Below are 56,457 nucleotides of genomic sequence, written 5' to 3' on the forward strand. Positions count from 1 at the left end.
GCTATCAGCTCCGGTAGAGCCAATAGGGTCCATCGTGGTGGCGACGCCAATAATGACGCTCGCGCCAACGCTCTTCCCGCCACGGGCTCCAGCGGCGTTCATAGCCCCAGGCCGGACGCCAGTAGCGACGTTCACGCCACTCGCGACGCTCGCGCCAGTCACGGCGATCACCCCAATCGCGGTCGCCCCGGTCACGGTCGCCCCAATCTCGATCACCCCAATCCCGATCACCGCCGCGGACCTGGATCACATCGCTCTGTTGCGAGGCTGCCGGACGGTCGAGAGGGATGGCCGCAGCCGGAGCTACGGCGGAAAACAAAGTACCGGCCGAAAGGGCGGCTGCTAGGAGAAAACTGGAGATCCTCATGGCTCACTTCCTCGTTTCTGATGAAGCGAGAATGACCTGATGCTCCTGAATTGCCGCTGAATCGACCCTTCAGTCTCTGTTCATGTAATGCAATGGCTTGGGAAAACTGGTGCCCCCGGCAGGGTTCGAACCCGCGACCCCCTGATTACAAATCATGCCCCGGGTCGTTTCCCAACCTGTTGATTTCATTCGTCGGCGTTCCCAGAGCACAAGGAAACGTTTGATTTCAAACGCCTTTTCCTTGACATCGCCTGCCAAAGATAGTCACTGTCTGCACTCTACATACACTCTGACATACGGATACAGGACGGACATAGCGATGGCGAAGGCGGAGCTGACAAGCGATCTCGTGAAGAAGCTGATGGCGCCGGAGAAAGGATCTCGCATCACATACGATACCGTGCTCACCGGGTTTGGTGTCCGCATCACTGCCAGCGGCGCTATTTCTTTCATCCTCAATTACCGAACAACGAGCGGCCAGGAGCGCCGGTACACCATCGGCGATGTTGATACCTGGAGCCTCTCGGCGGCTCGAAAGAGGGCGGAAGAGCTTAAGCGCCGCATACGCTCGGAACATTACGACCCACTAGCGGAACTGGAAAAGCGTCGCACCGACGTGAAAATGAACGAGTTGTGCGACATGTTCATCAGGGAGCACCTTCCCAAGAAGTCCGCCAATACCGCTCGCGACTATAAGCAACTCATCGATACTTACATCCGTCCGAAGCTCAAACACGAGCCGGTTGCCGAGTTGCAGTTCCGGCAGGTCAACGACCTTTTCAGCGAAATCACCAAGCAGGGCAAGCGGACTACCGCTAATCGGGCCATGTCGGTCCTGTCGAAGATGTTCTCTGAAGCTCGAAAGAGAGGCTGGGCCTCGCACAATCCGACAGAAGGGGTCGAGAAGAACGAAGAGGTAAAGCGCGAACGGTTCCTCGATGCTGACGAACTCGACCGATTGCTTGGCGCGTTCGCCACTCTCGAAGATCAGGAGGCGGCGAACATCTTCCGACTGATCCTGCTGACCGGCGCGCGAAAGACAGAAGTCCTCGCGGCGAAATGGTCGATGTTCGACCTGAAAGCCGGCACTTGGACCAAGCCTTCGCACCACACCAAGCAGCGAAAGACCCACAATGTGCCGCTGTCCGCGCCGGCCCGCCAGTTGCTTTCCGAGATACACGAGGCGGCAGGCAAGGATCGCGTCGAATACGTGTTCCCCGCGCACTTTGAGTCCACCAAAGAGACGACGAAACACCCGAAGCCGTACCGGGTGAACGTCAAGAACCAGTGGGCTGCCGTCCTGAAGGCGGCGAAGCTGGAAGATCTGCACATCCATGATCTCCGACACAGCTTCGCGTCCTTCCTCGTTTCGGAAGGCATGTCGCTGCCGCTCATCGGCCGACTGCTCGGGCATACGCAAGCACAGACGACGCACAGATATGCCCACTTGGCCCTTGACCCGCTCCGAGCGGCAACCGAGCGAGTGGGCGCAATCGTAACGCCGAAAGCGGGTACCGAGAACGTGATCCAACTTCGAAAGGAAATTCCGTGACGAGTGATTATGCTGGCCCGCTCAAGGAACCCCTCGCCCCGATGAGGCGCCCGGCTCTGTCCGAAGATGCCGGCGCCGTATTCCATGCGGAACTGGAGCGTTTGAAATCGGCTCGCGCCGTAAAGATCGGCCTCCTCCTCGATCACCATGAGATCGCTCCAAGCGATCCGCAATGGGAGCGAAAACTGCTCTGGGCACTGATCGACAGTCATGTTCCAGGGCTATCTGATCCGCATCGCCAGGACAAAGGAAATTCGGTCGGCGCCCCGCTCGATTGGAATGTGCCGAGAAACCTTCAACTGATTGCTGATGTTGCGCGGCTCAAGCTCGACAGCGCCCGGAGCATCAAGTCCATATGTGAGGATCTGAGCCGAACTGCAGCCTATGCCGGCATAAAGCCAGCGTCGTTGCAGAACAGGTTTAACGAGGCGAGGAAAATGCCTTTCGCCCAGATGCTCGAACAAATTGGGCTGACGTTGGAAAGGCCGGACCTTTGGCAACAGTTTGCAGCGGCATACTCCGAGACTCCGGAGATAGAGACACTGAACAATTCATCTAAACGGAAATAATAATGTTATATTCGTGATGACCTCAGGGAAATATAAAATCTAATTTCTCACGAATATCTCGCTGTAATATTCGGTATTTGCGCGCCCATCCATGATAAATGACTGTCGTTGCTGTCAGACAAACAGCAAACGGACAGTCAGCCATGACAGCCAACGAATTACTTTCGGAATTTGTATCGCGGGAAGAGCTCGCGAAGCTCCTCAAGATCAGCCCGCGCACGGTCGATCGCTACGGCACGCTCCCGAACGGTCTGCCCTTTCTGATGATTGGTGGTCGGAAGATGTTTCGTCTTTCGTCGGTCGAAAAGTGGCTTGCCGCCCGGGAGAAGCATCCCAATCCGGTGAACTCCCGCCGCCGGGGTGCCTGAGCATGTCGGGTCGGAACTTCGAGAAGGACAGGCAGCGCCGGAACGTTGCCGATCGAGGGCATGAACACTTCAACGGTGGCTTGCCGATTGCGGGAACGCCGCGCCGCAGGATCTCGAAAGAACAGATGCGCCTCGAACTCGATGCCGCCCTGGCAGCAGTCGTTCAAATCAAGCGCGTGCTCCGCTGCGACGGATGCCGTCACCAGTTCACGGCACTGCAGCCGCTTGATCCGCCCTACCCTGCCTCTCCCTGCCCCAAATGCGGGGGTGACGTATGACCCAGATACAAAGATCTGCTGACCCGACTCCGTTCAGGTGGGTTCATCCGTCAAGCCTCCCTACGCGCGCGGAGCTGCTTTCGTCCGGCATAGCTTACGGCTATCGCGGTGACGATGGTCGCTTCGAACGCGATCGGAATGGCCAGACTTGGCTGGCATTCGCCGAGCCGGACGATACTGTTTATTGGCATCCTCAGACCGGTCAGGTTGCCACCTATTACGGCCGGGCTTTCGCGCTCGGCGAACTGACCATCACCAACGCAGCCACCTATGCCCTCGATGATAGCCTGAAGATCTTCGGCTCGGTCGCGCAGTGGATCGCGGCGAACGGCAAAGGCATTTTCGTGCTCGATTGGCGCCACGCCTTCGACCGGCTGAGGTATGCGCCGCGCGTTGAAGTCGATGAACAAGTTGAAGCCCTCTATCGCCGCCACATGAAGCCGCGCCTGCCTGTCATGCAAGTGAACCGACAGCCGCGGGGCGCCTGCAATGGGTCGTGACCTCACCATGGAAGAATGGAACGCGATGAACAGGCCGTTCTCCTCACCTGAGGCTCAGGAGCGGGATATGCCGTCCAATGCGCCCGCCAAGCCACCGATGAGCCAGGAAATCGAGTGGTTCGATGACCTTTCGCCTGTGCTGACCTCCTCCTATCTGGTTAAGGGCCTGCTGGATCGAGGAGCCATGTCAGTCGTCTACGGCCCTTCGAACTCAGGCAAGACGTTCTTCTCTCTCGATGTCGCCTTTCACGTTGCCGCCAAGGAGACCTGGCGAGACCGGCGCATTGTTGGCGGCACCGTTCTCTATCTTGCGGCAGAAGGCGGCAACGGCATCGCCAATCGCATCGTGGCACTCCGCGAGGCACACAACATGTCCAACGTGCCACTTGCGCTCCGACGCGCTGGCCTTGATCTCCTCCATCCTGATGCTGACGTTCAGCGCGTCATCGACTTGGCGAAAGTGATTGCGAAGCGAGCGCCGCTGCAAATGATCGTAGTCGACACCCTTTCTCGAGTCCTCGCCGGCGGTGACGAGAATGGCCCGGCCGACATGACGGCATTCGTCAAGAACATCGACCGAATCCGTCTTGCGACCGGCGCACATATCCTGATCGTGCATCACACTGGCAAGGATGCAGCCCGCGGCGCCCGTGGTCACTCCTCGCTTCGCGCTGCGACCGACACCGAGATTGAAATCACCGTCGATGAGACAGGCGTCCGAGCGGCAACGGTCCAGAAGCAGCGCGATTACAATGGCGGCGAGACATTCCACTTCGAGCTGACGAACGTCGATATCGGCGAAGATCAGGACGGCGATCCGGTGCGCACCTGCATCGTGACCAGCGCTGAGACGCCTGCCACGCAACCAGCTCGCCCCAAGCTGACAAAGGGTGAGCAGGTCGCGCTCCGCTCGCTTGATGACGCGCTTGCCGAACACGGCGTTCGAAAAACCCGCCCTGACTTCCCGACATGCGCAATCGTGCAGGTCGAGGATTGGCGCAAACACTTTTACCGACACTGCGACGACGCCACCCCCGCTGCCAAGCGCCAGGCCTTTGGTCGAGCCTGCAAGACGCTTCGCGATAAGGGCTACATCGAGTTCTACGACGATCACTATTGGAGATGTTTCGACACCGATCAGGCGTGACAAACGGACACCCCTTTAGGGGGTTGTCACGTCACGGTACACGCGTGACATTGTCGCGCTTTGTCACGGTTCGTCACGGATGAATAGATTGATAGGTGGTGTCTTGACCGCGCGGGGGAACGAGCCCCGGCATTCCAATTCTCTATCTCGGCTGTGGATTTAGCGGCATCTGATACATAATCAGGTGACAGGCCTTATGAATTCTCTTGCTTTATGCAGTAATATCAACACCTAATGAGCGCATGAGAAACAAGTGAGTCGCGCTGTGTCAGTATAATGTCAGCAGATCAGCTACGTTTTTCGCCGGAGCGATGGCCGGATTGATCGAAGAATGACAAACCGGAGCCGCTCAAATGCTGCCAACAGTGACCGCTTACCATTGCGATGGCACCATCGCCCAGCTTCTCGAAACCGACGCGAAAGCTGCTTGCCGAGATCACCCCAAAGAATGGTCGCTTGAGCCCTGGAGCACCGCCCAGGTCAAGGAAGCGCGGAGCCGCATCGAACAGCGCAAACAGGACCAGCAACCGCCATCGGGCAAGACGGCGATCGACTTGCATATGGCGAAGCTCAGCGGCGCTACGTCGTACAATGGCAAGCCCATCGAGTGATGCACCAACACGCGCTGCCGTGATCGACAAACGCAGCGCGTTGGCACCCACCCCCCTTTTTCCTGTTCATCGCTCCGAATGAGGGGGGTGGGGGCAAAATCGCCGTCGGACTCTTCTAGTCGTCCTGCAATCGATATTCGCGCACCCTGGAGCATCGGGGTCCGAAATTTTCTCCAACCCGAGGATATTTCAATGCCCCTGTCTAACCCTTCACCGCTTCCGTCGATCCTGCCGCATCGTGCGGTGGGCAGTTCCTCTTCAGGTATCTCCAGCTTTACGCCCTGCTCGCCGGCACCACGCCTTCCATCAGCCTTTCGGCCTGGCTCGCTGCGGATGAGGGCTACTGATGGCCGTGCGGCACGATAACAGCCCGATCGCCCTCCAGGCCGCCAAGCTGCGAGAAGCAGCGAAGCCTGGGCGGCACAAGCAGACCGGTCGCGGCTCCGGGCTGACGCCGGCAGTGAAGACGGCGATTGAAACTCTGATCTTCGGCAAGGAAGGCGATCCGCACTCGCCCGTCAGCCAGGCAGACGCCGCCGCGGTCGCCGGCATTTCTGCTCGCGCTCTGAAGGCAGCGATGCTGAAGCCTGCAGCGATGCAGTTCTACCAGCAACAGCTCGCCGCACTTCGAAATGGGGAGCGCGCCGCGAGCATTCGGACGATTGCCCAGATCCGAGATGATGCGACCCTCAAGAGTACGGCTGCCGGCCAGAACGTGCGGCTGAAGGCAGCGGATACCCTCGCCTTTGATCGCCCCAGTGAAATCACGGTCAACAACAACACGCAGATCAACAACACGCTGAACGTGACGCCTGGCTACGTGATCGATCTTACCCCCGATGATGACGAGGAACGCCTGCAGATCAGGCAGGCGGGGCCGTCGATCGAACACGACCGCGACGATGTGGCCGTGTACACCAACGGAGTTTGACCATGGACCACATCGAAAAGCTTCGAGAAGCTGTCAGCATCGTCAAGCGATTCACCCAACCTGTTGAGCCACCCACCAAAGCACGGCCTCGCCCGCGTTTGGTTTTTAGCCGCGACCGGGACGTAACGGCAGAGAAAGAAAAAGAGGCATCCTGAGATGGCACGTCTTCCAGAAATCCAGCCGCGTGGGTCTGTGATCAGAGGGCCGCAGTCGTCAGTAAGTCCGGCCGAGATCGCCAACCCGTATCGGCAGGTAGCGTCTGCCTTTGGCAGTTGGTCGGATGTTCTGGCCGCCAAAAATCAGGATGACGCTTCTATCGCTGGCCAGAACGCCGTCTACACGGACGCGAACGGCAACCTGCAGGTCGATCTTCAATCGAACGTGTCCGAGCAAGGCCGCGCCTACAACAGGACGGCGATGGCCGCCTACAATGCGCAGCGCGCGCCCGAGATCCGGGCCGCCGCCGGCAAGCTGTCGCTTGAGGCGAAAGGCGATCCGCTGGCCTTTGACTCCAGTTGGAAGGGCTTTCGTGATCAGATGCTCACGAACACTCCGAAGGCGTTGCGCGGGCCGATCGGCGCGATGATCGATGAGTCTGGCACCCTTCAGCGAGCCGGCATCGTTGACCAGAAGTTTCGGTCTGACATGACAAACATGAAGGCGTCGTTTCTGAGTGAGCGTGAGTTTCTATCTGACCAGGCCACATCACTTGCGATGCAGGGCGGGACCGACACGCCAGAATATCGATCGACCATCGACAAGATCCGGTCGTTGAATTCCGAGCTGACCGGCAATCCAGTTTTCGCGTACTCGCAGCGGGAAGCCGATATCGACATGAAGCGGCTCGAAGGCCGCGCGATGACAGAGTCGCTTGTCGGTCAGGTCGGCCGAGCCGTGAAAACCGGCGGCATCGGTGAAGCTGCCAAGATACGCGACACCATCCTGACCGATCAAAACCTGGCGCTATCGCCTCAGGAACGGCGCACCTATTTCAATCTCGCCGACTCGGTGATCACCGGGGCTGTTGCCGAAGCAAAGGCAAATCTGAAGCCGCTGCAAGCGCGCCAAACCACAATGGTCAAGGATATCCTGGCCGGAAATCTCGACATCAACTCCCCTGATATCGATAGCGTCTCACAGGATCTGGCCCGCGGGGGCGATGTCGCCGGCTCTCTGGAACTGCTGGCCGCCCGGCGGCGGAAGATATTTGCGGATGCTAACAGCGCGCAGCAGGTTGATCTTGCTGAAAGAGCAATCGGCGAATCTTATCGCCCGGCGCCGGGGAATGGCCGGCCAGTGTCCTTCAACCCTGATATGACCAACCGGATGCAACAGGCGATGCAGCATTACATCGCCCGAGGTGTGCCTCCAATGTTGGCCGCGGGCATCATCGGCAACCTTGTGCAGGAGTCCTCCCTCAACGCGCAGGCCCGCAACAAGGGTGACGGCACGGATGGTTCCGACTCCATTGGCATTGGCCAGTGGAATGGTGATCGAGCCCGCGCACTGAAGGATTTCGCAGCGTCGAAAGGCGCATCTCCTGATGATCTTTCCACCCAGCTCGATTTCGTCTTGCATGAGTTGGAAACAAGCGAGGGCGCCGCATACCAACGGCTTAAATCCGCCACCAATGTCGATGAAGCAACGGCTGCGATGATCGGCTACGAGCGTCCGCAGGGCTGGAGCGCTGACAATCCGCGTGGCGGACACGGCTGGAGCAACCGGCTTGCCGCTGCCTCGCGCGCTGCACAGATGCAAGGGTTGTCCGGTGAGCTTATCGCTTCGCAGGCACCTAAATTTACAGCTGATGAAGTCAAGGAATACCGCGAGGAGATCACCAGCGACGTTCGCTCGATGATCCCCGATCTGGAAGCCGGCATAAAGTCTGGCGCGCCATTCAATTCGGATTCCCTCAATCTTTTGACGCGACAGCTTGCGCTCGTTACCGATCAAGATCTGAGGTCCCAAGTCGCCAATATGCTCGAACGCAATTCGGTAATCATAGGCGCGCAGGACGTGGCGCCGGCCGAACTGGAATCTACGATTGCAGCGCTGCGACAAGATATTTCCCAGAACGGCGCCACCGCAGCACAGCTCGACCTTGTACAAGGGCTGGTGGCGACTGCAGCCGCGAAATCGAAAGCGCTCGCCGAGGACCCCATCGGATACGGCGTCAGCCGCGGTTACATTCCCGTGCCGCCGGATCTCAACCTGGCTGACCCGCAGAGCTGGGAACCTGCTTTCGCTGGCCTGCAGCGCGGCGTCGATATTCTTCGAGCTCGGCGCGAGGCAGGCAATATCTCGGCACTGCGGCCGGAGATGCAGAAGACCATCTCAAGAGCACTGGGCAGTGCAACGCCTGAGGACTCGATCCGCTTCCTCGGGGCAATGTCTCGAAGCCTCGATACCGATACATATCTGTCGACGCTGGGGGCCATCTACTCCACCGGAGACGCCGATACCGTCGGAGCTGCGGGCGCGCTCGTGAAGGAAAATCCTGATATCGCTCTCGGCATCCTGCGCGGCCAGGAGCTTCTAAAGCAAAATCCGCTTTTGGCGCCGAAGAAGTCGAAAAACAATTCGCAGATTATCGATGAGATCCTGCCGCCAAAGACCTTCGTCATCGAGGCTGGGCGGCAGTTCCTGATCAAGTCTGCGACCGCCCGTTATGCCGATCTGTCCAATCAGGCCGGCGACACCTCGGGGGAACTGGATGACGACAGAATGCAGCGGGCGATTACGGAGGTGTCGGGCGGCTTTGTCGAGTTCAATGGCCAGGAGATCGTGGCTCCCGTCTATGGCATGCGGCAAGGGGCGTTCGATACCGCGATGGAAGATTTGACCGATGACGACTTAGCCGGTGCGGTGACGTCGACCGGCCAGAAAGTGACGGCGCGCGACCTCCGGAACGAGGGCCGGCTGCGATCACTTGCCGACGGTCGCTATCTGCTTGAGTTCGGTCCTCTCGATGCGCCCAGCTATGTCATGCGCCAGCCATCTCCCGGCAATTATCGGGAGCCATCGGCATTCGTGCTTGATCTGAGGCGCTAGCGGTCGCACGTGCCGCAAAAAAACCATGTGCACAGCCTTGCCCGTTGTCTCGACGGATCAATTTTTGCGTGCAATCCTCGCGCGATTTTTCCGTTGTTGCTGCACGCAGGGAGGCTTGATGGGGTCGCATCAAATTACGGTCCATAAAGTGGCCGACCAGCTTCTGTTAAAATTTTTCATGGAAGTAGCCCAGACGATCGGCTCAACCTCCATATCAGTCGCTGTAATCGGGGGCACTCAACAGGTTGCCCTGAACCGGAACAACGAAGAGTGGGCGCTTGAGAAGGATTTTCATTGGCTGCTGAAGTCGGATGATTATTCACTCGAATATATCACGACTAATCGACCCGGCGTTCACGTGACCGCTGACCGAAGAACATTCGCTGGAAATGTTCTTTATGATCAGCTGACCATATCAAGTGACGCCAATCAGACCGGTGGCGCTCCCCCACTATCAGGTGAGGACCTTAAAGCCGTCAATGATCTGGTCTCGACCTATCTGATGGCGGGTTTGAACTCAGCGTCACTTGCCTTCAATAGCCCGGAGACTGTTCAAAGCCTCCTCAAATCTCATCAGACGATGGTGACACGACTTGAGGGGATGGTCGTAGATATCGGCGAGCGGGCAACACGGGCACGGATCGAACTCGATGAAGAGTTCAATACGCGGAAGACTGAGCTGGAGCTTCAGTTCACCCAGCGGCAGACCGACGCGCAGCGGACGCTAGAAGAGCAGAAGCGGATACTCAATGAACAAGACGAAGAGCTTCGCACACGCGCGAAACTCCTCGATGACCGCAACAACACTCATGCCCGCCGGGCCTTACATGAGCAGTTAAAAAATCGTCTCGCGGACCGATTCAAGAACCTTGATCTGACGCCTCAAACGAAGTCCTCGCGCACTCCTATCCATACGGCAGTCGTTATCACGTCCATCATTCTTGGGATCTTGATTGCCGCATTTACCTATGAAGCGATCACTACGTTGGGAAGCGCGGACAGCACGTTATCCGAGCGGATACTGGTCATCGCGAAATCAGCGACTGCCTCGCTAGGATTTCTCGGAGTCATCACCTGGTATTTGAGATGGCTAAACAGGTGGTTCGAGCGTCTGGCAGATGCCGAATTCCAGTTGAAGCAATTTGAGTTGGATATCAATCGAGCGCAGTGGGTTGTTGAAACAGCGTTCGAGTGGAAGATCACCCAGAACGCGCCAATCCCAGATCCCTTGCTCGAAAACATATCCCGCAACCTGTTCTCTAAATCGGAGAAGGATGAGAATGCTGACATGCATCCAGCAGATTTTCTTGCGTCTGCGATCCTTGGCCGTGCTTCCGCCGTCAATTTGAAGATCCCTGGCGGCGGCGAGATCTCGCTCGATAATCGAGGCATTCGGAAACTCCAGAACGAAACGCCGGGCGAGTAACACGCACAGTACTTTGCACCTCAAAACCATGCCGGGGATAATCCCCGGCATGAGCACGACCACACCAGACCAGCGCGTCAGCGAATATTCCCCTGTCACGCCGACGACTGAGTTCGGCGCCGGCTTCCCCGTTTTCGACAATAGCGACCTCGCGGTCCTTCATGATGGCGAGCCGCGGACAGATTTCACGGTCACAGCCAGCTATGTCGAAGGGGTATCCACCGACGCCAAAGTGGTTTTTGCAAGCGGTCTTACCGGCGATGTCATCGTTTATGGCAAGCGCGCTCCCCGCCGCACCAACCGTTTCCAGAGCGGTCGGAATCTCCCGATTTCTGATTTCAACCTCGCACTCGATACCACCGAAGCGGAGATGCAGGAAGCCGCCCGCGATCTCGTGCGCGCCCACAAAGCTCCATTGGGTGAACAGGGCGGCGTCTTTGATGCGGCCGATGTCGGTAATGCGCAGGCCAATGCTGCTGCTGCTGCGGCCTCGGCAGATCTTGCCCGCAAGTGGGCGGACAACGGTATTGACGACGTTACCGTCGGCAAGAAGTCGGCATGGTATTGGGCGCAGAAGGCGCTGGATTGGGCCACTGGCGGCATTGCCGGTGTTTCCTCATTCAATGGTCGGGCCGGCAATGTCTTGGCTACTGCGGGCGACTACGATTCCACGAAGATCACTCGCGGCGGCGGAACCGTCGAAGACGCATTGGACGCCATCGAGGCGGACATCGCGGCGACAAAGGCAACCTTCCTTGCCCGCGTGGTCGGATTGACGGTTCAGACCAATTCCGGTGCGCCGACGACATCGATCGACATCTCGGCTGGGGCTTATCATCTCGCAGGCAGAGTCGCGGCCAATGCGGCCACACTGGTCAAGCGCATCAATGCAGCGTGGGCGGTTGGTAACGGGAACGGCGGTCTCGATACCGGGACGAAGGCGGCAAGCACCACCTATTTCGTTTTCTCGATCAGGAACATCACGACTGGCGCATTCGAGGGCCTGATCTCGGCCAGCCCGTCGGCTCCCACGGTCCCGGCCGGCTATGAGCTTATGGGGCGTGTCGGCATCTGCTGGACAAACGCAAGTGGCAATCTGATTGCGCAGAAGCAAGTCGGCAGCAAGGTCACGCTCAATGCCCCCATTACCAGCTTCACCGGCAGCGGCACATCTGCAGCAGCGCTCATCAACTCGGCTGGCCCCGTCGGCATATCCGTCGATCTTCTGGTAGACCTGTCTTGCACCGCCACTGGCCCAAACGCCGACGGATCTCTGTCTGTCTGGGATGGGAACGCTGGTTCCGCCACTGACGGTCCAGGGAATCGCTGTCGCGCTCGCGCCGGTGTCTCCGGCGAAATCGACGCCTCCCTCTCTCCGGCCTTGCCGATCAGGACATTGGCGAACGGGCAGCTTTACAGAAGCGCGAGTACGGTCGGCACATTCACTTACAACGCTCGCATCAGCGGGTGGATCGATTATCAGGTTCCGAGAGTGGAGGCTTAATCATGCCCTATGTTCATCGCGAAAATGGAACGATCGTTGAGGTGTTCGCCGCCTCACAGGCCGGATATGCCCAAGAGCTCCTTGCCGATGACAGTCAGGAGCTGCTCGCCTTCCTGAACCCCACGATCGAGGTTGCTGCCGTATCGTCCCGGCAGTTCAAGCTACAGCTCCTGGCGGCCGGCCTGCTCGATCAGGTTGATGCCTGGGTTTCCGGCCAGAGCCGTGACGTGCAAATCGCCTACGAGTATTCCGGCACGTTCGTCAAAGACAGCCCGATGATGGCCGCCGGCTTTGCGGCAATGGGCTTCACCGAACCGCAGATCGATGCCTTCTTCTCGGCTGCAGCAAAGCTTTAAAGGACATCAACATGACAGGAAATCTCGACGCGCTGAACAAACGTAAGGAAGAGCTGGAAAACGAGATCGACGCGCTGGTTGATCACGATATTGAGGCGGTCCTGACAGGCGCGATGCCGGCGAACAGCGACAAGATTCTGCGGCTCGCGCAGGATCTCAGCATCATCGACGCCGTTCGCGCCCGGCTGATTACTGCCGCCTAACCCAGTGCTTTGTGTGCCAACGCCGACTAGTGCCTACTCGTGGCACCTTTCTGATTTGGCAATAGGAGCACCACAATGCAGCAGCAGTCGAAGCGCGATCGCCACCAGTCCCTTCTTAATGATCGGCAGAGCAAAGCCGACAAGCTGGAAAGCCTTCGCGCGCAGCAGTCGGCCGCGCTCATCGACGGAACCGAGTTTTCCCTGAGCGCAGATATTCGTGTTCTTTCGGATGACATTCATGCTCTCGACGCGGCAATTGTCGTGGCGTCGGATGCGGCCGATGACGAGGAGCGCCGGCATAGTGCGGCCTCCAACGCAGAGCGCCGACAGACTGAACTTGAACAGATCGATGCCGATGCAGCGCGATATCTTGAGGTGGTCCGCAATGTCCAAAGTGCGATTGCCTCGGCCGTCGCCGGCCTCTCCGAGATGTATGCGCTCGCCACCAAAATGGAGATCGTTGCTCTTCCGGCAAGCGGTGAGCGGGCGATCTCTGCTTTGATCCACCAGAACATCGGTATCAGGATGTCCCAGCGAATTGCGCGCGCATTCTCGCCTCTTGATCCTGCCTCGATCGGCGCGTTCGGAATTTTTCGCTGGCCGCCGGAGAGACCCGATCCGAAAGAGGACTGGGTTGCCGGCGAACGTGTTCAGCTCGATGGCTTCATTCCTCACGTCAAGCGCAAGAGCAACGAGTACATCGCCGAGCAGACCGCGATCGCCGACGAAGAGTGATCCATGTCTGAGGCGGAACCATATATCGATGGCAGCGAGGTGCGGCGCCGATACCGCATCTCAATGCGGACATTCCGGCGTTGGCTGAAGGATGAGGCTCTCGGCTTCCCGCAGCCGTTCCGGATTAACCGGCGCTATCTCTTCAAGCTTGCGGATCTGGAGCAATGGGAAGCAACTCACTCGCGCCCGGCTGAAAAGGTCAAAGAGACACCTAGCCTGAAGATCGTTTCCGACGTCATCCAGGATTACCCCAGCTTCGTCCGCGCAATGGTCGCTCGGCGCCATGACCTCGCGCTTCGCTGCATAGAGCTGGATGCACGGTCTGGCATGCAGGAGGGCTATGCCAACAAGCTGGAGAACTGGGGGAAGAATCACGGCAGGGGCCTCGGTCCTGTCGTCTTCCCACTTTGGCTTGGTGGCTTGGATGTTGGAATCGTTCTGGTGGATTTGCCCCGCAGGCCGTCTGTCACTTGACCCTACGCGATCGGCATGGGAGCAATAGGCAGCCGGAGGGGCAGAAGAGCTGTGTCCGTCTGCCTGTAATTCGCCGGGACGGTCCGTCGTCTTTCCGGCGCTCCGGCGTTAGGACATCGAAATGGCAAAGCTGGACACTCTTTTCGTCACAGATGGTGAACTAGCCAAGCGCCTCGGCCTCACCCTCGATCAGCTCAAGACCGCGCTGCCCGCTGCCGAGAAGTCAGGCTTTCCGATGAAAGACCCCTTGTTCGCCGATCGCCGGTACTGGCCGGCCTGTGTGGCATGGCTTGACGGTCGGTACGGTATTCGGCACGAAGCCGCCACTGGGCCATATGCGCCTGATGGAAAAGAGAGTTGGAAAGACTAAAGTCAATCCTCGTCTCGATCTTCCTCCTCATCAAGCAGAAGAAGATAAGAGCGCTTCGAGATGCTGACGCGGAAAGTGCGGTCTCTCTTCCAGATCATCGGCTGAGCAAATCGCCAGCGGACCAAGGTTTCCATTGTCTGATCAAGGTCTAAGGCGTGCCAATTCCCAGGTTTTAGGATTGGGAAGATCGCTTCTTCACCGCCATCGAGCGCGACGGCTTTCTCACCATGTAGCAGGGATTTAACGATCGATCGCGTTGAGTGATCCGACGCAATGCGCAGTGCGTTGTCTTCCATTCCGGTCGGCCACGAGAACAAAATTGGCCGCTCACTGCGGTTGACCACACGAAGATAGCACGCCTTCTGAGCGCCCCCAGGAATAAGAGGCTTCGCGACGACGAAGGCGGAGGGTTGGTATCGGAAGAACCGTTCCCAGATTACAAAGCCGCCCGTCACAAAACCAACGATCGATCCCGGGATGGTGAAGTATGGCACCAAATCAGCGACGGTCATTGATACTCCTCCGGCCTTCCATCGCTAGATTGCAACTAAGTCCGACTTCAGTTGCAGAGATTCACTCCGTCCTTCACGATCACAGCCCATTTAGGGCCGAGGACTTCGCGAGCTGATATAGCCTGCGCGCTGCCTGGTTCTCCGTCCTTGAACATGCGGACGCCGATAGACTGGTCGTGTGAACCGCCATAGATGATCGGTCCCGGCGTGTACGTTGTAGTCGCGTTGACTGTACCGTATCCACCATACGAGTTGACGGTGCCGTAGGTTTGATAGGTTCCGGGCATCTGGCTGGCGGTGACGTTGTTCGCTGCGGCGGCTGAAGTGATGATGTAGCGATCATAGCCGGCCTTGATGGTTTCGACGGCAGCCTGCTTCTGTGCTGCCCTCGCTGCACCGACGCTGCCGCACATGGGTTCAGCGCTGGTCTGAATAATCGCTTGATTTTGCGAGACACGCATGGTGCTCGATTGCACGCACGAACTCAGCAACAGCGCGATGGCTGCTGCCGCAATAGTTGATTTTAGCATCGATGATTCCCCAACCTTACGGCGAGCAAATTCGCACGAAAAAAGGCAGAGTCAATCGCCTCTTTCAGCGCTGTTTCTCATCGGCGTAGCTGAGTCGGAGCTTGTTCCGCTCGGCAATCCATTCCAATGGCGTCTTGACCAGCTTCTGGTCCATTCGCAAATATGCTTCGAAGGTATTAGGCATCTGCCGGCGGAAGCTTTTCACAATTTCCATAGCCTCGGAATTCTTGGCGGTCATTGCCTCACGCTTCTCTCTTTCAGAATCATAAATCCACACCTCGGCAGGTATTCGCTCGAAGCTAGTCACGGTCAGGTAAAATTTGCTGATCTCAGCAAAAGCGTCTGAGCCGAAGAGGAACTTCGAGTGCTGATAGGCTTGGCGACATTTAGATACGGCTTCGGCGCTTTCGCCGCGGCTGATCTCGAACTCGACTGCCGCTTCCTCAAGATCGGTGTAAACCCTAAGTCGGCGGTCGAAGAGATCTAAAACCACTTTCTGATGTGCTGTTCTCCATTGCATGAAAGCGATGACGCCGACCGCGATCGCAATGGCAGGCGTCAACAGCGCTTGCAGGACCTGTATCCAGGCGGGTACGCTCATCGTTTCAGCCTCACCCCTGCCCCGCCGTCTACCAATGCGCCCGCAGCGAGGAAGCTTATTCCAGCGGCATCGAACGCGTCGACAATTGCCGCGATTGTCCGGTCTTGCGCCGCCAACTCGCCGGGCTGCGCCTCAAGTCTTTTGATAGATGGCAGGGACACCTTCGAAGCTTCCGATAGATCCCTTTGCTCCCATCGTAGGAGCGCTCTGGCCGCACGCACTTGCTCGCTTGTGATCATAAATGTGTTCCAAAATGATACTTGGGGTATTGAATATTCCTGTGGTATCATATAATACGTGAGGTATCGAATAACACAAGACGAGGAAATATCAATGCTGAACAAATCTGTTCTGGCCGCCGCCGAAGGCGTGCCCAATCTAATGCCGGTTCAAAAACAGGATTTTCTAAATGCGGAAGATCTGATCTCCGAGAGCGCCCACTTGGCGCAATTGGTCTACATGGCAGTCGACTCCATGGAGCTCGAAGCAGAAACGCGGGCGTTGAGCGCCGGCATCTGGGTCATCCACCGCAAACTGCTCGATGCTGCACACCTTATGGATCTGGCGAAACAAACGCCGAAATGACACGACCTCAGAATCACGGACACTAGGCGGACACGGTTTTGCACTCTGTGTTCGCCTCCATCGAGGCCGGCATAAGTCATTGATTTGTTGGAGTTTTTGGTGCCCCCGGCAGGGTTCGAACCCGCGACCCCCTGATTACAAATCAGGTGCTCTACCAACTGAGCTACAAGGGCAATGGCTGCGAAGTAGCAGATTCTGATCTTTTGTAAAGAAAATTTGCCCATTCCGGCAGCTCGGTAAAGCTATCCACAGCGGGTTGTCGATCAACGCTATGGTTGGGAAAGCCCGCTGGGGGCCATGTGGACATGTTCATCACCGGAATCACCGGCCGATCTATCAGGGCGATAAGATCATCCGAACTTCGCCCGCAACGCAAAACGTCTTGTCGTATAGGCCCTTTATCCTTTAGCTAGAGCAGCATAACAAAGGGCATTGCATGGGCCGGTCATTTCAGACGCTTTCTTTTATCGCCTCGCCGACCACGGAAGCACTCGCCGCGCGAGATGAACTGATTCGCCTTTACGGCGATGTGCCCGCAAACGAGGCCGATGTCATCGTCGCGCTCGGCGGCGACGGCTTCATGCTTCAGACACTGCACAGTACCATGAACAGCGGCAAGCTTGTCTACGGCATGAATTGCGGCTCGGTCGGCTTTCTGATGAACGATTACAAGACTACCGACCTGCATGACCGTATCTGTACCGCCGTTGAGAATGCCTTTCATCCGCTGAAGATGACGACATCCAATGCCGACGGCAGCAGTTCCTCGGCGCTTGCGATCAACGAGGTCTATCTTTTCCGGCAATCCTATCAGGCAGCGAAGCTCAGGGTGGAAATCGACGGACATGTGCGGCTGGAGGAATTGATCTGCGATGGCTTGATGGTGGCAACGCCTGCAGGCTCGACCGCCTACAATCTTTCGGCCCACGGCCCGATCCTTCCGCTTGACGCGCCCCTCCTCGCCATGACGCCGGTCAGCGCCTTCCGGCCTCGGCGCTGGCGCGGAGCGCTGCTTCCCAACCGGGTGACGGTGGACATCCATATATTGGAAGCCGAGAAGCGGCCCGTGAATGCGGTCGCCGACAATACGGAGATCAAATCCATACTGCATGTGCGCATCGCCCAGTCCGAGGACATGACCGCACGCATCCTTTCCGATCCCGACCGCTCTTGGTCGGACCGGATTCTGGCAGAACAATTCGAGGATTGAAATGATGGCGATGCGGCAAGCATTTATGACGGCGCTCCTCGTTTCCGGCTGGGCGATCGCCGCAGAGGCGCAGACCGTTCATGACGATATCCTGCCGGCCTCGATCATCTTCGCGACCAGCACCGGCTATTGGGAAGATGACGGTAATTCGTTGCCGGTCGAGCGTGCCCCGACAACCACGCAAAGCGTCAGCGCCCAAAATGTGAGCGAGGGGGATGCCAAGCAAGAGCAGCGGCATGGCTATTACAAGCTTTTCGCTGTGCGCCAGCCGGACAAGACCTCCAAAGTCTTTCTGCAGCAGATCGCGCAGAGAGACGCTGGCCCCACCATCATCTCGACGGTCGAACTGCAGGAAATCAGCGATCTCAAGCCCTATGTCACCGACATCCGGCCCGAAAATTCGAGCGGCCTCATCAAGGAACCGGGCCTTTTCGCCACGGTCTATCTGAAGACCGACCCAGCCGCCGAATCCGATGGCTGGACGGTGCTGATTGACGAGTTTGGGGACATTACTGTGGAGAAAGCGACCAACTGAGCGCCGCAGGCTATTCATCGGGACTAAGCATGAAACTCGGCTTTCGCGAAGGCGTCCTCCACGACGAGACGCGGCCGGACTGGGATGAGACCGGGCCAAGACCTGTCCGCTGGTCGCTCTGGTATCCGGCAACCGAGGGATCGATCGAAACCGAAATCCCGGGACGAAGCTGGTTCCGAAGGGCCGCGGTCGCCCGTGATGCGCCCGTTCAGCCGGCGACGAAGCCCTACCCGCTGGTCCTGCTGTCGCATGGTACCGGTGGCTCGGCTGCAGGGCTGGAATGGCTCGCCCGCCGCCTGGTCAATCGTGGATTTATCGCGCTCGGCGTCGACCACCACGGCAATACCGGCGGCGAAGCCTATCGCGCCGAGGGCTTTGCCTGCCTTTGGGAGCGTGCGCCCGATCTGAGCCTCGTGCTCGATCGCCGAAAAGACTGGCAGGGTGATCTTGCCGGGCATGTCGATACAAGGAGCGCGTTCGCCGCCGGCTTTTCAGCAGGAGCCTATACGGTGATGCTGCTTCTCGGCGCGGTCGCGCAATTCTCGCAGTTCGAACAATCCAGATTGAAGCCGGGGGGCCTGCGCGGCCCGAGGGAGTTTCCTGACCTCGCCGATCATATTCCGTCGCTGCTTCGCACGAGCACGGCATTTCGCGATTCATGGTCGCGGATGTCGCAATCCTATCGCGACGACAGGATCAAGGCCGCGCTGGTCTGCGCGCCGGGTCGATCTATCCGCGGCTTCAGCGAAGAGAGCCTGAGAGCCATCAATAAGCCTGCCCTCATTCTGGTCGGTGATGCCGACAACACGGCCCCGGTCGAAGAATGTTCGTCATGGCTGCATGCGCGGCTTGATCGAAGCACCTTCAAGATACTCCAGGGCGGCCTTGGGCATTATGTCTTCCTGCCCGAGGGCACGGCATTGGGGTTTTCCTTTGCAGAGCAACTCTTCACCGATCCGGCTGGCGTGGAACGTGCTGATGTCCACGAGGAGATCGCCGAACTATCGGGTTTGTTCTTTCGCGGAACAGGCATTCCAGTGGACATCTGAAAAAGAAAGAGCCCCGTCTCCGGGGCTTTCTATCTCAGGTCCGTCTTCGCCCACTCAGTCGACGTCGTCAACAACAGCATCGGCTGCGCCGCTGATGCGGTGAGCAAGTGCTGCTTCCATGAACTCGTTCAGGTCGCCGTCGAGCACGTCATCCGGAGCCGTGCTCGCAACGCCGGTGCGCAGGTCCTTGACGAGCTGGTAGGGCTGCAGAACGTAGGAGCGGATCTGGTGGCCCCAGCCGATATCCGTCTTGGAAGCGGCTTCGGCGTTGGCGGCGTCCTCGCGTTTCTTCAGCTCCGCTTCGTACATGCGGGCGCGCAGCATGTCCCAGGCCTTGGCGCGATTCTTGTGCTGCGAACGCTCCTGCTGGCACTGCACGACGATGCCTGTCGGGATATGCGTGATGCGCACGGCCGAGTCTGTCGTGTTGACGTGCTGGCCGCCGGCGCCCGACGAACGGTAGGTGTCGATACGGCAATCGCTTTCGTTGATCTCGATCTGTATCGAGTCATCAACGACGGGATAGACCCAAATCGACGAGAAGGACGTGTGGCGGCGCGCATTGCTGTCGTAGGGCGAGATACGCACCAGGCGGTGCACGCCCGATTCGGTCTTCAGCCAGCCATAGGCGTTGTGGCCCTTGACGAGAAGCGTTGCGGACTTGATGCCGGCTTCTTCACCGTCATGCACTTCCAAAAGCTCGACCTTGAAGCGCTGACGCTCGGCCCAGCGAGTGTACATGCGCAGAAGCATGTTCGCCCAGTCCTGGCTTTCCGTGCCGCCGGCGCCGGAATGGACTTCCAGATAGGTGTCGTTGCCATCGGCCTCGCCTGACAGCATAGCTTCGACCTGTCGGCGGGCTGCCTCGGCCTGCAGGCTTTTCAGCGCGGCCTCAGCTTCCTTGACGATGCTTTCGTCGCCTTCTTCTTCCCCGAGATCGATGAGCTCGACATTGTCAGACAGCTGCTGTTCCAGCGCCTTGACGCCATTGATGCCGTCATCGAGCTGCTGGCGCTCGCGCATCAGCTTCTGGGCTTCCTGCGCATCGTTCCAGAGGTTGGGGTCCTCTGCCTTGTTATTCAACCAGTCCAGTCGTCTTACCGCCTGGTCCCAGTCAAAGATGCCTCCTCAGCAGGGTGATAGCCTGCTTGGTTTCATCGACTATGTTCTGGATTTCCGCTCGCATTTTCCTGCTTCTTTGCTTCGGTATTCTGTGAGTGCTGGTGACATAGAGACGCCCGCCGCGGATGTAAAGAGCCGTGGCGGGCGCAAAGGAAATCGGTCTCGATCAGAACAGGCCGGGCGTGTTGGTCTGGACCGCCTGGTTTGCCTGCGGCGACGTGCGCAGGATTTCTTCCGGCGCCATCGTGCCGTCCATGCCGATGACAGAGAAGCTGTCAGCCGGGCCGGTGCCCGGCTTGAAGGCTTCGATGATGGTGCCCGGCTCGCCGTCGACAGCAGCCATGCCGGTCTTGCGGTTGATCGCGATCATGTTCATGCCGGCCGGGACCACGAACTTGGATTCCGGCATGTCCTTGACGGCCGCCTGCATGAATTCATTGAAGATCGGCGCCGAAAGAACGCCACCCGTGCCGCCGCGGCCAAGCGGAGCCGGCGTATCGAAGCCCAGGTAAAGGCCTGCAACCAGATCCGGCGTGAAGCCGACGAACCAGGCGTCCTTTTCATCGTTGGTCGTACCGGTCTTGCCTGCAACGTCACGGCCGGAGAGATCGACCTTGCCAGCGGCGGTACCGCGCTGGATGACGCCCTGCATCATCGAGGTGATCTGGTAGGAGGTCATCGGATCGAGAACCTGCTCGCGGTTGTCGACGATATTGGGTTCTTCCTGGTTCTGCCAGTCGCCGGCATTGCAGCCTTCGCAGAGACGCTCTTCATGCTTGAAGATCGTCTTGCCGTAACGATCCTGGATGCGGTCGACCAGCGTCGGCTTGATCTGCTTGCCGCCATTGGCGATGACCGAGTAAGCCGAAACCATACGCAGCACCGTCGTTTCGCCCGAGCCGAGCGACATGGCGAGCAGCGGCGGCATCTTGTCGTAGATGCCGAAGCGTTCGGCATATTCGGCAACGATATTCATGCCGAGGTCATTGGCGAGGCGCACCGTCATCAGGTTGCGCGAATTCTCGATGCCGGAGCGCAGCGTCGAGGGGCCACTGACTTCGCCGCCGTAGTTTTCCGGCTTCCAGACCTGACCACCCGAAACGATCTCGATCGGCGCGTCCATGATGACCGAGGCCGGCGTATAGCCGTTGTCCATGGCGGCGGCGTAAACGAAAGGCTTGAAGGAGGAACCTGGCTGGCGCATCGCCTGCGTGGCGCGGTTGAATTCCGACTGGGCATAGGAGAAGCCGCCGACCATGGCGAGAACGCGACCGGTCTTCGGGTCCATGGCAACGAGACCACCCTGTACCTTCGGCGGCTGGCGCAGGCGATAGGAGGTCGAATTGTCGCCGCCGAGGCGCTCAACGTAAACGACATCTCCTGCCGAGACGGCGCCGACCGGCGACTTCGTCGTCTTGCGGTCGCCGGCGGCGGAGCGGAATGCCCACTGCATATCCTTGGCTGCAATCGAACCACGTTCGCGTTCGCCTGCGACTTTGCCGCCTCCATCCTTGGGCGGCTGGAGGCCGATATCGACGGCCTCATTGGACACGGCAAGGACGACCGCAAGGCGCCATTCCGGCACGTCGGAGAGAGCGGGAACTTCGGCGAGCGCCGGTCCCCAGTCGCCAGACGTGCTGATCTGCTTGACCGGTCCGTGGAAACCACGACGCTCGTCGTAATTGGTCAGGCCATCCTGCAGCGCCTTACGCGCAAAGAGCTGCATCTGCGGATCGAGCGAGGTGCGCACCGAAAGGCCGCCTTCATAAAGCGCCTTCTCGCCATACTGATCGATGAGCTGGCGTCGGACAGCCTCGGCGAAATAATCGGAAGCAAAAAGGGACGGTCCGCTGGTGCGGGCGGTGACGCCGAGTGGTTGCTTTTTGGCATCCTCGCCGTCGCTCTGGCTCACATAACCGTTCTCGACCATGCGGTCGATGACCCAGTTGCGGCGTTCAAGCGCGGCATCCGGATGGCGGAAGGGATGGTAGTTGGCCGGCCCCTTCGGCAATGAAGCGAGATAGGCAGATTCGGCGATCGTCAGCTCGGTGACCGACTTGTTGAAATACGTGAGCGAGGCACTGCCAATACCGTAAGAGTTCAGGCCGAAAAAGATCTCGTTGAGATAAAGCTCGAGGATCTTGTCCTTGCTGTAGGCCTGCTCGATGCGGAAGGACAGGATCGCTTCCTTGATCTTGCGGTCAATCGTCTGGTCGGAGGTCAGAAGAAAATTCTTCGCCACCTGCTGGGTGATCGTCGATGCACCGACCGGGCGGCGGCCGGAGCCGAAATTCTGAAGGTTGACGAGGATGGCGCGGCCAAGGCCGGTCAGATCGACGCCGGGATGGTTGTAGAAGTTCTTGTCTTCGGCCGAAAGGAAAGCAGCCTTCACGCGGTCCGGGATAGCCTGGATCGGCAGGAAGAGGCGCTTTTCCTTGGCGTATTCGGCCATGAGCGCACCGTTACCGGCGTGAACGCGGGTGGTAACCGGCGGCGCATAGCTGTTCAGCACCGCATAGTCAGGAAGATCCTTCGCGACATTAGCAAGATAGACGGCAATAACAGCCGCAGCGCCCAGGAACAGGACGCATGCTATCCCGAAGAAATATCCAAGAAGTCTAACCATATTTTCAGCTACCGGTATTTCTAATCATTAGATCGGCGCAGCCGCCACAATCGCACAGATCATGTCTCTTTGCACGTTGCGCGGCTTACTCCATGCGCGTTGGCGCCACAAGCCGATTTCCGTCTTACATGTTCGAAACATATAGACCGGAGTAACGGCGCGAATGTGAGCAAAATAGGGCCCGTCCCGCCACTTTCGCCTTCCCGGTCGGCAAGAGGTCCCGGTTTAGGCGCGAGTGTCACTTCCGGGCAACGCCCAGACTAGCCACCGTTTGCCATCAGGCTCGTGCGGTAACGTTTCACCGCATCGGTCAGGAGATCGGCCATCTTCAACCGCCAGGCATCGTCAAGCAGACGCTTTTCGTCCTCGACATTGGAGAGGAAGCCGAGCTCGAGCAGGATAGACGGGACGTCCGGCGCCTGCAGCACACGGAAGCCCGCGTGACGGTGCGGATTGTTGATCGTGCCGACCTGGTCCTTGAACGAGGCAAGTACGCTTTCGGCGAGCGAGATCGAGAAGGCCTGCGTTTCGCGCCGCGTCAGGTCGAGAAGGATATCGGCGACCTCAGGCGGCTCGGCGACCGTTTCCTTGCCGGCGATCTGGTCCGACAGGTTTTCGCGTTCGGCGAGATCGGCGGCGAGCTTGTCCGAGGCCTTGTCGGAAATCGTGTAGACCGTCGCGCCGCGAATATCTTTCTGCTTCAGCGTATCGGCATGCAGGGAAATGAAGAGGCCCGCATGGTTCTGCCGGGCGATCAGCACACGCTGCGAGAGTGACAGGAATTCGTCATCGTCGCGCGTCAGGAAGGCCTTGATGCCCGGCTCCTTGTTCAGGCGATCGGCCAGCGCCTTGGCGAAGGCGAGCGTCACCAGCTTTTCCTCGGTCTTCGTATCGACGCCGATGGCGCCCGTGTCGATACCGCCGTGGCCGGCATCGACAGCAATGACGAAATCGCCAGGTGCGGTCTTTTCCGGCTGGGGAATGGCACTCGTGGTCTCAGCCGCATCGGCTTGGTCGTTCCAGGACTGGGTCTTCACCAGTTCGGCGAATTTCTGCTTGTCGATCATCTCGGCATCGAGCACCAGCCGGTGGCCATTACCGCTCTCATCCGTCTGCACCTTGGCAAGGGCGAGCTGGACCGGGCGCGCCGCCGTCAACACGATGCGGGCGCTTCCTTCGTCCATGGCGCCATAACGGATGTCCTTGAAGAGGCCCCGCGCCTCAAGATCTTTGGCCGGAAAGCCGAAAGCGGTTGCCGGCAGGTCGACGACGATGCGCTCGGGATTGGCGATGTAATGGACGGAAAAACGAGGCTCACGGTCGAAATCGATGACGATACGGGTTCTGGCGTCGTCGCCGACGATACGCGCTCCGTAAGCCAGCAAGGGATTCTTTGCACCGGCTGCGCTGCCCGGAACCGCGCAAAGCGCTGCGAAGGCGAAAAGCCACGCCGCAAAACCCAGTTTTCGCCCTGCGGACAACTCCACCGCGATCCGAAACCTCTTAAACAATAGCCCGCCACACCCTATTTATTTCTGCGATGGACCCTACATGGCCTCCGCGGTCGCCCGCTAGAGGCGAGCGCACACGCACTGACCCTCGAATCGAGATCGCTCATCCCCGAGAAGTTTATGCGATACGAAATCCATCAATATTATGGCACATTTGGCTTTTCCCTTGCTATTGTGACAGAGAAAACATACAACGAATTTTAGGGTAGAAGTGTTGACGGGATAGAGTCGCCGCGAGGCAGCCAGCCGACCCCCGGATCTGGCGCTACAACCGGTAATCGTCCGCCGTCTAGTGCATTTCCACCCGAGAACTGGATCCTGATTTTCCGGCTTCATGCTGGGATTTCATTGGTGGATCAGCCACCACGCTCTCAGGGAGCAAACTCATCGGACCCGAAACGGGTCTTCGTCATTGTCGATCACGCTTGGTTGTTGATGGTTTCGCAGCAGGTTTTATCTGAAGTGTACAGGCCCCGGAACGAAATGGTTCCGGCTGCGGTCTGGCTGCTGCATTCTCCTTCGCACCAATCGCGACTTTCATTATCCGGCGCGGCCACGGCGGACCGCATTCTTTCTGTGTCAACAGCAGTCGGGAATGCGCTCTCGCGGCCTCGCCGAGGAGCTCAGCTTACATGGCAGACAAAATGCTTATCGATGCGTCTCACGAGGAAGAGACGCGCGTCGTTGTCGTTCGCGGGAACCGCATAGAAGAATTTGACTTCGAGTCGCAGCACAAGAAGCAGATCCGCGGCAACATCTATCTTGCAAAAGTAACGAGGGTCGAGCCCTCGCTGCAGGCCGCTTTCGTCGATTACGGCGGCAACAGGCACGGCTTCCTGGCCTTTGCCGAAATCCATCCCGACTATTACCAGATCCCGCTTGCCGACCGTCAGGCCCTGCTTCGCGCCGAAGCCGAGGAGCATCGCCGCGACGAGGATGTCGAGCATGTCGAGACGGCGCCTCTCGTCGATCTTTCGACACAGGACCAGCCGGATATCGGCATCGTTCCGGTCGAGACTGATGTCGCCCCCGCTGTAGAAGCGGCACCGGCGGAAGAGGTAGTCATCGCTGCAGAGGCTGCCCCAGTTGCCGAGGAAACGCCGGCAAAGAAGCCGCGCGCACGCCGTAGCCGCAAGAAGGTAGTCGAGCCTGTCGCGGAAGAGACCGAAGCATCCGTCGCGGACAACGACGATGAAGGCTCGACCGGCGGCGAAATGGCCGCGATGGTCGAAACCGACTCCATTTCCGAGGACGTTTCCAAGCGCCGTCAGGATGATGACGACGATGACGACGACCACGGCGAAGAGGAAATCATCGAATCCGTTGGCGCCGAAGACGCGATGGAAGAGGTTCCGGACCGCGTGCAGCGCAAGCCGCGCAAGCAGTACCGCATCCAGGAAGTCATCAAGCGCCGCCAGATCCTGCTGGTGCAGGTCGCCAAGGAAGAGCGTGGCAACAAGGGTGCTGCTCTCACCACCTATCTTTCGCTCGCAGGTCGCTACTCGGTTCTGATGCCGAACACGGCGCGCGGTGGCGGTATTTCCCGCAAGATCACCAACCCCCAGGACCGCAAGCGGCTGAAGGAAATCGCCCGCATGCTCGAAGTGCCGCAGGGTATGGGCGTGATCCTGCGTACGGCCGGTGCGAACCGCACCAAGGTCGAGGTCAAGCGCGACTTTGAATATCTGATGCGCCTGTGGGAGAACGTCCGCACGCTGACGCTCGCTTCTACCGCTCCGTGCCTCGTCTACGAGGAAGGCTCGCTCATCAAGCGCTCTATCCGAGATCTCTACAACAAGGATATCAGCGAGATCATCGTTGCCGGCGAAGAAGGCTATCGTGAAGCAAAAGACTTCATGAAGATGCTGATGCCGAGCCACGCCAAGGTGGTTCAGCCCTACCGCGATATCCACCCGATCTTCTCGCGCTCCGGCATCGAAGCGCAGCTCGATCGCATGCTGCAGCCGCAGGTAACGCTGAAGTCCGGCGGCTATCTGATCATGAACCAGACGGAAGCGCTGGTTTCGATCGACGTCAACTCCGGCCGTTCGACCCGCGAACACTCGATCGAGGACACGGCCCTTCAGACGAACCTCGAAGCGGCGGAAGAAATCGCCCGTCAGCTTCGCCTGCGCGACCTTGCCGGCCTGATCGTCATCGACTTCATCGACATGGAAGAAAAGCGCAACAACCGCGCTGTCGAGAAGAAGCTGAAGGAATGCCTGAAGAACGACCGCGCCCGCATCCAGGTCGGCCGCATCTCGCATTTCGGCCTTCTGGAAATGTCGCGCCAGCGCATCCGCGCTTCCGTTCTCGAATCGACGACGCAGGTCTGCTCGCATTGCGGCGGCACCGGCCATGTCCGTTCACAGTCCTCCGTCGCCCTGCATGTGCTGCGCGGCGTCGAGGAATATCTGCTCAAGAACACCACGCACAACATCACCGTGCGCACGACGCCAGATATCGCGCTCTACCTGCTCAACCATAAGCGTCAGACGATCGTCGATTATGAAAGCCGCTTCGGTGTGGCGATCATCATCGATGCGGATGGCTCGGTTGGTGCGCAGCACTTCGCGATCGATCGTGGCGAGCCGGTTGAAAACCCGGTCAAGATCGAAAGTCTCTTCAATTTCGCAGCCATCCCCGATGACGATGACGACGATATCGTCATCGAGCATGACGAGGAGGAAGACGAAGAACTGGAAGAAAAGCCTGTTGCTGCCGAACGCCCGGCTGCTCGCGCAGAGGCTGAAGGCGAAGGTGGACGCAAGCGCAAGCGCCGTCGCCGCCGTCGCGGCCGCAATGGCAATGCCGAGCAGCAGGTTGGTGCCGATACTGTCTCTGACGTGGCTGACGATAGTGATGAGGGCGAGGACGACGGCAGCGAGGGCGATAGTGACGCCAGCGAAGCTCCAGCCGAAACCCACGCCGACGGCGAGGATTCGCAGCGCCGCAAGCGCCGCCGTCGCGGCAAGCGCGGTGGCCGCCGCAACCGCGGTGAAGAAGGTGCTGAAGTCAACGCCGCTTCCGAAGGTGACGAGGGCGACGATAGTGGAGCCGACGAGACGTCCGAGACCGCAGCGGAAGTGATCGAAGTCGTCGCAGCCGAAACGGTTGAAGCTCAGCCGGCAATGGCTGCTGTCGAAGCTGGCGAAAGTGTTGCCGAAGAGGTCAAGCCGGCACGCGGCCGTGGCCGCCGCAAGGCAGCTGCCGCACCCTCGCCGATCGAGGAGCCCGTAATCGAAGCGCCTATCGCTGAGACCGCGGCCCAGGCCGACTCGGAAGTGATGGAAGCGTCTGCGGATCTCGCAACACCGGCGCAGGAAGAGGCAAAGCCGGTTCGCGCCAACCGCGGATCGAACATCTCGTCTTCTGAGCCGACCGTCACCTCGACCCGCACCGAAAGCGCGGAAGCTGAGGGCGAAGGCAAGCCGAAGAAGGCTGGCTGGTGGCAGCGCCGCGGCTTCTTCTGAAAGCTGATTTTCGGCGATAAGTGATATGATCCGGCTGCGGCGACGCGGCCGGATTTTTTTGTGCCGTAGAGTGGCAGAGCCCAGTATCAGCCGGCCAGAAAAAAGTTCAGGATTAGAGTGTTCAGCGAACCAGATGGTGGTTTCCGAAGACGAAACAAGCTGCGGCACAAGACGCGTAGAGCCGCGCGAGGATCAAAAGCGCAGCCCGCCCTGATTTGCCCGCATTGACGCCGAGATGAATGTCGCTGATGGCCGCCTTGCGAGCCTGCGACACCCGCTCATCCGAAAGCGCAATGCAGTCGCCCTGCCCCTGAAGGCGTGGCAGGCGGTTCATGCCATGCTTGTCCGACACGAGAACGGTCTTCTTCGGGACTCAGCACCAGATAGAGGTGGAATAAATGTGACCGATCAGCCTGATATCGCGGTACAGATGGCTCGCATCCTGCCCACTGTCACCAGTCGCAAGCGAGATGGCGTAGACCTCACCGAGATCGTCTTGCCGCGCGTTGCGAAATGGCAGCATTTACGCTGCCGGCGGATAGAGCAGATCGACGATGTAGCTCGCATCGAAGCGGGAATCGAGCATGCCGTAGGTCGAGCGCCAGCCGCCTGCAAGACGGGTCTCGATGAAGGCATCGGCAATGCGCCCTGCCCCGAGCCGGTAAAGCTCGGCGGCGCCGGCAACGAGCGCCAGCTGCTCGACGAGCAAGCGGGCAGCGCCCTCGTCCTGTTCGCAGAGCGCGATCGCGGCGCGCAGCACGTCGATCGTCTTCTTGCCGGCCGGCCCAAGATCGCGCGCAAAGCCTGCAAATACCGTCTCGAACAGATCCTTGCCGCGGTTCAGCACACGCAGCACATCGAGCGCCATGACGTTGCCCGAACCTTCCCAGATCGCATTGACCGGCGCCTCGCGATAGTGGCGGGCGATCGGGCGTTCTTCGATGTAGCCGCTGCCGCCGATGCATTCCATCGCCTCATAGATCAGCGACGGGGCGATCTTGCAGCACCAGTATTTGGCGACCGGCGTCATGACGCGGGCATAGGCGGCATCTTCCGCATTGCCGCGCGCCTTGTCGAAGGCATCGGCCAGGCGGAAGGAAAGAGCCGTGGCGGCTGCCACATCGAGCGCCATGTCGGCGAGCACGCGCGTCATGATCGGCTGGTTGACCAGCATCTTGCCGAAAACGCTGCGGCCGCGGGTGTGGTGCACGGCCTCGGCGAGCGATGCGCGCATGATGCCCGAAGAGGCAAGCGCGCAATCGAGCCGCGTCAGCGTCACCATATCGAGGATGGTGCGGATGCCGGCATCGGGACCGCCGAGCAGGAAACCGAACGTATCGGTGAACTCCACTTCGGAAGAAGCATTGGAGCGGTTGCCGATCTTATCCTTCAAGCGCTGGAACTGCAGGCCATTGGCAGAACCATCCTCGAGCAGACGCGGCACCAGGAAGCAGCCCATGCCGTCCTTGGTCTGTGCCAGCATGATGAAGGCGTCGCTCATCGGCGCGGACATGAACCACTTGTGGCCGGACAGCCGGTAAATGCCTTCGCTGACCTTTTCGGCAGTGGTCTTGTTGGCGCGGACGTCGGTGCCGCCCTGTTTTTCCGTCATGCCCATGCCGATCGTCACGGCCGATTTCTGCATGGCCGGACGATTGGACGAGTCATATTTGCGCGACAGGATCTTCGGCGCCCAGTCCTTCTGCACGGCCGGTGAGGCCGAGAGAGCGGCAACGGACGCGCTTGTCATCGTCAACGGGCAAAGATGGCCGGATTCCAGCTGCGCCGTCAGATAGAAGCGGGCTGCGCGAATATGGTGGGCCTGATCCTTGGCCTCCGTATCGGCCTGCGGATCCCAGACGGAGGAATGCAGGCCGGACGCCATCGAACGGCGCATCAGCGCATGCCAGGCGGGGTGGAATTCGACGATATCAAGACGTTCGCCGCGCGGGCCATGGGTGCGCAGCTGCGGCGTGCCCTGGTTTGCCATGCGCGCCAGTTCCTGCGCTTCCGGCGAGGTGACGAAGCGGCCCATGTTTTCAAGGTCTTCACGGATGGTGCGTGGCAGTGTGGCAGTCAGATCGACGATCAGCGGATCGGATCGGTAGGCGTTGATTCCCGACCAGAGGCTCGGCTGGTTGAGTTCGGCGAGTTTGTCTTCAGTCCGGTTTGCGGAGGTCATAGTTCGCTTCTATTTCATGAGCCCGGCAAAAGGAAACCGGAAGTTCGTGATTCGCAGATTTCTGCTCTAGCGGGATTCGATGGAAAATGCATGGGGAACATGGGATTTGCGTACAGCACAAGCTTGCCCCTTCCCCCCGCACTCTTTATAGACCCCGCGAAGACAATAAGAGGCAGGGTCATGGTCTTTTTCCCCCACCGCCACCTCATTGGCATCAAGGGCCTCACCGAGCAGGATATTACCTATCTTCTCGACAAGGCTGACGAAGCCGTCAAGATCAGCCGACAGAGAGAAAAGAAGACGTCGACCCTTCGGGGCCTGACGCAGATCAACCTCTTCTTCGAGGCATCGACACGGACGCAAGCCTCCTTCGAACTTGCCGGCAAGCGCCTCGGCGCCGACGTGATGAACATGTCGGTCGGCAATTCCTCGGTGAAGAAGGGCGARACGCTGATCGACACGGCTATGACGCTGAACGCGATGCGGCCGGACGTCCTGATCATCCGCCACTCCAGCGCCGGTGCCGCGGCACTTCTCGCCCAGAAGGTCTCCTGCTCCGTCGTCAATGCAGGCGACGGCCAGCATGAGCACCCGACGCAGGCGCTGCTCGACGCGCTGACGATCCGTCGCGCCAAGGGCCGGCTGTCCCGCATCATCGTCGCAATCTGCGGCGACGTCTTACATTCGCGGGTGGCGCGCTCCAACATTCTTCTTCTGAACGCCATGGGCGCGCGGGTGCGGGTCGTCGCTCCCGCTACGCTGCTGCCGGCCGGCATTGCCGAGATGGGCGTCGAGGTCTTCCATTCGATGAAGGAAGGGCTGAAGGACGCAGATGTGGTGATGATGCTGCGGCTGCAGCGCGAGCGCATGTCCGGCGCCTTCGTGCCGTCGGTGCGCGAATATTACCATTTCTACGGCCTCGACGCGGAAACACTGAAGGCAGCGAAGGAGGATGCTCTCGTCATGCATCCGGGACCGATGAACCGCGGCGTGGAGATTGCCTCCGAGGTCGCCGATGGCCCGCAGAGCGTGATCGCCGAACAGGTGGAAATGGGGGTCGCCGTGCGCATGGCCGTCATGGAGACGCTGCTCGTTTCCCAGAACCAGGGTCCCCGCACTGATGGAGTGGGCGCATGAGCAATCTCGTCCTCAAGAACGTCCGCATCATCGACCCTTCCCGCAATCTCGATGAGATCGGCACGATCGTCGTCAAGGATGGTCTCATCGTCGCGGCCGGCAAGGATGCACAGAGCCAGGGAACGCCTGAGGGTGCCACCGTGCGCGACTGCACCGGCCTCGTCGCGGCGCCGGGCCTCGTGGATGCGCGCGTCCATATCGGCGAACCGGGCGGCGAGCACCGCGAGACAATCGCTTCGGCAAGCCGGGCTGCGGCAGCGGGCGGTGTGACCTCCATCATCATGATGCCGGATACGCATCCCGTCATCGACGACATCGCGCTCGTCGAGTTCGTCAAGAAGACGGCACGGGACACGGCCGTCATCAACGTCTACCCGGCAGCAGCCATTACCAAGGGGCTCGCTGGTGAGGAGATGACTGAAATCGGCCTCCTGATGCAGGCAGGCGCCGTCGCCTTTACCGACGCACATTCCAGCATCTCCGATACACAGGTGCTGCGCCGGGTGATGACCTATGCACGCGAATTCGGCGCCGTCCTTTCCTGCGCCACGCGCGACAAATATCTTGGCGCCAATGGCGTCATGCATGAAGGCCTGCTTGCAAGCTGGCTCGGCCTCTCCGGCATTCCGAAGGAAGCGGAACTGATCCCGCTCGAGCGTGACCTGCGCATCGCGCAGCTGACGCGCGGCAACTACCATGCGGCGATGATCTCCGTGCCTGAGTCGGTCGAGGCGATCGAGCTTGCCCGCGCGCGTGGCGTGAAGGTCACCTGCGGTGTCTCGATCAACAATCTGGCGCTGAACGAGAATGACATCGGCGAATATCGCACCTTCTTCAAACTCTATCCACCGCTGCGCTCCGAAGACGACCGGGTTGCAATGGTGGATGCGCTGGCAAAAGGCGCGATCGATATCATCGTCTCCTCGCATGACCCGCAGGATGTCGATACCAAGCGCCTGCCCTTCGGCGAGGCCGAAGATGGCGCGGTCGGACTGGAGACGATGCTCGCGGCAGCGCTACGGCTTTATCACAGCGAGCAGGTCAGCCTGTTGCGGCTGATCGATGCGATGTCGACGCGGCCGGCGCAGATCTTTGGCCTCGATGCCGGCACGCTGAAGCCCGGCGCCAAGGCCGATATCGCGCTGATCGATCTCGAAGAACCTTGGCTTGTCTCCAAGGACATGCTTCTCTCCCGCTCGAAGAACACACCGTTCGAGGATGCGCGCTTCAGCGGGCGAGCCGTTGCGACCTATGTCGAGGGCACGCTGGTTCACGCATTGCAGGACTGAGGGCTGCCCTGCCCTTCCGGGCATCCTCTCGGCAAAAGACTTGGGGAACAAAAATGATATCTGATCTTGTCACCTGGCAGATTACCCTGCCTCTGGCGCTTGCCGCCGTCGTCGTTGGCTACCTGCTCGGCTCCATCCCGTTCGGTCTCATCCTCACGCGCGCCGCCGGCCTTGGTGATGTGCGCAGCATCGGCTCCGGCAATATCGGCGCGACCAACGTTCTACGTACCGGCAACAAGAAGCTCGCGGCCGCTACGCTTCTGCTCGATGCGCTGAAAGCCGCCGCGGCCGCCTGGATCATGGCTTATTTCGCAGGTGAGGAAGCGGGCATCATCGCCGGTTTCTTTGCCTTCATTGGCCACCTGTTCCCCGTCTGGATCGGTTTCAAGGGCGGCAAGGGTGTTGCCACCTATATCGGCACGCTGCTCGGCGTTGCGCCATCAATGGTTCTGCTCTTTGCAGCCGTCTGGCTTGGGGTTGCCTTCGTCAGCCGCTATTCCTCGCTTTCAGCGCTTGTTGCGATGCTTGTCATTCCGGTTGCATTGTGGATATTGGGCGACGAAAAGGTTGCGGCAATCATGGCGATCATGAGCGTCATCTCCTACTGGAAACACAAGGCCAATATCTCCCGCCTGATCAGCGGGACGGAAAGCAAGATCGGGGCTAAGGGGTAATGGACGCGCTCAGCGCAAAGCCAAAAGGAATTGCGCTGACGGAGAGACAGAGGATCGCCTGGCTGAGGCTGATCCGCTCCGACAATGTCGGCCCTGCGACCTTTCGCGATCTCATCAATCATTTCGGTTCGGCGGAAGCCGCTCTTTCCATGCTGCCGGAACTATCGGCGCGTGGCGGCGCGACGCGTTCGATCCGCATCGCCACCGAAGCCGAAGCATACCGCGAACTCGAAGCGGCGCAGCGCTTCGGCGCCCGCTTCATCGGCATCGGCGAGCCTGATTATCCGCAGGCGGTCCGCCAGATCGACGGTGCGCCGCCACTGCTCGCGGTCAAGGGCGATCTTTCCGTGCTGGACAGGCCGGCGGTCGGCATCGTCGGTTCGCGCAATGCTTCCGTCAGCGGCGCGAAGTTCGCGGCGATGATCGCCCGAGACTGTGGCCGGGCCGGCTATGCGGTCGTCTCCGGCCTCGCCCGCGGTATCGACACGGCCGCCCATCGGGCGAGCCTCGTTACCGGCACCATTGCCGCAATGGCCGGAGGGCTGGACCAGCCCTACCCGCCTGAGAATGTCGGATTGCTGGAGGAGATATGGAATGGCAACGGGCTTGCCGTCAGCGAGATGCCTTTCGGCTGGGAGCCGCGTGCGCGTGATTTCCCCCGCCGTAATCGGCTGATTGCCGGCATCTCGCTCGGCGTTGCGGTCGTGGAGGCAGCAGTTCGCTCCGGTTCGCTGATCACGGCGCGGATGGCGGGCGAATTCGGGCGGCTGGTCTTTGCCGTGCCGGGTTCGCCGCTCGATCCGCGCTGCCACGGCACGAACGGCCTTCTGAAGGACGGGGCGATGATCGTCACTTCGCCCGAGGATGTCGTGGAAGCGCTGGCGCCGCTCTCTCAACCCGATCTCTTCTCGCTGCCGTCAGCCGAAGAACCGAAGCGCGAAGGCAGCAGGATGTCGCTTCCGCCCGACGAAACGGATCGCACGCTCGTCATCGATGCGCTCGGTCCGACGCCGACGGAGGTCGACGACATCATCCGTCATACCGGTCTTTCGGCTTCCGCCGTCTATCTCGTTCTTCTGGAACTGGATATGGCCGGGCGGCTCCATCGCCATGTCGGCGGGCTGGTTTCAATTTCCATGGCCGACTGAGCCGCTATCGATGCGTGACTGCAGGTCTCCGGCTTCGACACAGGCCATTTCGATGAGATAACAGAGCATCTCCGCATTTTCGCGTTCTGCCACCTGGCGCAACTCTGCGAGCATCTGCCGGAAGAAAGCAATGTTTTCAAGCGATGCCGAGCGATCGGCGTCTTTTTCTGCAGCCTTGGGCGCCATAATTGTCTTTATGAAATCGGAGAGCGCTGCTTTACCAGGAGCCCGAACCACACTTCAAAAACGATAGCGCAATCATCCTGAATTGCAATAGGTTCAGAATCTCGTAATGGTTGCGATACGCGGCAAAGAGGTAAAATTGAAGCAAACCTCTTGACCAGAGCGAATTCCCTGTCCATGTCGGGGGGCCGGTATTCATGTTGCAGTGCATGTTACGCCTGCCTCTCCGCCGGATCGGCATCTTTTTTAGAGAATCATCATGAATGTTGTAGTGGTGGAATCGCCTGCCAAGGCCAAGACGATCAATAAGTATCTGGGTCCAGGATACAAGGTGCTCGCCTCTTTCGGCCATGTGCGCGATCTGCCTGCCAAGGATGGATCAGTTCTTCCGGATCAGGATTTCGAGATGCTTTGGGAGGTGGACAGCGCGTCCGCCAAGCGCATGAAGGATATTGCCGACGCGGTGAAATCCTCCGATGCCCTGTTCCTGGCGACCGACCCGGATCGCGAAGGCGAAGCAATCTCCTGGCATGTTCTCGACCTTCTGAACAAGAAGCGTGTCATCAACGGCAAGCCGGTCAAGCGTGTGGTCTTCAACGCCATCACCAAGAAGGCTGTGCTCGATGCGATGGCCGATCCGCGCGACATCGACGTCCCGCTGGTCGATGCCTATCTGGCACGCCGCGCACTCGATTACCTCGTGGGCTTCAACCTCTCGCCGGTTCTCTGGCGCAAGCTGCCCGGTGCGCGTTCCGCCGGCCGCGTGCAGTCGGTTGCGCTGCGCCTCGTATGCGATCGAGAATCCGAGATTGAGCGCTTCATTTCCGAGGAATACTGGAACCTTTCGGCGCTCTTGAAGACGCCGCGCGGCGACGAGTTCGAGGCAAGACTGGTTGCCGCCAATGGCAAGCGGCTGCAGCCGCGCTCGATCGGAAATGGCGAAGAAGCCGGCAAGCTGAAGGCGCTGCTGGAAGGCGCCAGCTATGTCGTCGAAAGCGTCGAGGCAAAGCCGGTCAAGCGCAACCCGGCACCGCCCTTTACCACTTCCACGCTGCAGCAGGCGGCCTCCTCCAAGCTCGGCTTCTCGGCCTCGCGCACCATGCAGATCGCGCAGAAGCTTTACGAGGGCGTCGACATTGGCGGCGAGACCGTCGGTCTGATCACCTATATGCGTACGGACGGCGTGCAGATGGCGCCGGAAGCGATCGATGCGGCGCGAGGCGCCATCGGGGAACAATTCGGCGAGCGTTACCTGCCGGAAAAGGCACGTTTCTACTCGACCAAGGCGAAGAACGCCCAGGAAGCACACGAAGCGATCCGCCCGACCGACTTCAACCGCTCACCGGATCGCGTCCGCAAGTTCCTGGATGCCGACCAGATCCGTCTCTACGATCTGGTCTGGAAGCGCGGTATCGCCAGCCAGATGGCATCGGCCGAAATCGAGCGTACGACGGCTGAAATCATTGCCGACAACAACGGCCAGAAGGCTGGCCTGCGCGCCGTCGGTTCCGTCATCCGCTTCGACGGCTTCATCGCCGCCTATACCGACCAGAAGGAGGATGGCGAGCAGAGCGACGACGCAGATGACGAAGACGGCCGCCTGCCGGAGATCAATGCGCGCGAGAACCTCGCCAAGCAGAAGATCAACTCGACGCAGCACTTTACCGAGCCGCCACCGCGTTATTCCGAAGCCTCGCTCATCAAGAAAATGGAAGAGCTCGGCATCGGCCGTCCGTCGACCTATGCCGCGACGCTCGCTACCTTGCGCGATCGTGACTATGTGACGATCGACAAGCGCAAGCTGATCCCGCAGGCGAAGGGGCGTCTCGTTACCGCCTTCCTCGAAAGCTTCTTCACCAAGTATGTCGAATATGATTTCACGGCCGATCTCGAAGAGAAGCTCGACCGGATCTCCGCCGGCGAACTGAACTGGAAGCAGGTTCTTCGTGACTTCTGGAAGGATTTCTTCTCGCAGATCGAAGACACCAAGGAACTGCGCGTCACCAATGTCCTGGATTCGCTCAACGAAGCACTGGCGCCGCTGGTCTTCCCGAAGCGCGAAGACGGCAGCGATCCGCGCATCTGCCAGGTTTGCGGCACCGGCAACCTGTCGCTAAAGCTCGGCAAGTACGGCGCCTTCGTCGGCTGCTCCAATTATCCGGAGTGCAACTATACCCGCCAACTCTCCTCCGAAAACGGCGGCGAGGCCGAAGGCGCTGCTGTGAACGAGCCGAAGAACCTCGGCACCGACCCGACAACCGGCGAGGAACTGACGCTGCGTTCGGGCCGTTTCGGACCCTATATCCAGCGCGGCGACGGCAAGGATGCCAAGCGCTCCTCACTGCCGAAGGGCTGGAAGCCCGAGGATATCGACTACGAGAAGGCGATGGCGCTGATTTCGCTGCCGCGCGATATCGGCAAACATCCGGAATCCGGCAAGATGATCTCGTCCGGGCTCGGTCGCTACGGGCCGTTCCTGCTTCATGACGGCACCTATGCCAATCTGGAAAGCATCGAGGACGTCTTCTCGGTCGGTCTCAACCGCGCCGTGACGCTGATTGCCGAAAAGCAGGCCAAGGCGCCAGGCGGCAACCGCGGAACGCCGGCAGCCCTGAAGGAACTCGGCGCTCATCCTGACGGTGGCGCGATCACCGTTCGCGACGGCCGCTACGGCCCCTATGTCAACTGGGGCAAGGTCAACGCGACGCTGCCGAAGGGCAAGGATCCGCAGGCCATCACCGTCGAAGAGGCGCTGGCGCTGATTGCGGAAAAGGCAGGCAAGGCTCCCGCCGCCAAGACAAAGGCCAAGTCAGCAGCGAAGCCGAAGGCTGCGGCCGCTGAAGCCAAGACGACGAAGACCGCCGCAAAGCCGAAGGCAACCAAGGCAAAAGCGCCGGCGAAACCGAAGAAGAGCTGAGAGTGGCGAGAGAACCGCGCGAGACTACGAGAGCCATGGGCAAGCGCCCGGGAAAATTCGGACGCGCGAGCAGGGAACCTGCGCCTGAGCCGCTAAACATCGTGCACGGCATCTTGCCGCCGCGCGAAGTCATCTTGCGCTTCATCGCCGAACATCCGCAGAAAGCCTCCAAACGCGAGCTCGCTAAGGCCTTCGGGCTGAAGGGCGAAAGCCGCGTCGAGCTCAAGCACCTGCTGCAGGAGCTGGAGCAGGAAGGCATGCTGCAGAAGACCCGCAAGTCGCTGATCCGGCCCGGTGCGCTGCCGCCCGTCACCGTGCTCGACATTACCACGCGCGACAAGGATGGCGAGTTGATCGGCCGCCCGGCCGAGTGGCCCGAGGATCAGGGCGTAGCACCCGCTGTCGCCATCCGCCAGCAATCGCCGGCTGGCCGCCAGGGCAAGGGCAAGTCGCCCGTTGCCGGTCTCGGCGACCGCATCCTCGCCAAGATCTTCCCGGCCGTCGATCGAGGTGGCCCCGCCTATACGGCCCGCATCATCAAGGTGATCGACAAGCGGCGCGGCGCCAGCATGGGCGTCTTCAAGGATGCCCCCGGGGGGGCCGGACGCCTGCTGCCGATCGAGCGGCGCGGCGAGGAAATGGTGATCGACCCTGAATACAAGGGCGACGCCAAGGACGGCGATCTCGTCGAAGTGGAAATTGCCCGCCTCGGCCGGTTCGGCCTGCCGCGTGCCAAGGTTCTCTCGGTCGTCGGCTCGGTCGCTTCGGAAAAGGCGATCTCGATGATCGCCATCCATGCGCACGGTATTCCGCACGTCTTCCCGCCAGCCGCAGTCGCAGAGGCGGATGACGCCAAGCCTGCCACCATGTCGCATCGGGAGGACTGGCGCGACCTGCCACTGATCACCATCGACCCTGCCGATGCCAAGGACCATGACGACGCGGTCTATGCCGAGGATGATCCATCGGAAGACAATGCCGGCGGCGTTATCGTCACCGTCGCCATTGCCGATGTCTCCTGGTATGTGCGGCCGAATTCGCCGCTCGACCGTGAAGCGCTGAAGCGCGGCAACTCGGTCTACTTTCCTGATCGTGTCGTGCCGATGCTGCCGGAGCGGATCTCCAACGATCTCTGCTCGCTGAAAGAAGGGGTCGACCGCCCTGCCCTTGCGGTTCGCATGGTCTTCTCGAAGGACGGCCGCAAGATCGGCCATACCTTCCATCGCATCATGATGAAGAGTGCTGCCAAGCTGTCCTATCAGCAGGCGCAGGCGGCGATCGACGGCAAGCCTGACGACAAGACCGGGCCGATGCTGGAGCCAATCTTGAAGCCGCTGTGGCACGCTTACGAGACGATGAAGCGCGGCCGCGACCGGCGCCAGCCGCTCGAGCTCGACATGCCCGAGCGCAAGATCCTGCTGAAGCCTGACGGCACCGTCGACAGGGTCTTCGTGCCGCCCCGCCTCGATGCCCACAAGCTGATCGAAGAAATGATGATCCAGGCGAACGTCTGCGCTGCCGAGACATTGGAAAAAAAGCGCCAGCCGCTGATTTACCGTATCCACGATACGCCAACGCTTGCCAAGCAGGAGGTGCTGCGCGAGTTCCTCGCTACCCTCGGCATCTCGCTTGCCAAAGGCGGCAATATGCGCGCCAACAGCTTCAACGGCATCCTCGCCAAGGCTGACAACACGCCGCACCAGACGATGGTCAACGAGATGGTACTGCGCTCGCAGAGCCAGGCGATCTACAGTCCCGAAAATATCGGCCATTTCGGCCTGAACCTGATGAAGTATGCGCACTTCACCTCGCCGATCCGCCGTTATGCCGACCTGATCGTGCATCGTGCGCTAGTCGGCTCGCTCGGCTTCGGCGAGGGCGGCATCACACCGGACGAGGAAGCGACGCTCGACGACATCTCCGCCGAAATCTCCACCTTCGAACGTCGCGCCATGGCCGCCGAGCGCGAGACGGTCGATCGGCTCATCGCCCATCATCTTGCCGGCCGCATAGGCCAGGAATTCGAAGGGCGCGTTTCGGGCGTCACCAAATCCGGTCTGTTTATCATGCTGCCGGACTATGGCGCTGATGGTTTCATCCCTATATCTACGCTCGGCACCGACTACTTCATCTATGACGAGGCGCATCAGGCGCTATCGGGTGAAAAGACAGGTCTTGGCTATCGTCTCGGCGACGATGTGACTGTGCGGTTGGCAGAGGCGATCCCGCTTGCGGGCGCCCTGCGCTTCGAGATGCTGAGCGAGGGACGCAAGATGCCGACGGCTGTGCGCTCCTTCCACAAGGCGGGGCGACGCGACGCAAGCCGCGCTCGCAAGAAGATCGGAACGAGGCCACCGAGCGGGCGGCGCTGAAGCAACTCCAGCAAAAGTGCGCAGCGGTTTTGCGTCCGGAATTGCGTGAAGAGAAAGAGACGGAGCCTTTCCATATTTCGAAGAAAAATGGAAAGGCTCTGGTTCCGGGAAGGGAAAGATCGATGAGCACACCGACAGACGAGGTCGTACGCTACGGGGATACGCCCGATGCCGAGCGCCCGCTCGGACGCTCCATCATGCGCGGCATGCTGAACCGCTGCCCGGCCTGCGGCAGCGGCAAGCTGTTTCGCGCCTTTCTGAAGCCGGTCGATCATTGCGCCGCCTGTGGCGAGGCGATGTACCACCAGCGCGCCGACGACCTGCCGCCCTATATCGTCATCCTCGTGCTCGGCCATGTCGTCGTCGGTGGGTTCATGCTGACGGACATGGCCTTTGTCCTGCCGGTCTGGGTGCATCTCGCCATCTGGACACCGATCACCATCATCACGGCGCTCGTCTCGATCCAGCCGATCAAGGGCGGCGTCATAGGCCTGCAATGGGCGCTGAAGATGCACGGTTTCGGCGGCCATGATGACGAACCAGAAGATTACGACGTACCCGGCCGGCAAGCTTGAACACCTTCACCTTCCAGACATATTTCGCGTGTAGTGGCAGCGACCAGAGCGCCACGGCCCATAGCCGACTATCTGCAGAGGATCGACACGGTCATCATCTTTTGTACGGGGAAAGCTTACACTCAAGAAATCGTCGGCGGATGCCAGAAATATTGTGAAACCCTGCCCGTCACTTGGATTTGGCATGCCTATGTCTTTCTATGTGGCTCCAGACGGACGATTCGTCCGCATACCTCTCTAAGGATGGATAAATGTCTCAGCCGAGGAACGGCACACCGGGCGATGTTGAGGAAATCCATTGGCCTTCTCTGGTGGCAGCCGTCTCGTCCATCTCCGCCGTCGGCATAGCGATCGGCCTGGGACTTCCTCTCCTCAGCATAATTCTCGAAAAGCGTGGCATTTCTTCCACCCTCATCGGCCTCAATACCGCTATGGCCGGTATTGCGGCGATGGCGGCGGCACCGATCACCACCAAGCTCGCGCATAAATACGGTGTCGCGCCCACCATGATGTGGGCGGTGCTGATCTCTGCGCTCAGCGCGCTCGGCTTCTACTATGCGCAGGACTTCTGGATGTGGTTTCCGCTGCGTTTCGCCTTCCACGGCGCAACGACCACACTCTTCATCCTCTCTGAATTCTGGATCAATGCGGCCTCGCCGCCTTCCAAACGCGGCTTCGTGCTCGGCATCTACGCGACCGTCCTTTCACTCGGCTTTGCTGCTGGGCCGCTGATCTTCTCGCTGCTAGGCAGCGACGGCATCCTGCCCTTCCTGGTCGGTGCCTTCGCGATCCTGCTGGCTGCGATCCCGATCTTCATCGCCCGGCACGAAAGCCCTGTCCTGGACGAGAAGCCAGAACTGCATTTCATGCGCTATGTCTTCCTGGTGCCGACCGCAACCGCGGCCGTCTTCATCTTCGGTGCAGTCGAAGCCGGCGGCCTGTCGCTCTTTCCGATCTTTGCGGTGCGCGCGCATTTCACCGAAACGCAGGCGGCCCTGCTGCTCACCATGATGGGTGTCGGCAACGTCATCTTCCAGATCCCGCTCGGGTTGCTTTCGGACCGTATCAAGGACAAGCGTCCCCTGCTGGCGCTGATGGCGCTGACCGGTTTCGTCGGAACAATGATGCTCCCGGTCCTCGTCAATAACTGGATTCTCATGGCCGGACTTCTGCTTTTCTGGGGCGGCTGCGTCTCCGGCCTCTACACGGTCGGTCTCAGCCATCTCGGCTCGCGGCTGACAGGTTCGGACCTTGCGGCGGCCAATGCGGCCTTCGTTTTCTGTTATGCCGTCGGCACCGTTGCAGGCCCCCAGGTAATCGGCGCTGCCATCGATGTTGCCGGAAACAACGGTTTTGCCTATGCAATTGCCGGTTTCTTCGGGCTTTATGCCTTGCTTGCCGGCATAAGACTGCTTTTCCTCGGAAAGCGGGCTTGACTTTTCGGGCTAGATTCGTAGTTTCGCGCCAGAATTTGCCGTGGAGCCTATCCGGTTTTCCACGGCTTTCATTTTCTTAAAGGCAGGACGACCATGGCCAAGGCTACCACTATCAAGATCAAGCTTCTGTCGACGGCCGACACCGGTTTCTTCTACGTCACGACGAAGAACAGCCGTACGATGACGGACAAGATGACGAAGACCAAGTACGACCCGATTGCCAAAAAGCACGTCGAGTTCAAGGAAACCAAGATCAAGTAATTACCTGATCTCACGGCTCTTTCAAAAAGCGCGCGCCTCCGGGTAGCGCGCTTTTTGTTTGCACTGGACTTCCTGACGGCAATGTTAGCGCAAACAAAGAAAAACGCCGCCCTTCCATCTTCGGGAAGTGACGGCGTTTTTACGAAAAGGGGGTCGGCCAGCATGCAAAACGGCACGAGGAACCGTTTGAGATTGCGTACCAGCCGACCGACCCCACGACCCAGGAGATGCGGCGGACCTGAGCATCATGGGGTATCGACAGCTCCTCCATGGGAGCGTTTTCTGTTCTGAGCCGATAATTTGCGCAAAAATGAAAGAAAATCAACAAATTCTTAATGGTAAAATTTCCGAGTATGATTCTATGGTTAAAAGTCCAGTTTTGGCACGTGTAAAGACGCAACCAAATCTCCTTTACCAAAAGGACAATATTTGATATCAGCAAGAATTTCAGAAATATATTACAACAACACCTCAGCCCCTCCCCTAACGTAAGGCGCCGGCGTTACGTTTTGTGAAATACGATTTACAGAGGCCAGACAATCAGGATGCAACTATAGTCCGCTCTTCTTTTCGCGTTCGACGCCTCTAGCTTTCGGAAGCAGGCGATACGTGTTATCGGAAGAAACACGCTTTAAAGTCCATTTTCTGGCTATCGGGTTGAAAAACCGGCGCCTTCGTTTCAGCCAACAAAATTAAATATTCGTAAGGTTCAGCTACTCCCAGTGGATAACCGAAAGCGACGCATTACGGAACGTTATGTCGTCAGGCGGCGGAGGCTACGACGCGGTTGCGCCCGGTATTCTTCGCCTCATAGAGCGCAAGGTCTGCCTGCTTCATGAGCTGGTCGGGCGTTATGACCGAGGCGATGCGCGAGGATATGCCGAAGGAGGCCGTAATATTCAGCGTTTCGCCCGACGACTTCAGCAGGAACGGCGTGCTTTCGATGGCCGCGCGCAAGCGCTCGGCAACGGCCGCGGCAATTTCCGGCGAGGTGTCCGGCATGACGACGACGAACTCTTCCCCGCCGTAACGGCAGGCAAGATCAGCGCCGCGGACGGTCGAGCGCACGCGGTTTGCGAATTCCTTCAGCACCTGGTCGCCGCCGTCATGGCCATAGGTGTCGTTGACCTGCTTGAAGCGGTCGATATCGGTAATCAGCACCGAGAGCGGCCGGCCACGGGCCATCGAGCGGTTGAAGAGCACATTGAGATGGTTGTCGAGATAACGGCGGTTATTGAGACCGGTCAACGGATCGGTGACAGCGAGTTCGATCGTCTGCTTGACACTGGCGCGCAGGCGGTCGTTGTAGCGCTTGCGGCGGATCTGCGTCAGGCTGCGGGCGACCAGCTCGTTCGGATCGACAGGGCGCACGATGTAGTCATTGACCCCGAGATCGAGCGCGCGGACAACCATCTCGTCGGCCCCCTGCTCCGTGATGATCAGGATCGGCAGGAAACGGGTCCGCTCCAGCGAGCGGAACTGCGAGCAAAGCCTGAGCGGATCGTATTCATCGAAATTGGCGTTGACGATGACGAGTTCGAAGGCGCTCTCGGCGGCTTCGAAAAGAGCCGCCTGCGGATCGGAGATGGCGACCACGTCTGCGACGGGCTTCAGCGTCTTGATGATGCGTTCCTGCGAGTTGGCACGGCTGTCGACCAGCAACACCTGTCCCGCCTCGTCGGAGCGTCCGTCGCCGGTGCGCATCAACTCGTCCATCCCCATCGTATGGGCGGTCTCGGCGCGCACGCGCAACTCGTCGCTCAGCGTCTTCAGGCGCAGCAGACTTTTTACGCGGGAAATGAGCTGCAGGTCGTTGACGGGCTTTGTCAGGAAGTCGTCGGCACCGGCCTTCAGGCCGCGCACGCGGTCGGCCGACTGGTCGAGCGCGGTGACCATGACGACGGGGATATGGGCGGTCTTCGGATTGGCCTTCAGCCGCTCGCAGACTTCGAAACCGTCAATGCCGGGCATCATGATGTCGAGCAGGATGAGATCCACCTGGTTGCGGTCGCAGATCGCCAGCGCCTCGTAGCCGTCGGCCGCGGTCAGCACGTCGAAATATTCTGCCAGCAGCCGCGCTTCGAGCAGCTTCACATTTGCCGGAATATCATCAACAACCAGTATTCGCGCAGTCATGAATCTTTTTTCCGATGCCTCAGGCGTCGCCCAAATAAGTCTTAATCGTCTCAATGAATTTCGGAACGGAGATCGGTTTCGAGACATAAGCCTCGCAGCCGCCCTGCCTGATCCGCTCCTCGTCGCCCTTCATGGCAAAGGCCGTAACGGCAATGACCGGGATCACATGCAGTTCGTCGTCTTCCTTCAGCCACTTGGTGACTTCGAGGCCGGAAACTTCCGGAAGCTGAATATCCATAAGTATAAGATCGGGGCGATGTTTGCGCGCAAGATCAAGCGCTTCCATGCCGTTGCGGGTCTGGATCGTGGTATAGCCCGAGGCCTCGATGAGGTCGCGAAAGAGCTTCATGTTGAGCTCGTTATCTTCTACAATCATCACCTGTTTGGGCATGATCAGCTGTCCCTACGTCCGCTCTTGAAGCCAAATGTCCATGATAAGACATTAGCTGACAAATGGCTCCATGAAACCGATAGTGCAAGCTACCGGTATTTGGTTGAAGAAAAGGTAACTCGACCACCGCAATGCAAAGCAATTTCAAGACTTCGAAACAACTTGCGGCGGCAGCCGATCCGCAAGAAACGGCCATCGCCGTCCTTGGCTGGCTTGCGAACGACCCGGATCTCTTCGGTCGCTTCCTGGCATTGACAGGCGTAGAACCCCAGCAAGTGCGTAATGCCATCAACGATCCTGGCTTTCTCGCCGGCATGCTGGATTTCCTCATGAACCATGAGCCGACGGCGATCGCCTTCTGTGAGGCGACGAACACGACGCCGGAAGCGCTGACTGGGGCATGGCGCCACTTCTCGCCGCCCGGCCTCGACTCTGGGGAATACTGATCGTGAGCAACAGCGCCGAATTCGACATCTCGCATATCCGCCTTGGCGACAGGCCGCTCATCGTCTGCGATGTCGATGATGTGGTGCTGCAATTCATCGGTCCTTTCCAACTGTACCTCAAAAGTCTCGGCCATGAATTTCTGCCGCGCTCCTTCCGTCTTCATGGCAACATCGTCTCGCTGGCCGACGGGGTTGCGCTTGAGGATCAGCATGTCAGCCGGCTGATCCTGGAATTCTTCGAAGCCCAGGAAAGCTGGCAGACGCCTATGGATCCCGTCGTTTCGACGCTCGAACGCTTGTCTGATGATGCCGACGTCCTGTTCCTCACCGCGATGCCACCGCAGTTTTCCGCCCACCGTCGTCGCCTTCTCGACAGCGCGGGCCTTACCTTCCCGTTGCTTGCCAGCGAACAGCCGAAGGGACCGATCGTGCAGGCGCTGCATGGCGGTCGCGATCTTCCTGTCGTCTTTATCGATGATATGGCGCGCAACCTGCATTCCGTGAAGGAGCATGTGGCAGATTGCCTGCTCATCCATCTCATGCCGGATTCGCCCGTTCACCGCTTCGCGCCGGCCGCCGCCGAGAATATCGCGCGGGCGAGAGACTGGGCTCATGCCGCCGAACTCATCGACCAACACCTTGCGGCACACACGATCAGCCGTGCAAATCCAGCCGCATGAGCGGCCGGCCGTCCTTGCGCCGCGCGATCGTTTCGAAACCTGCCGTGTCGAAAATCGCCGTGGAGCCGATGCAAAGCGTGACGGATTTCGACTGCTTCACATGGTCGATCGGACAGGCTTCCAGCAACCGTGCGCCCTGACCGCGGGCATAATCGACGGCACCAGCAAGCAATCTGTGGCTCAAGCCTTTTCCGCGCAGCTTCGGCAACAGGAAGAAGCAACTGACTGCCCAGATAGAGGGATCATGAGCGTCACCCTCCTCGAGTGGCCGCGAAACCGTTCGCGGCGAATTGAACTGCGGCACGTCGTGGCGCGGCCCCACCTGAACCCAGGCCACAGGCTCGCCCTCGATATAACAGAGAATGCCCGGCGGCGGTCCCACCTCAATGCGGCCCTGCATATGGGCCTTGCGCTCCGAAGGCTCCATCGTCGTGCGGACGGCATGCGGAAGGCGCAGTGCCACGCACCAACAATTATAGAAGGCACCCTGCGGGCCGAACAGCTTTTCGAAATCGCCCCAGCGCTCGGCCGTGACAGGTTCGAAACGAAGATCGATATCCACGGCCAAGCTGTCCTCCCTCTCTTGAGACTCAAAAGCTTAGGGCGTAATGTTGCAATGTTCAACCTTTGTTCTCACCATGGCGCCTGCATCTGACAAGACACCCGGCTTCTGTCGCGACTGCCTTGCCGAGCAGAAGGGAGACGTGCGTCGCTGCCATGTTTGCGGCAGCCCGCGTCTGGTGCGTCACAAAGAGCTCTATGATCTGACGCTCGCGCATATTGACTGCGACGCTTTTTACGCCGCCGTGGAGAAACGCGACAATCCGGAGCTCGCCGATAAACCCGTGATCATCGGCGGCGGCAAGCGCGGCGTTGTCTCCACCGCCTGCTACATCGCCCGCATCCACGGCGTACGCTCGGCTATGCCGATGTTCAAGGCGCTGGAGGCTTGCCCGCAGGCGGTCGTTATCCGCCCGGACATGGAGAAATATGTCAAGGTCGGGCGGGAGGTTCGCGCACTGATGCAGGAACTGACACCGCTTGTGCAGCCGCTCTCCATCGACGAGGCCTTCCTGGAACTCGGCGGCACGGAACGGCTGCATCACGATCCGCCGGCCCGCACGCTGGCGAAGTTTGCCCGCCGCGTCGAAAAGGAGATCGGCATTACCGTCTCGGTCGGTCTTTCCTATTGCAAATTCCTCGCCAAGGTCGCCTCCGATCTGCAGAAACCGCGTGGTTTTTCCATCATCGGACGCGAGGAAGCCGTGGAGTTTCTGGCGCCCCGTCCCGTGACGACCATCTGGGGCGTCGGCAAGGCATTTGCCGCGACGCTCGAAGCAGACGGCATCCGCACGATCGGCCAGTTGCAGCAAATGGAAGAGAACGACCTGATGCGTCGTTACGGCAGCATCGGCCAGCGGCTTTCCCGCTTGTCGCGCGGCATCGACGACCGCGAGGTGCATATCAACGATGCCGCCAAGAGCGTCTCAGCCGAAACCACCTTCTTCGATGACATCTCTCGTTATGACGATCTGGTGCCGATCCTGCGCAACCTCTCGGAAAAGGTCTCCTGGCGGCTGAAGAAGAACGGCATTGCCGGCCAGACGGTGGTGCTGAAGATGAAGACGGCCGATTTCAAATCGCGCACCCGCAACCGGCGCCTTGAAGACCCGACACAGCTTGCCGACAAGATCTTCCGCACGGGGCTCGACCTTCTGGAGAAGGAAACCGACGGCACGAAATTCCGCCTGATCGGCATTGGCGTCACCGATCTCGGCGATGCCGGCCGCGCCGACCCGCCCGATCTCATCGACCAGCAATCCGGCCGCCGCGCGGCGGCGGAAGCCGCCATGGACAAGTTGCGCGACAAGTTCGGCAAGGGCACGGTCGAAACCGGCTATACTTTTGGCGGCAAGGGGAACCGCTAGCCTACAGCATCAGCCCGAAAATCGGAATCGATTTTCGGAAAGCCTGATGCGTAGATTCCAAGAGTTAGAGCGTCTTTGTGCGTCCGAATGGACGCACGGCGCTCTAGGCCGGCACCGCGGCCAGTTCCTGTAGTGCCGCCGCCCTGTTCTTCGCAGCCTGTGCATAACCGGGTTCGATCGCGATGGCACGATCATAGCTTTCCAGCGCCTCATCGTGGCGCCCCAGTCGCCGTAAAACATTGCCGCGATTGTTGAGAGCGATGGCGTGACCCGCATCGAGAGCGATTGCCCGATCGTAACTTGCAAGCGCGCCATCGAAATTCGAAAGCCGCGCCTGGATATTGCCGCGATTGCAATAGGCTGAGGCGGATGTCGGTTTCGCCTCGATCGCATTGTCGACGCAGACTGCTGCGCCACGCAGATCGCCCTTCTGCAACAGAAGCAATGCCAGATGCTGCAGAGCATCGAAATGATCTGGCATGACTAAGATCACGTCGCGATAGCCAGCTTCCGCAGCAGTAAGATCGCCGGCCCGATGACGTTCGGCGGCAGCACTGAAATGGGTTTCGGGGTCACCGGTCAACCTTGGCCGCCGCGCCGCCTCGATTTTCGCCAGCAATGAGCTGGCTTGCGCATGTTTCTCGTCGACGGCCAGGATCTGCCGGCAGCAGAGTTCGGCGGCGGTCGGGTTTCCATTCCTGAAGAAATGCACCGCCTGATGCATGGCGATGCCAAGCGAGTGCGGATCGAGACGGTCGCCGATATTACGGCCGGTGAGCGTCGAGATCTGTAGCTTCTCGACGATATGATGCTCCGATCCGAGTAAATCCTTATAGCTGTAATTGCCGGTGCCCATGTCGTAGATGCGGTAGCCATTTTCGATCGCCCAGCGCAGATTGTAGCAATGGAGCATGAAGCCGGGGCTGATCGAGTGGCGGAAGGTCAGGTCGCGGCTTCCGAGAAAGCACATCATCGACTTGCGGTAGGGATCGAGGAAGATGATGAAGGTGCCGACCGGCTTGTCCTGATGCCAGAGGATCGGCATGAAGACCGTGCCATGCTCGATGCAGGCCGGCAGCATATGACGGCTGTTGTCGAGAATGAACTTTCCGTAGCGCGGCTGGCGCTCGCCCCATTGCAGGTTCCACATCTCGTAAAAGAGCGCCAGGTCGCGCTCCATCGTCTCGGGCGTGACGTGCGTGATGCGCAGCTTGTTCTGCGGCGCGACCAGATCGCGCAGCGCTTTTCGCGCATTGCGCCGGGTCTTCGAGCCGAAACGCTCATCGACGAAGGTTTCGAAATCATCGCCGAGCGGCACATAGACATAGACGTCGTGGTCGATGTTTTCACCAACCGAGGTGATGTGCGGCCTGCGAGCGACCTTTCTCTTTGAAAATTCGGAAGCCGGAAAGGCCTCGAGGAGCGCCTTCAGTCTCTCCTCGGATATATAGACATCGTCGAGATCGAGATGTTTCCAATTGAAGGTCTGGAGGCAACCGGCAAAGGCGCTGAGCGCCGCTTCGACATCCTCGGGACGCGTCAGGAGGCCGTTATAGCCGGCATAGGGTGTGCCGCCGAGCCGCAGGATATTGACGAGGCCCTGCCCTTCCTCGAATTCGACATGCAGCTGGATGGGCAGGAAAGCCACGTATCGTTCATCCCCCTCCTGCCGCCTGGCGGCGAGAACGAACCACGACGCGCGCCGCTCCAGCCATTTGACGATCCAGTGCCAGGAGAGGAAGTAGTTCCCCTCCGGATCGGCAGCATAGACCTCGTTCCAGTTGTCTTTCAGGGCATGCAGATCATCGAACGCGGAAACAATATCGACATGCATTTCCAAGTCTCCCCCAAGACTTCTCCTTTTTTAGATTTGCATAAAATTGAATATCCCACAATCTCGTGATCAAAGCGGCGCCGCGTATTCAAGCCTTCGTTAAACTTCGCGTGCTTAACTCGCGTCGTTTTTGTGCATGTGGTGTATTGCGTCATGTCTGTGCGTGTAAGCGTTCTTATCGGGTTGCTGTCGGCAACCGCTCTTGTCCATCCGGCTTTTGCAGCAGACGCGCGCACGCTGCAGATTTTCGTGTCCAAGGATAAGCAGTCGCTGGCCGTCTATGACGGTGCGGAGGTCGTGGCGACCTCCAAGATCTCGAGCGGCAAGGACGGGCACACGACGCCGAGCGGTATCTTCTCCGTCATCGAGAAGCAGAAGTACCACGAATCCAACATCTATTCGAACGCGCCGATGCCCTTCATGCAGCGGCTGACATGGTCCGGCATCGCGCTGCACGAGTCTAGTTCCGTGCCGCGCTATCCGGCCTCGCATGGCTGCGTGCGCATGCCCGGCGCCTTTGCGAAATCGCTCTACAAGATGACCGAGATGGGCGTGCCTGTCATCATTACCGACAGTGAGCTGATACCAGAGCCGATTGACCATCCGACCCTGTTCCGCCCCGACCGGCCCGAACCGGCACCACTGCTGTCGGACGTGGAGCTGCGGCCGTCCATAGGTGACGCGAAGAAGCAGGTGCAGGTCGCCATGAACGAGACGACGGCTGCCCTGCCGATGCCGCAGTTCCAGCTGCAGGCGCCTGCTGCGGATAGCGCGCCGATCAGCATGCTGATTACGCGTCGGACGCTGCGTGAAAACGTCATCGATATCCAGACCCTGCTGAACCAGCTCGGCTTTGCTGCCGGCGAGCCTGATGGGCTGGCCGGTCCTGCGACCGTTCAGGCCATCAATGCCTTCAAGGCGCTGCGGCCAACGGAATTTGTCCGTGACAAGGGCCTGGTCACTGATACTCTCCTTAAGGAAGTTTACGCCGCGGCAGGCAAAGGCGAGCCTCCGAATGGCGTCATCATGGTACGCCAGGATTTCAAGCCGCTCTTCGAGGCGCCCATTACCATCGCCGATCCGGGTCTTGCTCTCGGCACGCACTTCTTCTCGCTGCATTCAGTCAATGAGGCCGCCGGCACGGCGGACTGGCTGGGCGTAACGCTGGAGAACAATCTCTCCCGCGAAACGGTGAAGCGGCTCGGCATCGCCAATCAGGAAAGCTCCATCATCAGCGGCCGTTCAATCGCCAGAGCGCTCAGCCGCATCTCGATGTCAGAAGAAACCCGTCACCGGATCGATGCACTGATCTCGCCCGGCTCAACGCTGACGATATCAGATACCGGCCTCGGATCCGAAACCGGCGAAGGCACGGGATTCATCACCATCACCCGCGAGAGCTGAGGCCTACCAAAGCTTCTCGCTGGCGCGTTCATCGTAGCTTCGGCGGGCGGAGATGATCTTTGCCTGGTTCGTTTCCGTCCAGACCACGAGCGCCTTGATTGTGTCGTGCAGCGTGCAGCCGAGCTCCGTCAGAGCATAGTCAACCCTTGGCGGAACGACGGGATAGACTGTCCGCTCGATCAGCCCGTCACGCTCGAGCTGACGCAATGTCGTCGTCAGCATGCGCTGGCTGATGCCATCGATGCTCTTGCGCAATTCGGTAAAGCGCAAGGTGCGTTTTTCGAGCAGGGCAATGACCAACAGCGACCATTTGTCGGCGATGCGATCGAGGATCTGGCGCACCTCACATTCCTCCCGCGAATCCCACTGGTGGACGTCGTAATCGCGGTCGGTGCTGCAGCAGTCACTCGGTGAGTTTGAAGTGCCTTCTTCCATGGCTGCAAACCATGCCTTATGTCAGCCTTGGTTACAATAGGGAACCGAGGATCAATATGTAACCATTCTCGCTCTTCCCTGCTTCACCGACAAGGAAATCAGAATGTCTACAAGTCCTCCACTGGCAGTGGATAGCGGAAGAATGAGCCGCAGCGCCGCCGGAATGCTCGCCGTTCTGTGCGGCGCGATCTTTCTCGAAGGCGTCGATGCGGCCATGCTCAATATCGCGCTTCCATCGATCCGGGCCGAGCTTGGTCTTTCGACCACCACGCTGAGCGCCGTGGTTTCGGCCTATGTGCTTGCCTATGCCGGGATGATGCTGCTTGGCGGGCGCGTCGCCGACATGTACGGCAAGCGCAAGGTCTTCCTGACGGCACTGACCGTCTTCCTGCTGTTCTCCGGCCTCGGCGGCTTTGCGACCGAGGGCTGGATGCTGCTGACGGCCCGCTTCGTGACGGGTGCAGCGGCCGCCTTCATGACGCCCGCCGGGCTTGCGCTCATCAATGGCAGCTTTCGCGAGGGATCGCAGCGTAACAGGGCCGTGCTGATCTATGCCGGCACGGCATCAGCCGGCTTCTCCCTCGGCCTTGTCATCGGCGGGCTTCTGTCCGCTGTCGGCTGGCGATGGGTGTTCTTCGCACCTGTTATCTTCTCCGCCATCCTGCTCGTTGCCGGCATGAAGCTGATCGTGGAGAACAAGGAGGACACAACCCCACGCCAGAGGTTCGACATTGCCGGTGCGGTGACCCTGACTGGCGCCATGCTGCTTGCCGCCTATGCGCTGACCCGGCTGGAACATGCCACCAGTGAGCTAACCTTGACGATCGCAGCAGCAGGCGCGAGCGCTGTGCTCTGGCTCGCCTTCATCCTGATCGAACGCAATTCGCGGGCGCCGCTGGTACGGTTCGGGATCTTCCGGTCTGCCGCCTTGGTACAATCCAACCTCGGAGCGATGCTCTTCACCGGCGCCTTCTTCGGCTTCCAGTTCATCGTCTCGCTCTACCTGCAGGAACTGCTCGGCTGGTCCTCTTTCGAAACCAGCCTCGCCCTCATCGTCATCGGCATGGACGCCATTCTGGCGCCGCTGCTGACGCCCCTGCTCGTCGAGCGCTTCGGTAATGGACGCGTGGTGCTTGGCGGCTTTGCTTTTGCCATCGCGGGCTACGCGCTCTTCCTTGGTATGGGGCTCGACTGGACTTATGCGGCGATGCTGCCGTCGACGATCCTGCTCGGCCTGGCCTTCTCGCTTGGCTACGGCCCGCTGACGATCATTGCGACTGAGGGTATTGCCGAAAACGAACAGGGACTGGCAAGCGGGCTGGTGAATACGTCGTTCCAGTTCGGCGCGGCACTCGGCCTCTCTGCCGTCAGCGCCGTCGGCACACTTGCTCTCGGCGATGGAGACAGCCCATCCGAACGCCTGGAAGCGCTGCGCACCGCCTTGCTGGTGCCGGTAGCGGCGACGTTGATCGGCATGGTCATCATGGGCTTCGGCAGAGGCCGCTGCGCGGATGCATCCTGCCGTCTGCAGGCCGGCTGAAAAATAATGGCGACCGGTGCACTGCCGGTCGCACTTTTCGTTCAGACGAGTTCGACGTCGACGACGCCAGGAGCAGCCCGCAACGCAGCTGCGATCTCGGGCGTGATGCGATATTTCTCTTGCAGCACCACTTCGACCTCGCGCTTGCCCTCCTCCTTGATGACGATGAAGGAGACGAGGCCGTCGCCCTTGGCGTTCAGATGTGCGGCGACGGCGCGTAGCGGGCCGGAGTCGCGGACATAGACGCGTAGCGCCTTCTGCATCTGCAGCGACTTTTCCTCCAGCGACTGGATGGTCTGCAGACGCAGGCTGACACCTTCCGGCCGCTCTTCGCCGATCGCGGTGATGACGAAGGATTTCCCGGGCTCGAGTATGTCACGATACTGGTTCAGCATTTCGGAGAAGAGCACGGCTTCATACTGGCCGGAGGAATCCGAGAAGACGATGATGCCCATCTTGTTGCCGGTGCGCGTCTTGCGCTCTTGCTTGGAAATGACGGTGCCCGCCAGTCGCCCGTTCGCAGCACCTTGCTTCACCGCCGTCGAGAAATCCGCGAAGGTCTGTACGCGCATCTTCTGAAGGATGTTGTTGTAGCTGTCGAGCGGATGGGCGGTCAGGTAGAAGCCCAGCACCTGGAACTCCTTGAGTAGCCGCTCGGAGGCAAGCCAGGGCGAGAATGGCGGCAGGGCGATCTTTTCCGGGCCCGAGGATAGGGCACCGCCGAAAATATCCGACTGGCCGCTCAGTTTGTTTTCCTGGGCGCGCTGCGCATAGCCGAGCACGCGGTCGAGACCGGCCGAAAGCTGGGCGCGATCCAGGTTGAAGCAATCAAAGGCTCCGGCGTAGATCAGGCTTTCCAGCACGCGGCGGTTCACCTGGCGCGGATCGATCCGCAGGCAGAAATCCTCGATGCTGGCAAAGGGCTTATCGCCGCGCATTTCGACGATGTGATCGACAGCGGATTCGCCGACACCCTTGAGAGCCGCAAGCGCGTAATAGATACGGTTATCGCCGGTCTCGAACTGGCGGAAGGAGGTCTGGACGGAGGGCGCGATGACCTCGATGCCCAGGCGCTTGGCATCCTGGCGGAAGTCGTTGACCTTTTCGGTGTTCGACATATCGAGCGTCATCGACGCGGCCAGGAATTCGACCGGATAATGCGCCTTCATATAGGCCGTCTGATAGGAGACGATGGCGTAGGCGGCAGCGTGCGACTTGTTGAAGCCGTAGTTTGCGAACTTTGCGAGCAGTTCGAAGATGTTGTCGGCCTGCGGCTTCGACACGCCGTTCTGGACCGCGCCAACGACGAAGCGCTCGCGCTGCTGGTCCATTTCTGCCTTGATCTTCTTACCCATGGCGCGGCGCAGAAGATCGGCTTCGCCAAGCGAATAGCCCGACAGGACCTGGGCGATCTGCATCACCTGCTCCTGGTAGACGATAACGCCCTGCGTTTCCTTGAGCAGATGATCGATCATCGGATGGATCGATTCCAGCTCTTCATCGCCATGCTTGCGGGCATTGTAGGTCGGAATGTTTTCCATCGGACCCGGGCGATAGAGCGCGACCAGCGCGATGATGTCCTCAATGCAGTCTGGCTTCATGCCGATCAGTGCCTTGCGCATGCCGGCACTTTCAACCTGGAACACGCCGACCGTCTCGCCGCGCGAAAGCATCTCGTATGTTTTCTTGTCGTCGAGCGGGATCTTGGGAAGATCGACCTCAATGCCGCGCTTCCTGCAGAAGTCGACAGCGACCTTGAGCACGGTCAGCGTCTTCAGGCCGAGGAAGTCGAACTTGACTAGACCGGCCTGTTCCACCCACTTCATGTTGAACTGGGTGACCGGCATGTCGGAACGCGGATCGCGGTACATCGGCACGAGCTTCGACAGCGGGCGGTCGCCGATCACGATGCCGGCGGCATGGGTCGAGGCGTGGCGGTAGAGGCCTTCGATCTTCTGGGCGATATCCAGGAGGCGGGCAACCACCGGTTCCTTGGCTGCCTCTTCCTGCAGCTTCGGCTCTTCCTCGATCGCCTTGGAAAGCGGCGTCGGGTTTGCCGGGTTGTTCGGCACCAGCTTGCAGATCTTGTCGACCTGACCGTAGGGCATTTCCAGCACGCGGCCGACGTCGCGCAGCGCGGCGCGCGCCTGCAACGAACCGAAGGTGATGATCTGCGCCACCTGCTCGCGACCATATTTCTGCTGCACGTAGCGGATCACCTCTTCGCGGCGGTCCTGGCAGAAGTCGATRTCGAAGTCGGGCATCGAGACGCGTTCCGGATTGAGGAAGCGYTCGAAGAGCAGCGAGAAACGCAGCGGATCGACGTCGGTGATCGTCAGTGCATAGGCGACGAGCGAACCCGCACCTGAACCGCGGCCGGGACCGACCGGAATATCATGCTGCTTGGCCCATTTGATGAAATCCGCAACGATCAGGAAGTAGCCGGGAAACTTCATGCGCTCGATGACGCTGAGCTCGAATTCCAGCCGTTCACGATAATCCTTCTCCTCGTAGCCGGCCGACATTCCAAGCTCGGCAAGGCGCATGTCCAGCCCCTCCTCCGCCTGGCGGCGAAGTTCGAGCGATTCTGCGCGCTCGGCCTCCTCGGGATCATCGGTCGCGCCGGTGAAGCGCGGCAGGATCGGCTTGCGGGTCTTCAGAATGAAGGAACAGCGCCTTGCGATCTCGACGGTATTATCCAGTGCCTCAGGCAGATCCGCGAAAAGCTTTTCCATCTCAGCACGGCTCTTCAGATAATGGTCCGGCGAGAGGCGGAAGCGGCTGTCGTCGGAAACGATCGCGTTGTGCGCCACCGCCATCAGCGCGTCATGCGCGTCGTAATCGTCTCGTGTTGGGAAGAAGGCCTCGTTGGTCGCCACCAGCGGCAGATCATGCTTGTAAGCAAGGCCGATGATCTTCTGTTCGTGCCGCTTGTCGTAGGTTCCGTGCCGCTGCAGCTCGACATAGAGCCGATCACCGAAGAGGCGCTTCAGCGCCAGCAGCCGCGTCTCTGCCGCAGCAGCATGGCCGTCCTTAAGCGGCATGTCGACAGGGCCGGTCGAGGCACCGGTCAAAGCGATCAGCCCCTCGGTACCGATTTCCTCCAGCCAGGAGGAACGGATATGGACAGCCTGATTGCTCTCGCCGCCGAGATAAGCGCGGCTGACGAGATCGACCAGCCGCTCATAACCTGCGTCCGTAGCGGACAGAAGCACGATCGAAGGCAATTTGACCAGCGCCTGCTGACCGCCCCGCTTCTCGGTGTCGAGGCCATCTTCCATGTCGATCGACAC

Annotated in this window: 53 protein-coding genes and 1 tRNA gene (1 of these 54 only partly in view); 36 read left to right on the top strand and 18 right to left on the bottom strand. The window is 59.7% G+C overall.

What is annotated here, in order from left to right; genetic code table 11:
• Positions 1–4 precede the first annotated feature (4 nt).
• Positions 5–367: a hypothetical protein gene (locus AC1DTN_RS20850; protein ID WP_113324888.1), complete on the bottom strand. Its 363-nt coding sequence runs from the start codon at positions 365–367 to the stop codon at positions 5–7.
• A 319-nt stretch (positions 368–686) separates the two neighbouring features.
• On the opposite strand from AC1DTN_RS20850, the gene AC1DTN_RS20855 reads away from it, so the two are divergent.
• From AC1DTN_RS20855 to AC1DTN_RS20935, 17 genes are all read left to right on the top strand, one after another.
• Entirely contained in the window at positions 687–1,919 is a 1,233-nt protein-coding gene (locus tag AC1DTN_RS20855) for a tyrosine-type recombinase/integrase (RefSeq protein WP_477922420.1), read from the top strand.
• Positions 1,916–2,488 carry a hypothetical protein gene (locus AC1DTN_RS20860; RefSeq protein ID WP_477922421.1) on the top strand — a complete coding sequence of 191 codons (573 nt, stop codon included), beginning with the start codon at positions 1,916–1,918 and terminating at the stop codon, positions 2,486–2,488. The genes AC1DTN_RS20855 and AC1DTN_RS20860 overlap by 4 nt, the downstream gene beginning before the upstream one ends.
• A gap of 143 nt (positions 2,489–2,631) precedes the next feature.
• Positions 2,632–2,856 carry a helix-turn-helix domain-containing protein gene (locus AC1DTN_RS20865; RefSeq protein WP_477922422.1) on the top strand — a complete coding sequence of 75 codons (225 nt, stop codon included), beginning with the start codon at positions 2,632–2,634 and terminating at the stop codon, positions 2,854–2,856.
• 2 nt (positions 2,857–2,858) lie between these two features.
• Positions 2,859–3,134: an FmdB family zinc ribbon protein gene (locus tag AC1DTN_RS20870; protein ID WP_477922423.1), complete on the top strand. Its 276-nt coding sequence runs from the start codon at positions 2,859–2,861 to the stop codon at positions 3,132–3,134.
• Positions 3,131–3,634, top strand: coding sequence for a hypothetical protein (locus tag AC1DTN_RS20875; RefSeq protein WP_477922424.1), 504 nt, complete (start codon positions 3,131–3,133; stop codon positions 3,632–3,634). The genes AC1DTN_RS20870 and AC1DTN_RS20875 overlap by 4 nt, the downstream gene beginning before the upstream one ends.
• Positions 3,624–4,781, top strand: coding sequence for a helicase RepA family protein (locus tag AC1DTN_RS20880; protein ID WP_477922426.1), 1,158 nt, complete (start codon positions 3,624–3,626; stop codon positions 4,779–4,781). Before AC1DTN_RS20875 ends, AC1DTN_RS20880 begins: the two co-directional genes overlap by 11 nt.
• 353 nt (positions 4,782–5,134) lie before the next feature.
• Positions 5,135–5,392: a hypothetical protein gene (locus tag AC1DTN_RS20885; RefSeq protein WP_477922427.1), complete on the top strand. Its 258-nt coding sequence runs from the start codon at positions 5,135–5,137 to the stop codon at positions 5,390–5,392.
• Positions 5,393–5,738: 346 nt separating this feature from the next.
• The gene (locus AC1DTN_RS20890; protein WP_477922428.1) at positions 5,739–6,323 is read left to right on the top strand and encodes a hypothetical protein; all 585 of its coding nucleotides are present in this window, start codon (positions 5,739–5,741) and stop codon (positions 6,321–6,323) included.
• A 2-nt stretch (positions 6,324–6,325) separates the two neighbouring features.
• Positions 6,326–6,478 carry a hypothetical protein gene (locus AC1DTN_RS20895; RefSeq protein WP_477922430.1) on the top strand — a complete coding sequence of 51 codons (153 nt, stop codon included), beginning with the start codon at positions 6,326–6,328 and terminating at the stop codon, positions 6,476–6,478.
• A gap of 1 nt (position 6,479) precedes the next feature.
• Positions 6,480–9,374: a phage tail tip lysozyme gene (locus AC1DTN_RS20900; protein ID WP_477922432.1), complete on the top strand. Its 2,895-nt coding sequence runs from the start codon at positions 6,480–6,482 to the stop codon at positions 9,372–9,374.
• A gap of 118 nt (positions 9,375–9,492) precedes the next feature.
• On the top strand, positions 9,493–10,800 hold the full coding sequence (locus AC1DTN_RS20905) for a hypothetical protein (RefSeq protein ID WP_477922434.1): 1,308 nt from the start codon (positions 9,493–9,495) through the stop codon (positions 10,798–10,800).
• Between the two features lie 49 nt (positions 10,801–10,849).
• Positions 10,850–12,304 (top strand): hypothetical protein, encoded by a 1,455-nt coding sequence (locus AC1DTN_RS20910; RefSeq protein ID WP_477922436.1) that lies wholly within the window; start codon positions 10,850–10,852, stop codon positions 12,302–12,304.
• Positions 12,305–12,306: 2 nt separating this feature from the next.
• On the top strand, positions 12,307–12,660 hold the full coding sequence (locus AC1DTN_RS20915) for a hypothetical protein (protein ID WP_477922438.1): 354 nt from the start codon (positions 12,307–12,309) through the stop codon (positions 12,658–12,660).
• An 11-nt stretch (positions 12,661–12,671) separates the two neighbouring features.
• On the top strand, positions 12,672–12,863 hold the full coding sequence (locus tag AC1DTN_RS20920) for a hypothetical protein (RefSeq protein ID WP_477922440.1): 192 nt from the start codon (positions 12,672–12,674) through the stop codon (positions 12,861–12,863).
• A gap of 75 nt (positions 12,864–12,938) precedes the next feature.
• Complete coding sequence (locus tag AC1DTN_RS20925; protein ID WP_477922441.1) at positions 12,939–13,598, top strand: hypothetical protein; 660 nt, start codon at positions 12,939–12,941, stop codon at positions 13,596–13,598.
• A gap of 3 nt (positions 13,599–13,601) precedes the next feature.
• Complete coding sequence (locus tag AC1DTN_RS20930; RefSeq protein WP_477922443.1) at positions 13,602–14,072, top strand: helix-turn-helix domain-containing protein; 471 nt, start codon at positions 13,602–13,604, stop codon at positions 14,070–14,072.
• Between the two features lie 121 nt (positions 14,073–14,193).
• A complete protein-coding gene (locus tag AC1DTN_RS20935) occupies positions 14,194–14,442 on the top strand; it encodes a winged helix-turn-helix domain-containing protein (RefSeq protein ID WP_477922445.1) in 249 nt (82 codons plus the stop codon).
• A gap of 2 nt (positions 14,443–14,444) precedes the next feature.
• Here the strand turns inward: AC1DTN_RS20935 and AC1DTN_RS20940 are convergent, their stop codons facing one another.
• The 3 genes from AC1DTN_RS20940 to AC1DTN_RS20950 all read right to left on the bottom strand — a co-directional run bounded on the left by AC1DTN_RS20940 (position 14,445) and on the right by AC1DTN_RS20950 (position 16,085).
• The gene (locus AC1DTN_RS20940) at positions 14,445–14,954 is read right to left on the bottom strand and encodes a hypothetical protein (protein ID WP_477922447.1); all 510 of its coding nucleotides are present in this window, start codon (positions 14,952–14,954) and stop codon (positions 14,445–14,447) included.
• A 47-nt stretch (positions 14,955–15,001) separates the two neighbouring features.
• Positions 15,002–15,484 (bottom strand): hypothetical protein, encoded by a 483-nt coding sequence (locus AC1DTN_RS20945; RefSeq protein ID WP_477922449.1) that lies wholly within the window; start codon positions 15,482–15,484, stop codon positions 15,002–15,004.
• Between the two features lie 64 nt (positions 15,485–15,548).
• A complete protein-coding gene (locus AC1DTN_RS20950; RefSeq protein WP_477922451.1) occupies positions 15,549–16,085 on the bottom strand; it encodes a hypothetical protein in 537 nt (178 codons plus the stop codon).
• A gap of 333 nt (positions 16,086–16,418) precedes the next feature.
• On the opposite strand from AC1DTN_RS20950, the gene AC1DTN_RS20955 reads away from it, so the two are divergent.
• Positions 16,419–16,670, top strand: coding sequence for a hypothetical protein (locus AC1DTN_RS20955; RefSeq protein ID WP_477922453.1), 252 nt, complete (start codon positions 16,419–16,421; stop codon positions 16,668–16,670).
• A gap of 97 nt (positions 16,671–16,767) precedes the next feature.
• Here the strand turns inward: AC1DTN_RS20955 and AC1DTN_RS20960 are convergent.
• Positions 16,768–16,843: transfer RNA gene (locus AC1DTN_RS20960), tRNA-Thr, on the bottom strand.
• Between the two features lie 263 nt (positions 16,844–17,106).
• On the opposite strand from AC1DTN_RS20960, the gene AC1DTN_RS20965 reads away from it, so the two are divergent.
• From AC1DTN_RS20965 to AC1DTN_RS20975, 3 genes are read left to right on the top strand one after another with little or no spacing between them, the layout of a single operon-like run.
• A complete protein-coding gene (locus tag AC1DTN_RS20965) occupies positions 17,107–17,880 on the top strand; it encodes an NAD kinase (RefSeq protein WP_007823974.1) in 774 nt (257 codons plus the stop codon).
• 4 nt (positions 17,881–17,884) lie between these two features.
• Entirely contained in the window at positions 17,885–18,415 is a 531-nt protein-coding gene (locus AC1DTN_RS20970; protein WP_439014694.1) for a hypothetical protein, read from the top strand.
• A gap of 29 nt (positions 18,416–18,444) precedes the next feature.
• Positions 18,445–19,464 carry an alpha/beta hydrolase family protein gene (locus AC1DTN_RS20975; RefSeq protein WP_477922455.1) on the top strand — a complete coding sequence of 340 codons (1,020 nt, stop codon included), beginning with the start codon at positions 18,445–18,447 and terminating at the stop codon, positions 19,462–19,464.
• A 54-nt stretch (positions 19,465–19,518) separates the two neighbouring features.
• Here AC1DTN_RS20975 and prfB read toward each other — a convergent pair.
• The 3 genes from prfB to AC1DTN_RS20990 all read right to left on the bottom strand — a co-directional run bounded on the left by prfB (position 19,519) and on the right by AC1DTN_RS20990 (position 24,597).
• Positions 19,519–20,650, bottom strand: a protein-coding gene (gene prfB / locus AC1DTN_RS20980) for a peptide chain release factor 2 (protein ID WP_439014692.1) whose coding sequence is annotated in 2 segments (ribosomal slippage) — positions 19,519–20,580 and positions 20,582–20,650 — 1,131 coding nt in all. Because the reading frame shifts where the segments join, the coding sequence is not laid out codon by codon here.
• A gap of 102 nt (positions 20,651–20,752) precedes the next feature.
• Positions 20,753–23,212, bottom strand: coding sequence for a penicillin-binding protein 1A (locus tag AC1DTN_RS20985; protein ID WP_113324891.1), 2,460 nt, complete (start codon positions 23,210–23,212; stop codon positions 20,753–20,755).
• Positions 23,213–23,472: 260 nt separating this feature from the next.
• Positions 23,473–24,597 carry an N-acetylmuramoyl-L-alanine amidase gene (locus AC1DTN_RS20990; protein ID WP_439014691.1) on the bottom strand — a complete coding sequence of 375 codons (1,125 nt, stop codon included), beginning with the start codon at positions 24,595–24,597 and terminating at the stop codon, positions 23,473–23,475.
• A gap of 758 nt (positions 24,598–25,355) precedes the next feature.
• Between AC1DTN_RS20990 and AC1DTN_RS20995 the strand changes: the two genes are divergently transcribed.
• Positions 25,356–28,196 (top strand): Rne/Rng family ribonuclease, encoded by a 2,841-nt coding sequence (locus AC1DTN_RS20995; RefSeq protein WP_439014690.1) that lies wholly within the window; start codon positions 25,356–25,358, stop codon positions 28,194–28,196.
• A 121-nt stretch (positions 28,197–28,317) separates the two neighbouring features.
• Here the strand turns inward: AC1DTN_RS20995 and AC1DTN_RS21000 are convergent, their stop codons facing one another.
• Genes AC1DTN_RS21000 through AC1DTN_RS21010 form a run of 3 tightly spaced genes read right to left on the bottom strand, consistent with a single transcriptional unit; the run spans position 28,318 to position 30,378 of the window.
• A complete protein-coding gene (locus tag AC1DTN_RS21000) occupies positions 28,318–28,548 on the bottom strand; it encodes a hypothetical protein (protein WP_439014689.1) in 231 nt (76 codons plus the stop codon).
• 21 nt (positions 28,549–28,569) lie between these two features.
• Positions 28,570–28,719: a hypothetical protein gene (locus AC1DTN_RS21005; RefSeq protein ID WP_439014688.1), complete on the bottom strand. Its 150-nt coding sequence runs from the start codon at positions 28,717–28,719 to the stop codon at positions 28,570–28,572.
• The gene (locus AC1DTN_RS21010) at positions 28,720–30,378 is read right to left on the bottom strand and encodes an acyl-CoA dehydrogenase family protein (RefSeq protein WP_439014687.1); all 1,659 of its coding nucleotides are present in this window, start codon (positions 30,376–30,378) and stop codon (positions 28,720–28,722) included.
• Between the two features lie 180 nt (positions 30,379–30,558).
• On the opposite strand from AC1DTN_RS21010, the gene AC1DTN_RS21015 reads away from it, so the two are divergent.
• The 4 genes from AC1DTN_RS21015 to dprA are packed head-to-tail and all read left to right on the top strand — an operon-like array spanning position 30,559 to position 34,626.
• Positions 30,559–31,515 (top strand): aspartate carbamoyltransferase catalytic subunit, encoded by a 957-nt coding sequence (locus AC1DTN_RS21015; protein ID WP_007823958.1) that lies wholly within the window; start codon positions 30,559–30,561, stop codon positions 31,513–31,515.
• Entirely contained in the window at positions 31,512–32,804 is a 1,293-nt protein-coding gene (locus tag AC1DTN_RS21020; protein WP_439014686.1) for a dihydroorotase, read from the top strand. The genes AC1DTN_RS21015 and AC1DTN_RS21020 overlap by 4 nt, the downstream gene beginning before the upstream one ends.
• 53 nt (positions 32,805–32,857) lie before the next feature.
• Positions 32,858–33,478, top strand: a complete 621-nt coding sequence (gene plsY / locus AC1DTN_RS21025) for a glycerol-3-phosphate 1-O-acyltransferase PlsY (protein ID WP_113323308.1) — start codon at positions 32,858–32,860, stop codon at positions 33,476–33,478.
• Positions 33,478–34,626, top strand: a complete 1,149-nt coding sequence (dprA, locus tag AC1DTN_RS21030) for a DNA-processing protein DprA (RefSeq protein WP_439014685.1) — start codon at positions 33,478–33,480, stop codon at positions 34,624–34,626. The genes plsY and dprA overlap by 1 nt, the downstream gene beginning before the upstream one ends.
• Here dprA and AC1DTN_RS21035 read toward each other — a convergent pair.
• The gene (locus AC1DTN_RS21035; protein ID WP_477922461.1) at positions 34,606–34,812 is read right to left on the bottom strand and encodes a hypothetical protein; all 207 of its coding nucleotides are present in this window, start codon (positions 34,810–34,812) and stop codon (positions 34,606–34,608) included. The two genes, dprA and AC1DTN_RS21035, sit on opposite strands and share 21 nt — an antisense overlap.
• Positions 34,813–35,068: 256 nt before the next feature.
• Between AC1DTN_RS21035 and topA the strand changes: the two genes are divergently transcribed.
• The 5 genes from topA (at position 35,069) to rpmG (ending at position 42,370) form a co-directional block, all read left to right on the top strand.
• Positions 35,069–37,726: a type I DNA topoisomerase gene (topA, locus tag AC1DTN_RS21040; protein ID WP_439014683.1), complete on the top strand. Its 2,658-nt coding sequence runs from the start codon at positions 35,069–35,071 to the stop codon at positions 37,724–37,726.
• Between the two features lie 2 nt (positions 37,727–37,728).
• Complete coding sequence (gene rnr / locus AC1DTN_RS21045) at positions 37,729–40,098, top strand: ribonuclease R (protein ID WP_439014682.1); 2,370 nt, start codon at positions 37,729–37,731, stop codon at positions 40,096–40,098.
• Positions 40,099–40,220: 122 nt separating this feature from the next.
• A complete protein-coding gene (locus AC1DTN_RS21050) occupies positions 40,221–40,673 on the top strand; it encodes a DUF983 domain-containing protein (RefSeq protein ID WP_477922464.1) in 453 nt (150 codons plus the stop codon).
• Between the two features lie 251 nt (positions 40,674–40,924).
• A complete protein-coding gene (locus tag AC1DTN_RS21055) occupies positions 40,925–42,109 on the top strand; it encodes an MFS transporter (protein ID WP_113323302.1) in 1,185 nt (394 codons plus the stop codon).
• Positions 42,110–42,202: 93 nt separating this feature from the next.
• Entirely contained in the window at positions 42,203–42,370 is a 168-nt protein-coding gene (gene rpmG, locus AC1DTN_RS21060) for a 50S ribosomal protein L33 (protein ID WP_003587245.1), read from the top strand.
• A gap of 762 nt (positions 42,371–43,132) precedes the next feature.
• Here the strand turns inward: rpmG and AC1DTN_RS21065 are convergent.
• A complete protein-coding gene (locus AC1DTN_RS21065; RefSeq protein WP_439014680.1) occupies positions 43,133–44,506 on the bottom strand; it encodes a PleD family two-component system response regulator in 1,374 nt (457 codons plus the stop codon).
• A gap of 19 nt (positions 44,507–44,525) precedes the next feature.
• A complete protein-coding gene (locus tag AC1DTN_RS21070) occupies positions 44,526–44,897 on the bottom strand; it encodes a response regulator (RefSeq protein WP_003547430.1) in 372 nt (123 codons plus the stop codon).
• 131 nt (positions 44,898–45,028) lie between these two features.
• Between AC1DTN_RS21070 and AC1DTN_RS21075 the strand changes: the two genes are divergently transcribed.
• Positions 45,029–45,343: a DUF3572 domain-containing protein gene (locus tag AC1DTN_RS21075; RefSeq protein WP_113323300.1), complete on the top strand. Its 315-nt coding sequence runs from the start codon at positions 45,029–45,031 to the stop codon at positions 45,341–45,343.
• Positions 45,298–46,023, top strand: a complete 726-nt coding sequence (locus AC1DTN_RS21080) for a hypothetical protein (RefSeq protein ID WP_439014679.1) — start codon at positions 45,298–45,300, stop codon at positions 46,021–46,023. Before AC1DTN_RS21075 ends, AC1DTN_RS21080 begins: the two co-directional genes overlap by 46 nt.
• Here AC1DTN_RS21080 and AC1DTN_RS21085 read toward each other — a convergent pair.
• Positions 45,998–46,585, bottom strand: a complete 588-nt coding sequence (locus tag AC1DTN_RS21085) for a GNAT family N-acetyltransferase (RefSeq protein ID WP_439014678.1) — start codon at positions 46,583–46,585, stop codon at positions 45,998–46,000. The two genes, AC1DTN_RS21080 and AC1DTN_RS21085, sit on opposite strands and share 26 nt — an antisense overlap.
• Before the next feature lie 76 nt (positions 46,586–46,661).
• Here AC1DTN_RS21085 and AC1DTN_RS21090 point away from each other — a divergent pair, with 76 nt between their 5' ends.
• Positions 46,662–47,951, top strand: a complete 1,290-nt coding sequence (locus tag AC1DTN_RS21090; protein WP_439014677.1) for a DNA polymerase IV — start codon at positions 46,662–46,664, stop codon at positions 47,949–47,951.
• A gap of 103 nt (positions 47,952–48,054) precedes the next feature.
• Here AC1DTN_RS21090 and AC1DTN_RS21095 read toward each other — a convergent pair whose 3' ends face one another.
• Positions 48,055–49,785, bottom strand: coding sequence for a GNAT family N-acetyltransferase (locus AC1DTN_RS21095; protein WP_439014676.1), 1,731 nt, complete (start codon positions 49,783–49,785; stop codon positions 48,055–48,057).
• Positions 49,786–49,938: 153 nt separating this feature from the next.
• Between AC1DTN_RS21095 and AC1DTN_RS21100 the strand changes: the two genes are divergently transcribed.
• Complete coding sequence (locus AC1DTN_RS21100) at positions 49,939–51,189, top strand: L,D-transpeptidase family protein (protein ID WP_439014675.1); 1,251 nt, start codon at positions 49,939–49,941, stop codon at positions 51,187–51,189.
• Positions 51,190–51,192: 3 nt separating this feature from the next.
• Here the strand turns inward: AC1DTN_RS21100 and AC1DTN_RS21105 are convergent, their stop codons facing one another.
• On the bottom strand, positions 51,193–51,624 hold the full coding sequence (locus tag AC1DTN_RS21105; RefSeq protein ID WP_113324428.1) for a winged helix-turn-helix transcriptional regulator: 432 nt from the start codon (positions 51,622–51,624) through the stop codon (positions 51,193–51,195).
• A 142-nt stretch (positions 51,625–51,766) separates the two neighbouring features.
• Here AC1DTN_RS21105 and AC1DTN_RS21110 point away from each other — a divergent pair, with 142 nt between their 5' ends.
• Positions 51,767–53,164 (top strand): MFS transporter, encoded by a 1,398-nt coding sequence (locus AC1DTN_RS21110; RefSeq protein ID WP_439014674.1) that lies wholly within the window; start codon positions 51,767–51,769, stop codon positions 53,162–53,164.
• Positions 53,165–53,205: 41 nt separating this feature from the next.
• Here AC1DTN_RS21110 and dnaE read toward each other — a convergent pair whose 3' ends face one another.
• On the bottom strand, positions 53,206–56,457 hold the 3' portion of the coding sequence (gene dnaE, locus AC1DTN_RS21115) for a DNA polymerase III subunit alpha (RefSeq protein ID WP_310382971.1). It continues 246 nt past the right edge of the window; the window shows 3,252 of its 3,498 coding nt (coding positions 247–3,498); its start codon lies off the right edge, out of view; the stop codon is at positions 53,206–53,208.

Source organism: Rhizobium sp. 01T444 (assembly GCF_056398305.1).

What these genes read in the sequence shown, in the direction of transcription:
- AC1DTN_RS20850 (WP_113324888.1), bottom strand. Translation starts at nt 367, where the DNA reads ATGAGGATCTCCAGTTTTCTCCTAGCAGCCGCCCTTTCGGCCGGTACT.
- AC1DTN_RS20855 (WP_477922420.1), top strand. Translation starts at nt 687, where the DNA reads ATGGCGAAGGCGGAGCTGACAAGCGATCTCGTGAAGAAGCTGATGGCG.
- AC1DTN_RS20865 (WP_477922422.1), top strand. Translation starts at nt 2,632, where the DNA reads ATGACAGCCAACGAATTACTTTCGGAATTTGTATCGCGGGAAGAGCTC.
- AC1DTN_RS20870 (WP_477922423.1), top strand. Translation starts at nt 2,859, where the DNA reads ATGTCGGGTCGGAACTTCGAGAAGGACAGGCAGCGCCGGAACGTTGCC.
- AC1DTN_RS20875 (WP_477922424.1), top strand. Translation starts at nt 3,131, where the DNA reads ATGACCCAGATACAAAGATCTGCTGACCCGACTCCGTTCAGGTGGGTT.
- AC1DTN_RS20880 (WP_477922426.1), top strand. Translation starts at nt 3,624, where the DNA reads ATGGGTCGTGACCTCACCATGGAAGAATGGAACGCGATGAACAGGCCG.
- AC1DTN_RS20885 (WP_477922427.1), top strand. Translation starts at nt 5,135, where the DNA reads ATGCTGCCAACAGTGACCGCTTACCATTGCGATGGCACCATCGCCCAG.
- AC1DTN_RS20890 (WP_477922428.1), top strand. Translation starts at nt 5,739, where the DNA reads ATGGCCGTGCGGCACGATAACAGCCCGATCGCCCTCCAGGCCGCCAAG.
- AC1DTN_RS20895 (WP_477922430.1), top strand. Translation starts at nt 6,326, where the DNA reads ATGGACCACATCGAAAAGCTTCGAGAAGCTGTCAGCATCGTCAAGCGA.
- AC1DTN_RS20900 (WP_477922432.1), top strand. Translation starts at nt 6,480, where the DNA reads ATGGCACGTCTTCCAGAAATCCAGCCGCGTGGGTCTGTGATCAGAGGG.
- AC1DTN_RS20905 (WP_477922434.1), top strand. Translation starts at nt 9,493, where the DNA reads ATGGGGTCGCATCAAATTACGGTCCATAAAGTGGCCGACCAGCTTCTG.
- AC1DTN_RS20910 (WP_477922436.1), top strand. Translation starts at nt 10,850, where the DNA reads ATGAGCACGACCACACCAGACCAGCGCGTCAGCGAATATTCCCCTGTC.
- AC1DTN_RS20915 (WP_477922438.1), top strand. Translation starts at nt 12,307, where the DNA reads ATGCCCTATGTTCATCGCGAAAATGGAACGATCGTTGAGGTGTTCGCC.
- AC1DTN_RS20920 (WP_477922440.1), top strand. Translation starts at nt 12,672, where the DNA reads ATGACAGGAAATCTCGACGCGCTGAACAAACGTAAGGAAGAGCTGGAA.
- AC1DTN_RS20925 (WP_477922441.1), top strand. Translation starts at nt 12,939, where the DNA reads ATGCAGCAGCAGTCGAAGCGCGATCGCCACCAGTCCCTTCTTAATGAT.
- AC1DTN_RS20930 (WP_477922443.1), top strand. Translation starts at nt 13,602, where the DNA reads ATGTCTGAGGCGGAACCATATATCGATGGCAGCGAGGTGCGGCGCCGA.
- AC1DTN_RS20935 (WP_477922445.1), top strand. Translation starts at nt 14,194, where the DNA reads ATGGCAAAGCTGGACACTCTTTTCGTCACAGATGGTGAACTAGCCAAG.
- AC1DTN_RS20940 (WP_477922447.1), bottom strand. Translation starts at nt 14,954, where the DNA reads ATGACCGTCGCTGATTTGGTGCCATACTTCACCATCCCGGGATCGATC.
- AC1DTN_RS20945 (WP_477922449.1), bottom strand. Translation starts at nt 15,484, where the DNA reads ATGCTAAAATCAACTATTGCGGCAGCAGCCATCGCGCTGTTGCTGAGT.
- AC1DTN_RS20950 (WP_477922451.1), bottom strand. Translation starts at nt 16,085, where the DNA reads ATGAGCGTACCCGCCTGGATACAGGTCCTGCAAGCGCTGTTGACGCCT.
- AC1DTN_RS20955 (WP_477922453.1), top strand. Translation starts at nt 16,419, where the DNA reads ATGCTGAACAAATCTGTTCTGGCCGCCGCCGAAGGCGTGCCCAATCTA.
- AC1DTN_RS20965 (WP_007823974.1), top strand. Translation starts at nt 17,107, where the DNA reads ATGGGCCGGTCATTTCAGACGCTTTCTTTTATCGCCTCGCCGACCACG.
- AC1DTN_RS20970 (WP_439014694.1), top strand. Translation starts at nt 17,885, where the DNA reads ATGGCGATGCGGCAAGCATTTATGACGGCGCTCCTCGTTTCCGGCTGG.
- AC1DTN_RS20975 (WP_477922455.1), top strand. Translation starts at nt 18,445, where the DNA reads ATGAAACTCGGCTTTCGCGAAGGCGTCCTCCACGACGAGACGCGGCCG.
- AC1DTN_RS20985 (WP_113324891.1), bottom strand. Translation starts at nt 23,212, where the DNA reads ATGGTTAGACTTCTTGGATATTTCTTCGGGATAGCATGCGTCCTGTTC.
- AC1DTN_RS20995 (WP_439014690.1), top strand. Translation starts at nt 25,356, where the DNA reads ATGGCAGACAAAATGCTTATCGATGCGTCTCACGAGGAAGAGACGCGC.
- AC1DTN_RS21005 (WP_439014688.1), bottom strand. Translation starts at nt 28,719, where the DNA reads ATGCTGCCATTTCGCAACGCGCGGCAAGACGATCTCGGTGAGGTCTAC.
- AC1DTN_RS21010 (WP_439014687.1), bottom strand. Translation starts at nt 30,378, where the DNA reads ATGACCTCCGCAAACCGGACTGAAGACAAACTCGCCGAACTCAACCAG.
- AC1DTN_RS21020 (WP_439014686.1), top strand. Translation starts at nt 31,512, where the DNA reads ATGAGCAATCTCGTCCTCAAGAACGTCCGCATCATCGACCCTTCCCGC.
- plsY (WP_113323308.1), top strand. Translation starts at nt 32,858, where the DNA reads ATGATATCTGATCTTGTCACCTGGCAGATTACCCTGCCTCTGGCGCTT.
- dprA (WP_439014685.1), top strand. Translation starts at nt 33,478, where the DNA reads ATGGACGCGCTCAGCGCAAAGCCAAAAGGAATTGCGCTGACGGAGAGA.
- AC1DTN_RS21035 (WP_477922461.1), bottom strand. Translation starts at nt 34,812, where the DNA reads ATGGCGCCCAAGGCTGCAGAAAAAGACGCCGATCGCTCGGCATCGCTT.
- topA (WP_439014683.1), top strand. Translation starts at nt 35,069, where the DNA reads ATGAATGTTGTAGTGGTGGAATCGCCTGCCAAGGCCAAGACGATCAAT.
- AC1DTN_RS21050 (WP_477922464.1), top strand. Translation starts at nt 40,221, where the DNA reads ATGAGCACACCGACAGACGAGGTCGTACGCTACGGGGATACGCCCGAT.
- AC1DTN_RS21055 (WP_113323302.1), top strand. Translation starts at nt 40,925, where the DNA reads ATGTCTCAGCCGAGGAACGGCACACCGGGCGATGTTGAGGAAATCCAT.
- rpmG (WP_003587245.1), top strand. Translation starts at nt 42,203, where the DNA reads ATGGCCAAGGCTACCACTATCAAGATCAAGCTTCTGTCGACGGCCGAC.
- AC1DTN_RS21065 (WP_439014680.1), bottom strand. Translation starts at nt 44,506, where the DNA reads ATGACTGCGCGAATACTGGTTGTTGATGATATTCCGGCAAATGTGAAG.
- AC1DTN_RS21070 (WP_003547430.1), bottom strand. Translation starts at nt 44,897, where the DNA reads ATGCCCAAACAGGTGATGATTGTAGAAGATAACGAGCTCAACATGAAG.
- AC1DTN_RS21075 (WP_113323300.1), top strand. Translation starts at nt 45,029, where the DNA reads ATGCAAAGCAATTTCAAGACTTCGAAACAACTTGCGGCGGCAGCCGAT.
- AC1DTN_RS21080 (WP_439014679.1), top strand. Translation starts at nt 45,298, where the DNA reads ATGGCGCCACTTCTCGCCGCCCGGCCTCGACTCTGGGGAATACTGATC.
- AC1DTN_RS21090 (WP_439014677.1), top strand. Translation starts at nt 46,662, where the DNA reads ATGGCGCCTGCATCTGACAAGACACCCGGCTTCTGTCGCGACTGCCTT.
- AC1DTN_RS21095 (WP_439014676.1), bottom strand. Translation starts at nt 49,785, where the DNA reads ATGCATGTCGATATTGTTTCCGCGTTCGATGATCTGCATGCCCTGAAA.
- AC1DTN_RS21100 (WP_439014675.1), top strand. Translation starts at nt 49,939, where the DNA reads ATGTCTGTGCGTGTAAGCGTTCTTATCGGGTTGCTGTCGGCAACCGCT.
- AC1DTN_RS21105 (WP_113324428.1), bottom strand. Translation starts at nt 51,624, where the DNA reads ATGGAAGAAGGCACTTCAAACTCACCGAGTGACTGCTGCAGCACCGAC.
- AC1DTN_RS21110 (WP_439014674.1), top strand. Translation starts at nt 51,767, where the DNA reads ATGAGCCGCAGCGCCGCCGGAATGCTCGCCGTTCTGTGCGGCGCGATC.